The organism is Brucella sp. IR073, assembly GCF_049065735.1.
In the GTDB taxonomy this organism is placed as follows: domain Bacteria; phylum Pseudomonadota; class Alphaproteobacteria; order Rhizobiales; family Rhizobiaceae; genus Paramesorhizobium.
This window is the reverse complement of record NZ_JBAKHD010000001.1, coordinates 111,230-168,900: the sequence shown is the minus strand read 5'-3', so window position 1 is coordinate 168,900 and position 57,671 is coordinate 111,230. Positions and strand designations below refer to the sequence as shown.

Sequence of the window (57,671 nt, the reverse complement as noted above, 5' to 3'; positions counted from 1 at the left end):
TGAATTCGATTCACTTTTTCTATTCCGCGCCCGGCCACAATCCCCCTCACGGACAGCGCAGTACCCTCTGCTGACAGCATGCTGTCAGGAGCCGGGCTTGCAAAAGGGCAATGGGCAGCAGAATCATGAAACCGCGCCATCTTCTCCTCATCACCGCCGTGACGGCGATCACCATTTCCGCCATTTCCGCAAGCGGGGCCTGGGCCAATGACCGCTATGCGCCGCGCGCGCCGGTGGAGCTATCCCCCGACCTCACTGCGCCGTGGGTGACACAGCTGCAGGCGCCGCCGCGCTATTATGAGGAGCGCCGGGTGCGCTATTATTATGCCGGGCCGGACTATGCCCCGCGCCGCGTCTATGTCGCTCCCCGAAAGGGCCAGCGCCGGGTCTATGCCGCGCCGGCGCAAGGGCAGCGCCGCGTGGTGCGCTATGCGCCGCTGACGGCGGAGCAGCCGCCGCGCTACGAACAGGCGAACTTTCGCCGTCCTGCCCAGCGCGCGGCGCCGCGCCCCGAACGCCAGGCACAGCGCGGGCTGAACCCGATCTATCTGCCGCAGGAGGTGGATTACAAGGGACCGCACAAGCCGGGCACCATTGTGGTCGATACCACGAAGAAATTCCTTTACCTCATCGAGCCCGGCGGCAAGGCGCGTCGCTACGGCGTCGGCGTCGGCAAGGAGGGCTTCGAGTGGAAGGGCACCAACCGGATTTCGCGCAAGGCGGAGTGGCCGGACTGGCGCCCGCCCGCGGAAATGATCCAGCGCGAGGCTGAGAAAGGCCGCATCCTGCCGGTGCATATGGAAGGCGGCCCGGCCAATCCGCTCGGCGCGCGGGCGCTTTACCTTGGCTCCACGCTCTACCGCATCCACGGCACCAACGCGCCTTGGACCATCGGCACCGCCGTTTCCTCCGGCTGCATCCGCATGCGCAACGAGGACGTCACCGACCTCTATGAACGGGTGAATGTCGGCACCAAGGTCGTAGTGATGTAGGCAAAAGCATCCACTGAATATCATGACAAGGCAGCGGCAAACGGTCCGCTGCCTTTTTCTTTGCGCCGGACTCTTGTCCCGCGCCGTCTTTTCCTATGATATTCCGAGAAGCAAGAATAAGAAGGAGAGGACCATCATGACGGTACCCAGCATAAAGCTCAATGACGGCATCCAGATTCCGCAGCTCGGCTTCGGCGTCTGGCAGGTCGGCAATGACGAGGCGGCCGAGGTCGTCGGAAAGGCGCTGGAGACGGGTTACCGCCACATCGACACCGCGGCGATCTACGGCAATGAGGAAGGCGTCGGAAAGGCGCTGAAGAATTCCGGCCTGCCGCGCGGCGACATCTATCTGACGACCAAGCTGTGGAACACCGACCAGGGCTATGATTCCGCGCTGAAGGCGCTGGAGGCGAGCCTCAAGCGGCTGCAGACGGATTATGTCGATCTTTATCTCATCCACTGGCCGGTGCCGGCGCAGGACCGCTTTCTCGATAGCTGGCGCGCGCTGATCAAGCTCCGGGAACAAGGGCTGGTGAAGTCCATCGGCGTTTCGAACTTCCGCATCGCCGACCTCGAGCGCGTCATCAAGGAAACGGGCGTGACGCCGGTGCTGAACCAGATCGAACTGCATCCGCAGTTCCAGCAGAACGAGCTGCGTGTCTTCCACGAAAAGAAGGACATCGTCACCGAGGCATGGAGCCCGCTCGGCCAGGGGAAGATCCTCGAAAACCCGGTTTTGAAATCCATCGCCGCCAAGCACGGCAAGACCGTGGCGCAGATCATCCTGCGCTGGCATCTCGATATCGGCAACATCGTGATCCCGAAATCCTCGACGCCGGCGCGCATAAAGGAAAATTTCGACGTGTTCGGCTTCCAGCTCACGTCAGGCGAGCATGACGCGATATCGGAACTGAACAGCCCGGATGGGCGGATCGGACCGCATCCGGACAGCATGTGAGATTGAAGCGATGGGCCGGGAAACCGGCCCATTTCTTGTGAGGGAAGCGGGGGCGCACTCATGACAGACCACGACAATGAACCGGTGAGATTATCGGATGCGGTGAAGGAGAAGATCAAGCTGCGGGCGACGTTTGTTAAGGGGTTGGCTATCGGCTTCCTTTTGATTGGTGTTTTTACCCCAATAACTCGCGCTGCATACGATCCAACAATTTATGCTGTCGCCTTTGTTTCCATGGCTCTAACGATAATCATTTGCTTCGGACTTGGAATAGCCCTACATTATTACGCATTGAGATATCTGAGCAGACTGGACCAATGACGATTTACTACTACCTCACACTGGCCCTTCCGGTTGTTCTTGTTCTCGGGGTTATGGTCGCTCTTCATTTTATCCCTTTGGATAACCCCAAGCGCCCTGGCCGCCGATGACATTAGACCGGGCATGACCAATGAGCAGCTGCAACTTCTTAGCATTGGTCATTCCGCTCGTCGGAATCGTCGTTGGTGTAGCCGTCCTCCATTATATTGACCCGCAGGGCCCCGCCCAAACGCCTTTTTCTATCCAACCAGCTCCATCGCCTCCGGATTCGGCCCGCCATAAGCCCAATCCAGCAATTCCACCGTATGCACGATCGGCAATTTCGAGCCTGACGCGATCTGGGTGATGCAGCCGATATTGCCTGTCGCGATGAGGTCCGCTTTCGTCGCCTCGATGTTCTTCACCTTGCGGTCGCGCAGGCGGCGGGAGATGTCGGGCTGCATGATGTTGTAGGTGCCGGCGGAGCCGCAGCAGAGGTGGCCTTCCGCCGGCTCTTTGACCGTGAAGCCAGCCCGCGCCAAGAGCGCCTTCGGCTGGCTGGTGATCTTCTGGCCGTGCTGCATCGAGCAGGCGGAGTGATAGGCGACGGTCAGGCCAACGGGGTTTTCCGGCGCAGGGAGATCGAGGGTGGCGAGATATTCGGTGATGTCCTTCGCAAGCCCTGAGACCCTCGCCGCCTTGTCCTTATAGGCGGGGTCCAGGCGCAGCATGTGGCCGTAATCCTTGATCGTCGTGCCGCAGCCCGAAGCAGTGACGATGATCGCGTCGAGGCCGCCATTTTCGATCTCGCGGGTCCAGACATCGACATTGCGGCGCGCTTCCACCAGCGCTTGCTCTTCGCGGCCCATGTGATGCACCAGCGCGCCGCAGCATCCCTCCCCTTTCGGCACGACCACTTCAATGCCGAAGCGGGTGAGAAGCCGGATCGTTGCTTCGTTGATGCCGGGCCTCAGCACCGGCTGGGCGCAGCCGGTCAATAGGGCGACGCGGCCGCGCGGTGCGGTAGCGGGCTTGTGCGTGCCGGGGCCGGCGAAGGCGGAGCGGGCGGGCAGCATGCGGGGAGCCAGGTCCAGCATCGCGGCGAATGGCTTCAGTGCGGGCACGGTTTTGAACAGTTTTGCGAAGGGATGCGCCAGTTTTGCCACCGAAATTGCGGCGCGGAAGCGTTTTGAATGAGGCAAAACAGCGGCGAGCAACGCCCGCGTCAGCCGGTTTGCCAGCGGGCGTTTGTAGGTTTTTTCGATATGGATACGGGCGTGATCGACCAGATGCATGTAATCGACACCCGATGGACAGGTGGTCACGCAGGCGAGACAGGATAAGCAGCGGTCGATATGCTTGACGATCTCGGCATCCGCGGGCCTGCCGTTTTCCAGCATGTCCTTGATCAGATAAATTCGCCCGCGCGGGCTGTCGAGCTCGTTGCCCAGCGTCACATAGGTCGGACAGGTCGCCGTGCAGAAGCCGCAATGGACGCATTTGCGCAGGATCTTTTCAGACTCCGCTATTGCCGGATCGCGCAATTGGGCAGGCGTGAAGTTGGTTTGCATCTCAGAATTCCTGCTATCCGCCGCATAACCTTATCCAAAAAGTCTGCAACTTTTTTGAGGTTATGCGAGCATACGCCCCCGATTGAGTATCCCCTTCGGGTCGAACTGCTGCTTCAGGCGCTGCGACAGCGCCGCCAAGCTAGGGGGCTGCGGCTCGAAAACATCCACCGTACCGCGCGTTACGGCTGGGGCACGCACCAGCGTGGCGTGGCCGCCGCCGAAATGGGCGATGAGACGGCGCAGCGCCTGGGGCTCCGGATCGGCCTCCATGCGCAGCCAGACAAGCCCGCCCTGCCAGTCGTAAAAGGCATCGACACCAGCGCCAAGGCGCAAGGCATATACCATCTTGTGCGCCTCCATCGGCGCCATCGAGACGCGCCAGATGCAGCGTTGGGTGTTATCAGCAAAGGGCAGGCAGTCGCGAATTTCCTGCCAGAGGCGGCGCGATTGATCCTCGGCGATTTCGTCAAGCTCGCCGGCCGGTTTCAGCAATGCCTTCAGCCTCTCCGCGCGGGCCTCGACCGATGGAGCGAAGCCTTCCAGCCGCAGCAGCGTCGAGGCCTTGCCCGAGAGAGCGCCGCCGACCACCTTGCCCGTGACAGTGACGGGCAGATGGGCGGCGGACGAAACTTCCGCGCTGGAGCCCATGGCGATGGCCATGGCGCGTGCGGCTTCCTCATCTTCGAGGCCGCGAAGGGCGAGCGTCGTCTCCGTCTCCGGCGCGGGAAGCACCTTGAAGGTGACTTCGGCAAAGACCCCCAGCGTGCCCCACGACCCGGCCATGCCCTTGGAAAGGTCGTAGCCGGTGACGTTCTTCACAACGCGCCCCCCGGATTTGAAGAGTTCGCCCCGGCCCGAGACGGCGCGCACGCCGAGAATATGATCCCGCGCCGCCCCTGCCTTCAGCCGCCTCGGGCCGCTCAGATTCGCCGCGAGGACGCCGCCGATGGTGCCCCTGCCCGGTTCGCTGCCTTCACACTTCTCCTGAACTTGCTTGAGAAGCGGACCGTAATCCATAGGCTCGAACTGCAGGCATTGGCCGTGCTTGCCCAGCAGCGCCTCGATTTCGGCAAGCGGGGTTCCAGCCTTTGCCGAAAGCACCAGTTCCTCCGGCTCGTAGAGCGTGACGCCGGAAAGGCCGGAAAGATCGATTGTATGCTCCACCTGCATCGGCCTGCCGATGGCGCGCTTGGTGCCATGGCCGATGATTTCCATCGGCACTTCCCTGGACAGCGCCCATTGCACGGTTTCGAGAACATCTTCCTCGGTTTTGGGGGTGAAAATGGTCATCAAAACCTCGGAATGTCCGGAAACGCCAGTTGCCCGCGGTGGATGTGCATGCGGCCGAGTTCGGCGCAGCGGTGGAGTTGCGGGAAGACCTTGCCCGGATTGAGAAGGTGCTTCTCATCGAAGGCGCATTTGACGCGGATTTGCTGGTTGAGGTCGATCTCGTTGAACATTTCCGGCATCAGGTCGCGTTTTTCAACGCCGACGCCATGCTCGCCGGTGAGGACGCCGCCGACGGCCACGCAAAGGCGCAAAATATCAGCACCGAAGGCTTCGGCTTTTTCCAGTTCGCCGGGGACGTTGGCGTCATAGAGGATGAGCGGGTGGAGATTGCCGTCGCCCGCGTGGAAGACATTGGCGACGCGCAGGGCGTATTTTTCGGATAGCGCCCGCATGCCGGCCAGCACTTTGGGCAGTTCCTTGCGGGGGATGGTGCCGTCCATGCAGTAATAATCGGGCGAGATGCGCCCAACCGCTGGAAACGCCGCCTTGCGCCCCGCCCAGAAAGTGAGCCGTTCCTCTTCCGATTGGGAGACGATGCAGGTGGTCGCGCCGTTCGTCCGTGCGATTTGCTCCACCCGCGCGATCAGATAATCGACCTCTACCTCCGGGCCATCCAGTTCGACGATCAGCAGCGCCTCGACATCGAGCGGATAGCCGGCATGGACGAAATCCTCCGCCGCGTGAATAGCGGGGCGGTCCATCATCTCCATGCCGCCGGGGATGATGCCCGCGCCGATGATGTCGGCAACGCATTGCCCTGCCGCCTCGCTGGAAGGGAAGCCGACCAGCACGGCGCGCGCCGTCTCGGGCTTCTGGAGGATGCGGACGGTGACTTCCGTGACCACGCCCAGCAGCCCCTCCGACCCGGTCATCAGGCCGAGCAGATCATAGCCTTCGCTGTCGAGATGCTTGCCGCCCAGCCGGACCACCTCGCCATTCATCAGCACCATTTCGATGCCAAGGACATTGTTGGCCGTCAGCCCGTATTTCAGGCAATGCACGCCGCCGGAATTTTCCGCCACATTGCCGCCGATGGAGCAGGCGATCTGCGAGGACGGGTCCGGGGCATAATAAAAGCCCTCATGCTCGACCGCGCGGGTGATGCCGAGATTGGTCACGCCCGGCTGCACCCTTGCGACGCGGTTGGCGTAATCCACTTCCAGAATGCGGTTGAAGCGCGACATGACGAGCAGCACGGCATCCTCCAGCGGCAGCGCGCCGCCCGACAGCGAGGTGCCGGAGCCGCGCGGCACGACGCGGATATTGCGCTCGTGGCAATATTTGAGGATGCGCGAAACCTGCTTCACGGTTTCAGGCAAGACGACCACAAGCGGCAATTGCCGGTAGGCGGTGAGCCCGTCGCTTTCGAAGGCGCGCATCCCGTTGATGGCGTCGACCACGCCCTCGCCGGGCACGATCTCGCGCAATTGCGCGACGATTTCAGCGCGCCGCGCCAGCGTGGCGGCGTCCGCCTTCGGCATCGTCAACCCGGACATGACAGTTCCTCCAACATTAAAACCGGTTTACCCCCCGCCGAATAAGCTTGTAAATGTTCCATCTTGTCCCGCCGGTTGAAGGCGTTTTGCTATCCTGGAACGAATATAAGCCCATGCTGAGCAATCTGGCAGATATGGAAATCTTCGCGCTGACAGTGTCGAGCGGCAGCATGTCGGCGGCGGGGCGCGAGCTGGGCCTATCTCCCGCCGTCGTCTCGAAGCGGTTGCGGCGGCTGGAGGACCGGCTCGGCACGCGCCTGCTCCAGCGCACGACGCGGCAGATCGCGCTGACCGAGGCGGGACAAGGCTATTACGAGCGGGTGCTCGCCATTCTCTCAGGCGTCGAGGAGGCGGAGAGCTTCGTCTCGCGCCGCTCCGCCGATGCGCGCGGGACGCTGAAAATCTCCGCGCCGACCACCTTCGGGCGGATGCATATCGCGCCGCATCTGGAGCCTTTCATGCGGGTGAATAGCGATCTTGCCATCAATATGATGCTGACGGATGAAATCGTCGATATCGTCGGCGAAGGCTATGATCTGGCGATCCGCATCGCCGAGCTATCCGATTCGAGCCTCGTCGCCAGACGGCTCGCGCCGGTGCGGCGCATCCTGGTGGCTTCGCCGCGCTATATCGCGGAACATGGGATGCCAAAGGACTTCGCCGATCTCGAGAACCACATCTGCCTTGCCCCGCACAATAACGACCCCTGGCGGCTGGAAGGGCCGGATGGGCCGGTATCCTTGCGCCCCGCTGGGCCGCTCCAGACCAATTCCAGCGAAGTGGTGCGGGAGGCGGTGCTGGCCGGGCTCGGCATCGCGCAGCGCTCGACATGGGATATCGGGCCGGAGCTCGCGGCAGGCCGGCTCGTGCAGGTGCTGCCCGACTATACGGCGACGCGCAAGGTGGCGATATATGCCGTCTACCCCTCGCGGCAGTTCCTGCCGGCGAAGGTGCGGCTTTTTATCGATTATCTGGCCGATCTATACGGACCCACGCCCTATTGGGAGGAAGGGGCGTAAGATTCGAACCTGGACCAAATTGTTTTTGGACGGAAGCAATAAAGCTCCATCTTCATGGGTAGTGGTAATTTCACCGTAGAGGAATGGATCCCAGTGACAAGCACTGGGATGACGGGGTGGAATATGCTTTCGCCCAACTGGACAACCGTTGTGGCAAGCGGAGGTTGGTGATTAGTGGGAACAGCTAATCCCATCCGTCATCCCAGTGCTTGTCACTGGGATCCATTCCTCTCCCTATCCACCACGGGAACGGTCAATAGGATGCAGTCGATGATTCCATCAAAACACACTTCGTTCTGATTCGGGAAAATCAGCGATAGCTGGAGGAGACGCCGTATCCGTCGCTGGAGACCTGATGCCCGCCGGCATCGACCGAGAAAATGCCGGTCGCCATGAACAGGATCGCGGAGATCATGAGAATGGTAAGGAGCGTGGCGCCCTTGGCGGTCATGTTGGATCGTCTCCACGATGGTTAAGGTGATTTGCGCCGGAACCGAAACGCAGCGCGTCAGGTGAGTACACACCCAACTCCTTTCAAACAACTAAACCCCCTGGTTTGGTTTTTAGATTTCCGTGACTTAGAGCGAATTGTCCGCCCCCTGTGGCAACGAAGCAACGCTTGACCCGAAGCCCCCTCTCCTGCCATCGATTGGTCCATGCGCGCGAATTACAGACTGCAGAGATTGTTCATCGACATGCCGCTTGCGGCGGGTGCTCATATCGAGCCTCCGGCAGAAGCGGCGCATTATCTCGCCCATGTCCTGAGGATGAAGGATGGCGATCCGGTCCTGATCTTCAACGGGCGAGATGGGGAATGGAAAGCCGCCGTCCGCCCGGAAGGCAAGAAACGAGTCGGCCTCGACGTACAGGAACAGACGCGTGCGCAGACGCCGCAGCCTGATCTCATCTACTGCTTCGCGCCGTTGAAACAGGGACGGCTCGATTATCTGGTGCAGAAGGCGGTGGAGATGGGCGCGGGTGTCTTACAGCCCGTCATCACCCAGCACACGCAAGTGCCGAAAATCGGCACCGAGCGCGTCCGCGCCAATGCGATCGAGGCGGCGGAGCAATGCGGCATATTGAGCCTGCCCGAGACGCGCGAGGCGGTGAAGCTCGACCGGCTGCTCGACCAGTGGGAGCCCTCCCGCCGGTTGATCTTCTGCGACGAGGGGCACGAGACGGACAATCCCTTGCCCCTCCTCCAGTCGCTGCAACCCGGCCCGCTCGGCCTCCTTGTCGGCCCGGAAGGCGGTTTTTCGGAGGAGGAGCGCACCCTGCTGCGGCGCCTGCCTTTCGTCACCACCATCCCCCTCGGACCACGGATTCTGCGTGCCGACACGGCGGCGGTGGCGGCGCTGGCGCTGATCCAGGCGACGGTGGGGGATTGGGGAGTAAGGGAGTAAGGGAGTAAGGGAGTAAGGGAGTAAGGAGTAAGGAGTAAGGAGTAAGGAGTAAGGAGTAAGGAGTAAGGAGTAAGGGAGTTGGGTATTGATTCCTTGGAGTAAGTCCATCCCTATTCCCCTATTCCCCTATTCCCTTACTCCCTTGATCAATTTCCATTGATGTCCGCATAAATGAAATTCACTTGCGCGATTTGACAAAACCGTCCAATCACGAACCAAAACAGGCAGGGCTCAGGGTATAAAATGGCTCGTGATACGACGGATGAAACGCCGATTTCCTCAGTGGACGAACTGGTGGCCTATCTGGCCGAAGGCAACAAGCCGGCGGACAAGTGGCGAATCGGCACCGAGCACGAGAAATTTCCCTTCTATACCGAAGACAACAGCCCAGTCCCTTACGAGGGGCCGCACGGCATTCGGGCCATCCTGGAGGGCATGCAGGCCAATCTCGGCTGGGACCCGATCATCGACGAGGGCAATATCATCGGCCTCGTCGAGCCGACCGGCAAGGGCGCGATTTCGCTGGAGCCGGGCGGGCAGTTCGAACTCTCGGGCGCGCCGCTTCAGACCATCCACCAGACCTGCCGCGAGATGAACGCGCATCTTGCCCAGGTGCGCGAGATTGCCGACCCGCTCGGCATCCGCTTCCTCGGCGTCGGCGGCAGCCCGAAATGGACACTGGCCGAGACGCCGCGCATGCCCAAATCGCGCTATGCGATCATGACGAACTACATGCCCAAGGTCGGGCATGAAGGGCTCGACATGATGTACCGCACCTGCACCATTCAGGTTAATCTCGATTTTGCATCGGAGGCGGATATGCGCCGCAAGATGCAGGTGTCGATGAAGCTGCAATCGGTCGCGACGGCGCTTTTCGCCAGCTCTCCCTTTACCGACGGCAAGCCGAACGGCCTTCTTTCCTGGCGCGCCAATATCTGGCGCGACACGGACAACCAGCGCTCCGGCCTCCTGCCCTTCGTCTGGTCGCAGGATTATGGTTTCATCGATTATGTCGAATGGGCGCTCGACGTGCCAATGTATTTCGTCATCCGCGGCGGGCGCTATTACGACGCGACGCATGTCACCTTCCGCCAGTTCATGAATGGCGCGTTGCGGAACGATGTTCCGGATGGCGTGCCAAATATGGGCGACTGGGCCAACCATCTATCGACCCTCTTCCCCGATGTGCGGCTGAAGCGCTTCCTCGAAATGCGCGGCGCCGATGGCGGGCCGTGGCGTCGTGTCTGCGCGCTACCCGCCTATTGGGTGGGGCTGCTCTATGATGACGAGGCGCTCGACGCCGCCGAGCAGCTCACGCGCGACTGGCAATTCGCCGAAGTGCAGGCCCTGCGCGACGCCGTGCCAGCCTATGCGCTCCACGCGCCTTTCCGTGACCGCACCGTGCGCGAGATCGCCCGCGAGACGCTGGAAATTTCCCGCCTCGGCCTCAAGAACCGCAAGCGCCTCAACCGCGAAGGCTTTGACGAGACGCATTACCTCGCCCCGCTCGAGGAAATCGTCGCCCGCGGCACCACCGACGCGGAGAAGATGCTGAGCCAATATTGCAGCGTCTGGGGATGTTCGGTGGAGCCGGTGTTTTTGGAATATGCTTATTAGTAGATAGTTAGATAGTGCAAGTGGATTGATGTATTGTCTATCTCACTACTCACTATTCCCCTATTCCCCTAAAAAAAGCCCGGCCATGTTTCCACGGCCGGGCAGGTGGCAGGCGAAAGCCGGGAGGGGATTTCCGGCTTATGAATGGGTGGCGCCTGCTTTGGGACTGTGAAACCTCTCAATAACGGCAGCGGGCAGCCTCATGCAGGGCGCGCGCATCGTTGAGCGCCGTGCTCGGATCCCGCAAAAGGGAACGCCGCGCCATGCGCAAATCGGAACGGTTGAGGCCGATATCCCGCAATAGATGATCGTCGAGGTCGTTGAGGTGGAGGACCGCCGCGCGGTTTCGGTACGCGGCGAAAAACCTGACCACCCAATAATAGGAACGCGCAGCCGTCTGCGTCATCGCAGCAGAGCCGGTTGCAGCGGTCATGGTCATCGTCTTCGCCGTCGTCATCGCCATTCTCTCTCTTTCTGGTCGCAAGCCCGGACGGAAAACCGCTTCGCACTTTTCCTGGACTTGCTCTTGAGGCGTATGGACAAAAATATCCCGTCCGCGCCGGAACCATTCCGCTGCGCAGACCGTCCGTCCCGCGCCATTGCGGGCCAGCACAAGTTTTCGTGAGCATCGTCCTTATGAAGCACGTATATTGATTATTCAAACGAATGTTTCTAATGCTATCGTTCAAGAATTATGATGGATGGGGATGCCGATGACCGCGCCGCTCGATCTCGACCAGTTGCAGACCTTCATCGCCATCGCCGATACGGGCAGCTTCACCAAGGCGGCGGATGCCGTGTTCAAGACGCAATCGGCGGTTTCCATGCAGATGCGGCGGCTGGAAGAGCGGATCGGCAAGCCCCTGTTCGAGCGCGACGGGCGCAGCAACCGGCTGACGGAGGATGGCGAGCGGCTGCTGATCTATGCGCGGCGGATGATCCAGCTCAACAGCGAGACCATCGCCGCCTTCGACGACACGCAGCTCGAAGGCCATGTGCGCATCGGCACGCCTGATGATTATGCCGACCGATTCCTGCCGGAGATCATGGCGCGCTTCGCCCGGTCTAACCCGCGCGTCGAACTGTCAGTCGTCTGCGAGCCGACCGTCAATCTGCACGAGATGATCCGGCGCGGCACGCTGGATATCGCGCTCGTCACGCAGGTGGATGAGAAAAGCCGCTCGGAAGTGGTGCGCAGCGAGCCCCTGCTCTGGGTGACGTCAGCCAACCATGCCGTGCATGAGGAGGCGGTGCTGCCGCTCGCCGTGGGGCGGCCCACCTGCATCTGGCGGCGGGCGGCGATCGACGTGCTGAATGAGATGGAGCGCGACTACCGCATCCTCTTCACCAGCTGGTCGGCGACCGTGCTGGCGGCGGCGGTGCTGGCGGGGCTCGCGGTCTCGGTGCTGCCGGAATGCGCGCTGCGGCCGGGCATGCGCGTTCTTGGCGAGGCGGACGGTTTCGGTGCACTGCCGGAATTCGGCATCGGCATCCTGCGCGGCCACTCGAAGCAGACCGCCATCATCGACGCGCTGGCACAGCATATTGTGGAGAGCCTCGACAATATCTCCTCCCCCGCGCCGACCACGCTCAACACCGCCGACATCACCCAGCTCGCCCATGTGCGAACCCGGCGCGTGCGGTCGAGCGAGCTGGTGCCGGGGTGGTAGCGGTTATTTCTTCCCGCGAATGACGAACAAATTTCCCGCCAAAACCAGCGCCAGCCCCGCCACGGCCAGCACCGTCCATTGATAGCCTTCGAGGACGGTCGAGACGACCAGCGCGAAGACGGGGAACATCACGGTCGCGTAGCCGGCGCGGGCGGAGCCGATACGGCCCAGGAGCGTCAGATAGGCGAAGAAGGCGAGCACCGTCGCGACGACCGAGAGGAAGACGAGCGAGGTCAGATATTCCGCCGTCCAGGCGATGGTGAAATGCCTGCCGAACAGGAAGGCAAGGAAGGCGCACCAGAGCGTGCCATAGACCATGCCCCAGGCATTCATCGAGACGAGCGGCAAGCCGCGCTTCTGCAGGCGGGCGGAGATGAGGTTTCCTGTGCAGAAGCATAGGGTGCCGGCGACGCAGAGGCCGAGACCGATGAGCGTCTTGCCGGTAAAGCCATGGGCCTGCATTTCCGGCAGGAACATGAGCGCAATGCCGCCGAAGCCCATCAGACCGCCGATCAGCGTCCTGCCCGAAGGCGGCTCGCGCATGATAACCGTCGAGAGCACGAGATTGATGATGGAGGCGAGCGAGAAGACGACCGAGAGGAGTCCGCTTACCAGATATTGCGCGCCATAATAAAAGAGCAAAAAGTTCGAGGAGAACAGCAGAAGCCCCAGCCCCGCGAAGCCGAGATGGTCGCTGAGGGCAAACTTCAGGCGCTGCTTCGAGGCAAGCGCCCAGACGAACATGATGACCGCCGCGATGAGGAAGCGCCAGACGATGTTGACCTCGTTGGCGACGCCGCTTCCGGCCTGCACGGCGAGCGCGTACCAGGATAGGCTCCAGGCGAAGACGGTCATCGCATAAAGGCCGTAGTCGAACGGCTCGAAGGCGCGGTCCTGGGGGCGGCTGGAGGATTTCAAGGGCGAAGAATCGGCTGTGGTGTCTGTCGGCATGGCGTCCATATCGCGCGCGCCATTCATCACGTCCATTGAATTTGGCTTAAGGTATCATCAATTTTCGTGATATGGGCTTCGTTCTTGACCTTCGTGATGCTGAAAGTCCCTATAACGCGATGAACAACATTCCTGATTCGACCTCGAATGTCGCCGAATACACCGTTTCCGAGATTTCCGGCGCTCTGAAGCGCACGGTGGAGGATGCGTTCGGCCACGTGCGCGTACGCGGCGAAATTTCCGGCTACCGCGGGCCGCATTCCTCGGGCCATGCCTATTTCTCGCTGAAGGACGACAAGGCGCGGATCGAGGCGGTGATCTGGCGCGGCAGCATGAGCCGGCTGCGCTTCCAGCCCGAAGAAGGCATGGAGGTGATCGCCACCGGCAAGCTCACCACTTATCCGGGCTCGTCAAAATACCAGATCGTCATCGAGCAGATGGAGCCGGCGGGCGCGGGAGCGCTGATGGCACTGCTGGAAGAGCGCAAGCGGCGGCTGGCGGCGGAGGGCCTGTTCGATACGGCGGCGAAGAAGCCCCTGCCCTTCATGCCGCGTGTTATCGGCGTCGTCACCTCGCCGACCGGCGCTGTCATCCGCGACATCATCCACCGCATCACCGACCGCTTTCCGTTGCATATCGTCGTGTGGCCGGTGCGGGTGCAAGGCGAGACCTGCGGGCCGGAAGTGGCGGCGGCGGTCCATGGCTTCAATGCCCTCGATGAGGATGGTCCCTTCCCCCGGCCGCATGTGCTGATCGTCGCGCGCGGCGGCGGAAGCCTTGAGGATCTCTGGGGTTTCAACGATGAAATCGTGGTGCGGGCGGTGGCGGCATCCGGCATTCCCGTCATCTCGGCGGTGGGACACGAAACCGACTGGACGCTGATCGATCATGCCGCCGACCGGCGCGCGCCGACACCGACGGGCGCGGCGGAGATGGCGGTTCCGGTGAAGGCCGATCTGCAGGCGGCGGTCGCCTCGCTCGCCGCGCGGCACGCGGGCGGCATGTCGCGCCATCTTTCGCAGCGGCGGCAGGCGCATCGGGCGCTTTCGCGCGCCCTTCCCTCGGCCGACCAGCTTCTCGCGCTGCCTCGGCGAAGGTTCGACGAGGCCGCCGCGCGGCTGGGACGGGCATTGCAGGCGAATACGCAAAAAAAGCGCGCAAGCTTTGACGGCCATGCGCGGCAATTAAGCCCGCGCCTCCTGCAACGGCGCATCGTCGAGCAGCGACGCCATACGGAGCGGACCGCAGCCCGCCTGCCGAACTGCCTGAAGGCCTATCTCCGCGACCAGCGCAGCCGCTTTTCGCTTATCATGGGGAAGCTTTCACCGGAGCCGATCCACCGCCGTGCGGAGCGGGCGGGGCATATGCTGGAACAGCTCGACCGCCGCGCCGCGCGGGCCGTTGGTCTTCTCCTCGAAAGGCGCAAGCGGCGCAGTGTCGAGCTGGAACGGCTGATGCGCACACTCTCCTATGAAAGCGTGCTGGAACGCGGCTTCGCCATCGTCTTCGACGCTTCGGGCAATCCGGTAAAGCAGGCTGCGGCGATCCATTCCGGCGAGGCGCTGACCCTACGCTTCCGCGACGGCGACACGCAGGCGGTGGCGACGGGTGGCAGCCCGGCGAAGCCTAAAGCGAAGGGCGCGAAGACGAGCAGCGGCGGCCAGGGGTCGTTGTTTTAAGGTTGCAGTTGAGATGCGATCCTGTTCGGATCATTGCGGATTACCGAATAAGCTTAGAGCAAATTGTGTTTTGACGAAATCGCGAGGCGCCCCCCTCTGTCCTGCCACCGCTTCCGTCAAAAAGCGAAATGCTCTAGCGGCTTGAAACACAGACTTGGGTACCTTTTTCTGTTTCCGTCAGACGGCACCCCAGACATATTAGCCACCTCATTTCCCTCATAAATTGCGCTTTCGAAGCGCAGCAATTTATGCGATATTTATCGCATTCAGAAAATGCCCGTAACCTTTCAAATTTTCAGACAAGAATATTAGGAGAACACGATGTTCAGTTTTTTCAAATTCCCGCGCGGTAAAACCCTCTCTCCGCACCGGTTTTTCCCGGCCAAGCTGGGTCTGGCGCGCGCCATTGCGATGCATGCCGTTGTCCTTGGCGTGGCGGTCACACAGCTGGCCCTTCTTTCTACCCCCGCTGACAGCGCGGACCCTGTCAGATCAATCGAGCCTGTCGAGGCTACGCGTCCGGACGGGATTCCAGCCGACTATGTTTCAACACCTTTCGGCTTTGCCTCCCCTCGATGCATCCATCTTCTCGACAAGAAGGACACACTCCTCGCCAATGGAAGCGTCCGGAAAAGCAACGGGACCGTGCGATCGGTTTCCCGCTGCACCTCTCCCCGCTATCTGAGCGATGGCACTGTTGCTTCATCGGCAAATCCGCCGGTACCGCAAGGTTCCATCTGGCAAATGGGGGTCCAGGTCAAGTCTCAGAACGCGGACCCGTACGCTGCACAGGGACTAAATTTTACGGTTCCGGCCGCCCCGTTGGATAAAAACGGACCGTCATTGTATTTCCTCGTTTCATTGGGCGTCACCAATAGCAATACCATTATTGCATCCGTGCTTGGCTGGAATCAAAAAATCAACAACGTGATCCGTGGTGCCGGAACATGGACGGCAGCCGGGTGGGCCATAAGGCCGGATGGGAGCTTATACGTCGTTCCCTACAGCAACTCTATTAGCCCGGGAGACAATATAAATCTTCAGGTCGCCAAGCAAGGTGCCGGCTTGTGGCAGGCAATAATCAACAATGTATTCCTCCTCAATTCCCAGCTGCCAGACGATACAAGCAAATTAACCGGCTATGGCGTTGTCTTTGCCCTCGATGGCACCGTGTCCAGCTGCGCAAGGCAAATCCCGATATCCAACATTAAGTTTAGATATACAATCACTTTGCCCCCATCAATTCTGACGCCGCAATATTGGGTAAGAAGGACTCCTATCGGCCCGGGAGGATGCATCAATTATAACATTACCACGAGCCAAATCAGCCCTATCGACTACTCAATAACAATGAATATAAAAAAATAAAATCTCTCAATAACAACAAAGACAATCCCGTTGTGTGTTCACCTCGACGCGAAGCGGGATTGTCGTCTGGTTGGAGACATCGTTATCCAATCACCGGGGGCGATAGACGACGATCCCCGGTTTGGTTCTGACATATTCCAGGAATGGCGAGTCCACGACCTTGCGATTTGCCTTGAGCGACGAGGCATTACGAAGCTGGGGACCGTCCTTCGTCACGACATAGATTCCGACATGGGTCACGTCCTGACCTGGCCCGTCGTCGTAAATGCCGATGTAATCGCCCGTGCGAAGGCGACGCAGTGTCCCGCGATCGACATATTGGCTCGGAATGTATGTGATGGTGCGCTTCACATCGGGCAGGCCTGCAATATAGCTGCTGAATAACGATTTCCGGTTGAGAATCTTGACGACCGATACCGCATGGGAACTGACTGCGGCTGTGACGTCGCGCGCGAGCGTTGGAGACCGGTAAGCCCAGTCGCTGAAGAAGTGCTTTCTCTTGAGAAAACTGACTTGCCCATCCGCATAGCGGGTTCGGATCAGATTTTGAACGAAGCCTTGCAGCGTTGTCGCATGGCGCAACGCTTCGACATAGTCGAGATAGGTGAAACAATCGAGCGCGCGGAAATCGGCCACCAGCCGCTCCGGCGTCGTCGCGGAACCGACCAACCGGTTGTCCACATAGGGCAAGCCGAGAAACTGGCGGGAAATAAGCGCTATCATCGCGCCCTTGGAAAGGCCGGGATGGGCTTTCTTCAACGCCAGAATATGGCGGATCTTGCTAAGCGTAAAAGAATCGATCTCCACGGATTTGCGGACGGGGAATGCCCTGGCGGACACATAATTCATCGTCCCGCTTTCAGTCTGCCTTCCACAAGCAGCCGGGAGCAAAGCCAGCATACACAGCAATATGATTTTTCTTGTCACCAAGGGTGTCACCGTCGTCTATAACGGCACACTATGTAATGACGATGCGTGGTTTATCAAAATGGTACGGTCGGTAGGGGTCGAACCTACGACCTCAGGAGCCACAATCCTGCGCTCTAACCAACTGAGCTACGACCGCGCACCAAATCGACAGGCGGGGCGGAGGGCCCCGACGCCTGATAAGGGGTCACATACGGAGAATCGCAGCGATTTGCAAGCCTTTCCCGCAGCTTCTTGTAAAAGCGTGAGCGCCTGCCCTGGGGACATTAACTACGGGCCCAGAAAAACCGTTGCGATCGGGTCCGGATTCATGGACGCTGCAATGGTTCCGCCTTATTAACGGGATATTAAGCAAGAAGCTTAGGCTGAGACTGCTCGCATAGAAGTCAAGTCCAGGGAAGTGGGAAGCGGTTTTCCGTTCGGACTTGCCTTAGGCATAAAGAGTATATGAGATTCGGATAATGGCGGGAACCTATCCTTTTATCGATATCGCGGTGCTGGAAGGCGTTCGCGAGCGCTTCGTCCAGGGCGATGCGCTTCTCGTCGTGTCGACCGACCTCAAAACCGTCCTCTGGGCAAACCGGCCCGGCGCGGCGATGTTCGGGTTCGACCGGATTGACGATATTCTCGGCAGCGATCCGGATTTCCCTGTCCATGTGAAACGCCAGATTATGGCGGCGCATGGCGGGCGAAGCGCCTCCGTGCGCCTCGCCTCGCAGCTCATCGCGTTGCAGGTGCTGGATATCGCACTGCCCGACGGTACGCCCGCCCGCATTCTCGCGGCTTCCGGCCCCTCCGGCGGCATCGAAGCCACCATCTCGGGACTTGGAGATGAGGGCACCCATGTCGCGCTTCTCGATGAAGAGGGCGCGGTGCTGGCCAGCTCCCTCCATTTCGACAGGCTCGGCATTCTCCCCACCACCCTCAACGACCTCGTCATCGAAGTGCGCGACGAGGAGAGCCGCCTCGTAAAGCGCCGCGTACGCGCCGGTACGCGCAGCGTACCGGCCGGTATCGCGCGGCTGTCCGACGATCCATACCGGCATTTGCTGTTCGTCATCGCGGAAGGACAGGCGGAAAGGCCGGTGGAGACTGCCGCCGCGCCTCGACCTGCCGAGCCCGCCGCGGCCGCGCTCATTTCGGAAGAAGCGGAAGCGCCGGAGGCGCCTGTTCTGATAAACGAGGTAGACGCCGAGCCTGTGGCGCTGTCTCTGCCTGTGGAAGTGGAGACCGTAGAAGTCGCCGCGCCAGCACACATCGCCGAGGCGAAGGAAGCGGAAGCTGAAATAGCAGAGCCTGCGTCTGCAGAAGTAGAAGAGGTGGAGACGCCCTCCCCCGCCCCAGCGGAGGAAACCGAGAGCGAGAAGCAGGGTGCGATTGGCGCAACTGAGGCAGGGGAAGAGCCTGCTGTGCCATCGGCGGGTTTTGTCTACGATCCCGACGCCGCTCCGGCCCGCTTTGTCTGGAAGGTGGATGCGGATACGGTTTTCAGCGAGATATCGCCGGAATTCGCCGCCGCGGTCGGGCCGCAGGCTGCCGATGTGATGGGGCGGCGCTTCGCCGACGTCGCGCGGGTCTTCGGCTTCGACGAGGACGGCGCGATTGCGGCGCTGCTGGAGGGCCGTGACACCTGGTCCGGCCGCACCGTGCTCTGGCCTATCGAGGGCACTTCGCTGCGCGCGCCCGTCGATCTGGCGGCGCTGCCGGTCTATTCGCGTGAGCGGGCCTTCCTGGGTTTTCGCGGCTTCGGCGTGGTGCGCCCCGGCGAAGCCGAGCCCGACCCTGACGCCATAGGCCTTGCGCTGGTGGCGGGACCTGCCACACCGCCGGAAGCGGCGGAAGAGACTGAATATCAGGAGGCGGCGCCTGAGCCGGACAACGCTCCTGCCGCAGAGACGGAAGCGGCTCCGCCGGTGGAAGCCGCGCCGGTCGTGGATGTGGTTGATCTCAGTGAAAAGCTCGGGCAGAAGCTGGACATTCCGGTCGATGTGGAGACGAAGCCCGACCCCTTCCAAGGCGAAACCCCGGCGCTGCAGCTCACGCCGTCCGCCGGGCGGCGCGTGCATGACAAGATTATTCGCCTGGAAGAACATCGCACGCCGCGCACCGAGACGAGCGGCCTGACGCAGACCGAGCGCAACGCCTTCCGCGAGATCGCCGACCGGCTGCGGCGCGGCGGCATCCTTCCGGCCAAGGGCGAGACAAAGCCAGGGGAGACAGCGACGCCCGCCGGTGCGCCTGCGGAGGCCCCGGTTAACGCGGCGGCAGACACGGCACCACCCCCGCCATCAGGCCGCCGGGAGGCCCATCCCCTGCTTGCCGCTCTCGGGCAGAAGCAAAAGCCAGCAGAAACAACGCCGGTCCGCTCCTCCTCGGGTTCGGTGGCGGACGATTCTCCTGAGATCGAGAGCGCTGAGGAGCGGAAGCCGGCTCCAACCGAGGCGGAAGATGACGCCTCCATCATCGCGCGCCTGCCACTGCCGGTGCTCGTTCATGCGGGCGATATCCTCTATTATGCCAATCAGGCGCTGCTCGAGCTGACCGGTTATGAAACCCCTGAGGCGCTGGCCGAGGCGGGCGGGCTTGCCGCGCTTTTTGCCGAGCGCGAGGTGGATGAGAATGGCAGGCCGGGGGCGATGATGCTGCGCCGCGCCGATGGCGGCGAGCAGGCGGTGGAAGCGCATCTGCAATCCATTTCCTGGCAGGGCGGGCGGGCCTTGATGCTGAGTCTGATGCCTAAGCCCGAGCTTGCGGCAGCCAAAAGCCCGCAGCCGAAGGCAGCGGATGACCTCACCGATGAGGAAAGGCAGGCGCTCGAAACGCGCATCGAGGAACTGACCAGCATCCTCGACACGGCGACGGACGGGGTCGTCATCATTGGCCCGGACGGCCTCATCCGCTCGATGAACCATTCGGCGGCGGCACTCTTCGGCTATGAGCCGCAGGAGATCAAGGGCAAGTCCTTTTCCATGCTCTTCGCCATCGAGAGCCAGCGCGCGGCGCTCGATTATCTCGACGGGCTTTCGCACAATGGCGTGGCGAGCGTCTTGAATGACGGGCGCGAGGTGATCGGGCGCGAGGCGCAGGGACGCTTCATCCCGATGTTCATGACCATCGGCAAGCTTGCGGCGTCCAACAGCTATTGCGCGGTGCTGCGCGACATCACCCAGTGGAAACGGGCCGAGGAGGAGCTCACCAATGCGCGGCGCGAGGCCGAGCGGGCCTCCAGCCAGAAGACCGAATTCCTGGCGCGCATCAGCCATGAGATCCGCACGCCGCTCAATGCCATTATCGGCTTTTCCGAGCTGATGGCGGATGAGCGCTTCGGCCCCATCGGCAATGAGCGCTATCGCGATTATTTGCGCGACATCAACCGCTCGGGCAATCATGTGCTGGCGCTGGTCAACGATCTGCTCGATATCTCCAAGATCGAGGCGGGCGGGCTCGACATGGAATTCGAGGCGGTGTCGCTCAACGAGGCCATCGCCGAGGCGGTGGCGATCATGCAGCCGCAGGCGAACCGCGAGCGCGTCATCATCCGCTCGAGCTTCCCGGCGAACCTGCCCGATATCGTCGCCGATGCGCGCTCGATCAAACAGATCGCACTGAACCTGCTCTCCAACGCCGTGCGCTTCACCGCGCCGGGCGGCCAGGTCATCGTCTCGACCAGCTATGAGCCGAATGGCGGCGTGGTGATGCGGGTGCGCGATACGGGCATCGGCATGAGCCCCGCCGAAGTCGAGCAGGCGCTGAAGCCGTTCAAGCAGGTCAATGCGCAGCGCCACAACCCCGCCGACGGGCATGCGGACTGGCGGCATGACGGCACCGGCCTCGGCCTGCCGCTCACCAAGGCCATGGTGGAGGCCAACCGCGCCGTCTTCTCCATCGAATCCGCCCCCGGCAGCGGAACCACGGTGGAAGTGGCGTTTCCGTCGACGCGGGTGCTGGCGGATTGAGGGGAGTACGGGAGTTAAAAAAAGCGCCGGGCAAAGCCGGCGCAATAGGAGCTGTACAACAGAGAAAAGAGGCACAAAAGCAAGGGCACGGAACCGACAGGCGGCAATCACCATTACCAGTGTGTTAAAGCTCTTATCGCGCGAGGTTCCTTAACAAACCGCTAACGGAATGCGGAAATTTTGTATTAGCAGGTAAGGGGCCGCTTCGCCGGCGTCCAAATTTTCGGCCCTTTGACTTGCCACAGGGCTTGGCTAAACCGATAACCGCCATATTATTTGATTTATCCGCATGATCCGATCCGAAAAATCATCCAGTTTTCGGATCCGATGATGCTTCAGGTGGACCCACGCCCGATGTCCCTGCCCCGATCGCTGCGCCTTGTTCTGACGATTATCGTTCTTGCGTTCGCCGCCCTTGTGGCGGGTATCTTCGCGCTTCCTTCCATCGTCTCGACGGATGCAATCCGCGTCAGGCTGGCGCAGGAGCTCAGCGCCTGGACCGGGTATAGTGTGGAGCTGCGCCAGCCGCCGCAATTGACGGTGTTTCCGGTGTTTCAGGCGTCGCTCAGCGGCGTCACCCTCAGCAAGGCCGGAGAAAGCAGCAAGTCGCCATTCATGACCGCCGACCGCATCGATGTGGAGCTTTCGCCCATCGATGCACTGCTCGGTCACATCTCCTTCTCGGAAACGCGACTCATCCATCCGCGCTTCCGGCTCAACGAGCCGGTAACGGACCTGCCGCAGCTCCTCACGGCGGCGGCGAACTCGCAGGGGCGGCTCGGCCAGGTGATCCGCGAGGCCAAGGCGCTGGTGGCCAGCAATCCGAGCGACCCGAAAGTGGACCAGCTCGTCTCGCAGCCCTTCGGCCGCATCGTCATCGAGAACGGATCGCTCGCCTATCGCCGCTTCGGCTCGCCGCTCGAAGAACAGGTCACCGATATCAACGGCACGCTCGACTGGCCGCAGACCTCGAGCCCAGCGAGCTTCCAGGGCCGGGCAAACTGGCGCGGCGAAGCGGCGGAAATCAACTTCACCGCCAACCAGCCCTTGATCCTGCTTGCCGGCGGCCTCAGCAACCTCACCGCCAGCATCACCTCCAAGCCGCTGACGCTGACCTTCGACGGCAAGGCGAATATCTCGCAGAGCATGTTCTTCGAGGGCGCGCTGACGGCGAAATCGCCTTCTTTAAGCGATACCATGCGCTGGGCGGGCCGGCCGGCATCGGGAGAAAGCTCGCTCATCGGCGCGGTGGAACTGGCGGCCAACATGACGCTGACCCCGGCGCGGGCAAAGTTCAGCGACGTGGCGCTGACGACCGACAAGCAGTCCGCCACGGGCGTGATCGAGATCGGGCTCGACCAGCCCACGCCCGCCGTCACGGGCACGCTGGCGTTTCAGGCGCTCGACCTGCGCTCGCTTATCTCCACCTTCATTCCCCTACCGGCCGGCGGAGACGACAGGATCGACACGGGCTTCATCAACCAGCTGGATCTCGACCTGCGCCTCTCGGCGCAGAACGCCACGCTCGGTGCGGTCAATTTCGCCAATCTCGCCGCGGCGATACAGGTGAACCGCGGACAGGCGACATTCGATATCGGCGATGCGAAGGCCTTCAACGGATCGCTCCAGTCCACCCTCCAGATCACGCAAGGGCCGAACGGAGCCAATGGCGAATTGCGCTTCAACGGAACCGACGTGGACAGCGCCGCCCTCGTTTCCGCCTTCGGCATGCAGCCTTTCCTGACGGGCAAGGGCAATCTATCGCTCAATTTGAAAAGCCCGCTCGACCGCTGGCCCACGCTTCTCGAAAACGCAAGCGGCACCATGTCGCTCGATCTGGGCCAAGGGCAGATGCAGGGCTTCGACTTCAATGATTTCCTGGGGAAGGTGCGCAGCCAGCGCTTCTTCGCTTTGGAGCGCAAGCAAGACGCCTCGCTCGGCTTCAACAAGCTGAGCATGAAGGCGGGGATCGCCGAAGGGGTGGCGACGCTCGAAAACGCACGGGTGGAGACGGGCAATGGCGTCCTGACGCTCGCCGGTATCGTGCCCTTCCTCGACAAGAGCCTGGCGCTTTCGGGCGAGATCGCCTTCCCGGCGGCCCAGAACCAGGGCCAAGCTCAAATCCCGAATGGAGCACAGCCGCAGAACCCGCCCGCGCCCGGCCAACCCGCTCCCACGCCGCCACCAGCCCAGCCGCCGATCAATTTCTTCGTCGGCGGCTCATGGGACAGGCCGTTCATCTCGCCGATGGCGGCGACTGGTGGGAATTGAGGGGAATGGGCAGAATTTAGAAAGCCAACATAAACCGGCAGCATAAAAATCTGCGTTGCCATGACCACAGTCTCGTGGGACGTGCGTTCAAGACCGCGTATGCCCACATCAACGCGAGCTGTTGTAATGCTTATCGTACCAAAGCCAGCACAGACCCGCAGCTGCGCCAATGAGTGGAAAAACGTACCAGAAGAAGACTGCGGAGGTCATGGCCTTAGACTCCCTAAAATGCGTCTTGCTATTAAATGTAATACGACTGCGAATAAAATCCAAGCTGCAGCGCTAAAGAGAGCACGGACCAACCCCTCTCCGGGCGTAAAATTAAAAGTATTTCCCAAAACCCCAACGACGATAAACGCAGTAGACAAGCGATCGAAATTGTTCGCCAGCAGTTTGCTGCGCTCATTGACCTGCAGTTTCTTTCGCTCATAGGCCCATGTCACGGGCTACTCCCCACGAAATGCCGCCCGTTCGTCCCTTATCCTTTGCACCTCACGCCGTTTGTTGACGAGCGAGGCGATGATGACGCCTGTGGCGACGATGCTTATGAGGATGGTGCAGATCGCGTTGATTTCCGGCGTCACGCCGAGGCGGACCTGGCTGTAGATCTTCATCGGCAGGGTGGTGGCGCCGGGGCCGGAGGTGAAGCTGGCGATGACGAGATCGTCGAGCGAGAGCGTAAAGGCGAGCATCCAGCCTGAAACGACCGCCGGCAGGATGACCGGCAGCGTGACATGGAAGAATGTGGTGACGGGCGGCGCGCCAAGGTCCATGGCCGCTTCCTCGAGCGAGCGGTCGAAGGTGACGAGCCGGGACTGGACCACCACAGCGACGAAGCACATTGCGAAGGTGATATGCGCCAGCGTGATCGTCCAGAAGCCGCGATCGAAGCCGATTGCGACAAAAAGCAGGAGCATCGAGAGGCCGGTGATGACTTCCGGCATGACCAGCGGCGCATAGACCATGCCTGAAAACAGGATGCGTCCGCGAAAGCGCGTGTAGCGGGTGAGCGCAAGCGCCGCCAGCGTGCCCAGCACCGTCGCAACGCTCGCCGACAGCAGCGCCACGCGGGCGGTCACCCATGCCGCGTCCATCAGGGCGCGGTTATGGAAAAGCTCGACATACCATTTGGTCGAGAAGCCGGCCCAGACCGTGACGAGGCGGGATTCGTTGAAGGAATAGATGACCAGGAGCACGATGGGCAGATACAGAAACGCAAAGCCCAGCACGACCGAGGCGATGTTGAAACGCGACCAGGTGTTGTTCATCGGTCTTTTCCCCGGCTTTTGCTTGGAAATGGATACGTCGGCGGGACCGTACCCCCCTCTGTCCTGCCGGACATCTCCCCCTCAAGGGGGGAGATTACGCTGTCATCGGCGTCCGGCACCAATCGCAAACGTTTCAGGGTGAATGCCGCCATTCGTGTCGGCCAATCTCCCCCCTTGAGGGGGAGATGCCCGGGAGGGCAGAGGGGGGTATCTAGCGCGACCATAGAAACCTCCCTACTTCCCGCTTTCCTGCGCGCGGGCTTGCGCCCTTTGGAACAGCACGATGGGCACGATAAGGATCACCAGCAGCACCACCGCCACGGCTGACGAAACCGGCCAGTCGCGGTTGGAGAAGAACTCGCTCCACAGCGTCTTGCCGATCATCAGCGTCTGCGAGCCGCCGAGGAGGTCGGGGATGACGAACTCGCCCACTGCGGGGATGAAGACGAGGAAGCAGCCGGCGACGACGCCGGGGATCGACAATGGGAAAGTGATCTTCCAGAAGGCAGCGATGGGGCGGCAGCCGAGATCCTGCGCGGCTTCGATCAGCGAATGGTCCATCTTTTCCAGCGCCGAATAGATCGGCAGCACCATGAAGGGCAGGTAGGAATAGACGATGCCGATGAAGACGGCGGTGTTGGTGTTGAGGATGTTGAGCGGCGTATCGATGACATGCGCCCACATCAGGAATTGGTTGAGCAGCCCTTCCGGCTTCAATATGCCGATCCAGGCGTAGACCCGGATGAGGAAGCTCGTCCAGAACGGCAGGATGACCAGCATCAGCAGGGTCGGGCGTAGCGTCGAGGGGGCGCGCGCCATGCCGTAGGCGAGCGGATAGCCGACAAGCAGCGTCAGCACGGTCGAGACGGCGGCGATGACGAGGCTGGAGAGATAGGCCTTGTAATAAAGCGGATCGTCCAGCAGCCAAAAATAATTGGCGAAGGAGAGCTCTTTCAGCTTGTCCCAATTCGCCGCGAAGCCCTGGGCCAGGTCGAAGCTCGGCGTATAGGGCGGGATCGATATCGCCGTCTGCGACAGCGAAATCTTGAGCACGATGAAGAACGGGATGAGAAACAGGACCAGAAGCCAGAGATAGGGCACGATGATGACCGCGCGCCCGGCAATGGCCGCTATGATCTTCTGGAAGCCAGCGTTCTTGCTCATGCCGTCAGCACCAGTCCGGCGTCGGTATCGAAGGAGACCCAGACGCGCTCGTCATAGGTCAGCGGGTTTATCGTCTTGCGCACGGCGTTGAGGCTCGCCGCCTTGATGGTTGCGCCATTGTCGAGCTTGACGTGGAACACGGTCAGGTCGCCGAAATAGGCGATGTCCCACAGCTCGCCTTCGACCGCGTTGAAAAACGTATCCGCCGGCTTCTCGCGGCTCAGTCGAATTTTTTCCGGGCGGATGACGAACCAGACCTTCTGATCGGCCGAGAACGGAAGGCTGGTTTCGGCGCGGATGGTCAGCTTTTCCGGCGCGGCGACGATCTCCGCCTCGCCATTGGCTGCCTTTTCGACCACGCCCTCGATGACGTTCACATTGCCGATGAAATCGGCGACGAATTTCGAGGCCGGAGCCTCATAGATTTCCGCCGGGGTCGCCACCTGCATAATGCGCCCGTGGTTCATGAGCGCGATGCGGTCGGCCATGGTCATCGCCTCCTCCTGATCGTGGGTGACGATCATGAAGGTCAGGCCCAGCTTCCACTGCAGGTCCATCAGCTCAAACTGGGTTTCCTCGCGCAGCTTCTTGTCGAGCGCGCCGAGCGGCTCGTCGAGCAGCAGCACCTTGGGGCGCTTGGCGACGGCGCGGGCGAGCGCCACACGCTGGCGCTGGCCGCCGGAGAGCTGGTGCGGCTTGCGCTTGGCGAATTTTTCGAGCTTCACCAGCTTCAGCATCTCCGCCACGCGGTCATCGATCTCGGATTTCGCCATGCCGTCCTGCTTCAGGCCGAAGGCGATGTTGCCCTCCACCGTCATGTGCGGGAACAGCGCATAGGACTGGAACATCATGTTGACGGGGCGGCGATAGGGCGGGATGCCGCGCAAGTCCTGCCCGTCGAGCAGGATGCGGCCGGAGGTCGGCTCTTCGAAACCCGCCAGCATGCGCATCAGCGTGGTCTTGCCGCAGCCGGACGCGCCCAGCAGCGCGAAGAACTCACGATTGAAGACGTCGAGCGACAGATTATCGACGGCGGTGAAATCGCCGAAAATCTTGGTGACGTTCTCGAACTGAATGTAGGGCTTTGCCGCCGGATCGTTCCAAGGCGCGAACTTGCGGCGAAAACTACCAAAGGATTCCATCCGGCTCCCCACTGACTGACTATATGACCGCGCCCTTATAGGGTGATTTTGAAGGGTGTGTGACGTTCCGGCTCGCGCCCTCCTTCCCCCTTGCGGGGAAGGTGCCCGCGTCAGCGGGCGGATGGGGGTGGCGACGTTTGCGCTTGCTTCGAAAACCGTTGCGCAAACGTCGCCACCCCCACCCGACCCTTCGGGCCACCCTCCCCGCAAGGGGGAGGGAGGGCGCTGTGCCTTACTGCCCCGTCACGATCTTCGTCCAGGCCCGCGTCGCCAGGCGCTGCGTCTTGGTGTCGTAGGGCTGCGGGACGAAGAGTTTTTCCATCGTCGCGGCGTCCGGGTAGATTTCCGGGTTGTCGATGATGCCCTTGTCGAGCAGCGGCTGTGAGGCCTTGTTGCCGTTGGCGTAGAAGACATAGTTCGACGCCTTGGCGATAACTTCAGGACGCATGATGTAGTTGAGGAATTCATGCGCCTCGTCCACATGCTTGGCATCGGCGGGGATCGCCATCTGGTCGAACCACATAATGGCGCCCTCCTTGGGGATGGCATAGCCGATCTCGACGCCCTGCCCCGCTTCCTCGGCGCGGTCGCGCGCCTGGAAAATGTCACCGGAATAGCCGACCGCCATGCAGATATCGCCATTGGCGAGCGCATTGATATATTCGGACGAGTGGAATTTGCGAATGTTCGGACGGACCTTCAGAAAGAGGTCCTCGACCTTAGCGAAATCCTCAGCCGTGGGCTTGTTGGGGTTGCCGCCGACATAGTTCAGCGCCGGGCGCAGCATCTCGCTGGCGGAATCGAGCACATAGATGCCGCAATCCTTAAGCTTGCCGGAGATTTCCGGGTTGAACAGCGCATCCCAGGAATCGATCTTATCCAGCCCAAGCGCCGCCTTGATCTTGGCCTTGTTATAGCCGATGCCGGTGGTGCCCCACATGTAATTGATGGAATATTCATTGCCGGGATCGTAGACGGCGGTGCGCTGCTGGATCACGTCCCACATGTTCTTTAAGTTGGATAGCTTCGCCTTGTCGAGCTTCTGGAACACGCCTGCCGGGATCTGACGCCCGAGGAACTCGCCCGAGGGCACCACGACGTCATAGCCCGAGCCGCCGGCAAGGAGTTTCGTCTCGAGGATCTCGTTGGAATCGAAGACGTCATAGACGACCTTGATGCCCGTCTCCTTGGTGAAATCATCAAGGATGGACTGGTCGATATAGTCCGACCAGTTATAGACATTGACCACCCGCTCCTGCGCGAAGGCAGGCGCAATGGCCGTGGCGAGCGCAACGCCGGCCGTCAAGAAAAGCGTTTTCATACTCATCTGGAAAACTCCCATTTTCACACCCGCTCGAGGCCCTTCAGCAACCCCGCCATTCCCGCACTTTTTTAGATTGCGGGGGTTTCGTCAATCGCCTCATAGCCTTTATTATTGAAAATCGAAAGCGCTGAGACCGGTCACCATTTCATCGAGCCCGAGGGGCCGGGTCAGCGGCGGCTCGGCGCGGGCAAGACAGCCCTGCCGCTCGCAGATTCGGCAGGCCGGACCGGTGGGCGTCGGCGGGGCGGATGTGAGCGCCGCGCCATAGACGATGTCATCCTTGAAGACGATATCGCAGCCGAGGAGAAGCGCGGTGCGGCGCGGGCGCTCGCCGAATGCGCCCTGCGGCCCATCGAGCGTGCGGGCGATGGTGAGGAATTTCGTGCCGTCAGGCATTTCCACCGCCTCGACCAGGATCTGCGCGTTCTGGGCGAAGGCGGCATAGACGGCGAGCTTAGGGCACGATCCACCGAACTGCGCCTGCGGGTAGCCCAGCGCCCCCGCCCGGCGGAAGCGGTTGCCGGCGTGGTCCACCTCGAGCATGAAGAAGGGCACGCCCGCCGCGCCCGACCTTGCCAGCGTGGTGAGCCGGTTCGCGGCCTGCTCGAACGAGACGCCGAAGCGTGAGCGCAGCACGTCGATATCGTAGCGCGCGCGCTGCGCCGCCACGAGAAACGGCTGGTAAGGCATCATCAGCGCATGGGCGGCATAGCGGCCAAGCTCGAATCGGGCGATGCGGCGGGCCTCGCTGGAGGAAAGCTTCAGCCGCTCGATCTCGGCCTGTATCACCACCTGCATGCGGATGAGCGCCGCCTCCATCGCCACCTCGCGCAGCTGGTCGAAGGGTGACAGCCTCTCGGACAGGAAGAGCCGCTGCGAATGGCGGTCATAGCGCCTGCGCCAATTGGGCATGGCGGAAACGGGAAGCGTGCGCACCGCAATGCCATGCTCGGCGCGCAGCCAGTTTTTAAGCGCGCCCATCAGGTCGTCGCCCGGTTTGAGCAAGTTGATGAAGCTCTCCGCCTCCTCCTCGATAAGCGGGAAATGGTTGGGCCGACGCTCCATCACGTCATGCACCTCATCGAGCGGCAGGCGCGCGGCGGAGAGAGACGTCTCGCGCCCCTCATTGGCCAGAAGCGTCGCAAGGTCGGAGAGCCGTTCCAACTGCTCGCGATAGGCGCGGTAGAGCTTGACGATACCAGCGGCGGCATTGGGCGCGGCCTCGCCGATTTCCACCAGCTCCTGATCGCCGGGCAGTTCGCCCGCAAGAAGCGGATCGGAGAAGACCTCCTTCAGCCCCGCAACGGTTACCCCGCTTTCCGCATGGAGGCTGTCGAGGTCGAGCCTGTAGGTGCTGGCGAGCTTCAGCAGCAGCTGCACCGTCAGCGGACGCTGGTTGCGCTCGATGAGGTTGAGATAAGAGGGCGAAATACTGAGCGACTCGGCCATGGCGGTCTGCGTCAGCCCGCGCTCGTTGCGGATGCGCCGGATGCGCGGGCCGGCGAAGATTTTCTGTTCAGCCATTTTACCCTCGCATCTGTTCAACCGATACAATCTTTACAATCTCGCGCAGCAGCCGGCAATGCAACGATTGTTACAAGATTTACAATTTCACAAAACGCAGCGGTCAAAATCTCTACAGCATGACCCGATTTGAAGCCAGGATTTCCGCAATTTCCTCGCTCGGTTCACACCCAAACTGTAAATTCAGTCATAGACGCAAGCAAGCCGCTTGCGGGATGGAGCCAAAAAGGGAAACCGCGTTATGACTGATTTTTACAAGCTCGTTCCAATCGCTCCGCAAGGCCGTTTCGACGGAATTGAGCGCCCCTATACGCCTGACGACGTGCAGCGCCTGCGTGGCTCGGTGGAAATCCGCTATTCGCTGGCGGAGATGGGGGCGAACCGGCTCTGGAAGCTCATCCACGAGGATGATTTCGTCAATGCGCTCGGCGCGATGACCGGCAATCAGGCGATGCAGATGGTGCGCGCTGGGCTGAAGGCGATCTATCTCTCCGGCTGGCAGGTGGCGGCGGATGCGAACACGGCTTCCGCCATGTATCCCGACCAGTCGCTCTACCCGGCCAATGCCGGACCGGAACTCTGCCGCCGCATCAACCGCACGCTCCAGCGCGCCGACCAGATCGAGACCGCCGAAGGAAAGGGGCTTTCGGTCGAGACATGGTTCGCACCCATCGTCGCCGACGCGGAAGCCGGGTTCGGCGGGCCGCTCAATGCGTTCGAAATCATGAAAGCCTATATCGAGGCGGGCGCGGCGGGCGTGCATTTCGAGGACCAACTGGCATCCGAAAAGAAATGCGGGCATCTCGGCGGCAAAGTGCTGATCCCGACCGCGGCGCATATCCGCAATCTCACTGCCGCGCGATTGGCTGCCGATATCATGGGCGTGCCGACGCTGATCGTCGCGCGCACCGATGCCGAGGCGGCGAAGCTGCTGACCTCCGACATCGACGAGCGCGACCGGCCCTTTGTCGATCACGAGGCGGGGCGCACGGCGGAAGGCTTCTACCAGGTCAAAAACGGCATCGAGCCCTGCATCGCCCGCGCCATCGCCTATGCGCCGTATGCCGACTTGATCTGGATGGAGACATCGAAGCCGGACCTCGAACAGGCGCGGAGATTTGCGGAAAGCGTCCATAAGGCGCATCCGGGCAAGCTGCTGGCCTATAATTGCTCGCCTTCCTTCAACTGGAAGAAAAACCTCGATGACGCGACCATTGCCAGGTTCCAGCGGGAGCTGGGCGCGATGGGCTACAAATTCCAGTTCATCACGCTAGCGGGATTCCATCAGCTGAACCACGGCATGTTCGAGCTGGCGCGGGGCTATAAGGACCGCCAGATGGCCGCCTATTCCGAATTGCAGGAAGCGGAATTCGCCTCCGAGGCCAATGGCTACACCGCCACCAAGCACCAGCGCGAAGTGGGCACCGGCTATTTCGACGCGGTGTCGCTGGCGATATCAGGCGGCCAGTCTTCCACCACCGCGATGAAGGAATCCACCGAAAGCGCGCAGTTCCGCCCCGCGGCTGAATAGGAGAAGAGCGATGACACCGATACCCGTCAAGGAAAGGGCCGAGGAGCAATCCTCCGCCCTCACCACGGACCAGCAGGCGCTGATCCGCATGCTCGCCAACGATCTCCACCGGCTCAACCAGTCCGTCATGAAGGCCGTGGAAGCGGGCGTCTCGGTTGAACTCGTCCGCTCCGCCCGGCATCACGGCGGCGATGGGAACTGGGGGGATTTACTGGTGCCGGTGATTGTGAGGCAGTAGGCGGGTAAAGGAGTAAGGGAGTAAGGGAGTAAGGGAGTAAGGGAGTAAGGGAGTGTTCCACGATCCTTTGAAGAAATCCACCCTATTCCCTATTCCCCTATTCCCCTACTCACTTACTCCCATAGTATTGCTATGTCATTTCTTCGTCATTACTTTCATGTCAAAAGTATTGATATAGAATCATGAGGGACTGCCATGGCAATACAAGCACTCATCGATACCGTCGCGACCAAAGCCAATATCAGCCCGCAGGTGGCGGAAAAGGTGGCGGGGATCGTGTTTTCCGTCCTGCAGCATGAATCGCCGCAGCTTTCGGCGCAGATCTTCGCCAAACTACCGGGCGCGGCGCAGCTCGCCGCGGCCAATGATGTGATGGCGCAGGGGCAGGCGAATTTGGGCGTTCTCGGAACCATCACCAGTTTTCTTGGCGGCAATACCGGAGAGGAGGTCGGCGCGCTTCTCAACGGCGTGGCCGCTCTCAAAGCCAGCGGGCTGACGGAACAGCAGATCAGCGCCGCAGGGGGAGAAGTCCTCGCCTATGCGCGGCAGGCCGACCCGCAATTGGTGGATGCACTGGTGCAGGCGGTGCCGGAGCTGAAGGGGCAATTTGGGGTGTGAGCGCACCTCCTCCTTCCCCTTGCGGGGATTGAGGAGCGTTCGGCCGCAGGCCGAGGAAAAGCCAACGATTTGGCTTTTCCAGCGACGAACCCCGCGTTAGCGGGCGGATGGGGGTGGTGACGTTTGCGCTTTTGCTGAAGACCATAGCGCAAACTTCGCCACCCCCACCCGACCCTTCGGGCCACCCTCCCCGCAAGGGGGAGGGAGGGTGCAAACCCTCCGCCCGTCGCTTTCTTCATTTACTTCCCGGCTAAAAAACAATGGCTTCAGGCGTGCCATAACGCACTGCCCTATGCTATCGTCACCCTGTGACGAAACATTTTTTTGGTGATTGATGCCAGCCAATATGAAGAAGCCGGCGCGACCGAAGCAGCGCCGGACGCCTCAATATGTCAAATCGCTTCGCGGTGTTAAGGATTGGCGCGAGGTCTCTGAGTGGCTCGCCTGGCGCGACATTGAAGATATCGAGTGCATTACGCCCGATCAGGCCGGCGTGGCGCGCGGCAAGATGATGCCGTCGAAGAAATTCACCTCCAACACCTCGCTCGCCCTGCCCTCCGCCGTATTCATGGCGACGATCTCAGGCGACTACCCCGAGGATGACGGCGATTTCGCCTATCCGGCTGACGATGGCGATTTGAAGCTGGTGCCCGACCTTTCGACGCTCAGCGTCGTGCCGTGGGAAAGCGATCCGACGGCGCAGGTGATCTGCGATCTGGCGCATCAGGACGGGCGCGCGGTCGAGTTCACGCCGCGCAATGTGCTGCGTCGGGTGATCGCCGCCTATGACAAGCTCGGCCTTCGGCCCGTGGTCGCGCCTGAGATCGAGTTCTATCTCGTGCGCAAGAACCCGGATCCGGACTATCCGCTCACCCCGCCCGTGGGGCGCTCAGGCCGCGCCATCGGCGGCGGACAGGGCTATTCGATCGCCGGGGTCAACGAGTTCGACGAGCTGATCGACGATATCTACCATTTCTCGGAGGGACAGGGGCTGGAGATCGACACCCTCATCCATGAAGAGGGCGCGGGGCAGCTCGAAATCAACCTGCGCCATGGCGACCCCGTGGAGCTGGCCGACCAGGTGTTCATGTTCAAGCGCACCATCCGCGAGGCGGCCCTGAAGCATGAGATGTATGCCACCTTCATGGCCAAGCCCATCCAGGGCCAGCCGGGCTCGGCAATGCATATCCACCAGTCCATCGTCGACAAGAAGACCGGGCGCAACATCTTCACCAATGAGGACGGCAGCGAAAGCGAAGCATTCCACCATTTCATTGGCGGGATGCAGAAGCATGTGCCGAACGCGCTCGTCATGTTCGCGCCCTATGTGAACTCCTACCGGCGGCTGACCAAGGCGGCTTCCGCGCCGGTCAACGTCAAATGGGGTTACGACAACCGCACGACCGCCTTCCGCGTGCCCCGCTCCGATCCCTCGTCGCGCCGCGTCGAAAACCGCATCCCCTCCTCCGACGCCAACCCCTATCTGGCGCTCGCCGCCTCGCTCGCCTGCGGGCTCATCGGCATGACGAAGAAGATCAAGCCGGACGAGCCGACGGGCACCACGGTCAATGAGGACGAAATCGAGCTGCCGCGCGGACTGATCGAAGCGACGATGCTGTTCGAAGATGACGAGGACCTGCGCGAAATCCTCGGCGACGCCTTCGTCACCACCTATGCCGCAATCAAGCGGGCGGAATTCGAGACTTTCATGGAAGTCATCAGCCCCTGGGAGCGGGAGTATCTGCTGTTGAATGTTTAAGTGAGTAAGGGAGTAAGGGAGTAAGGGAGTAAGGGAGTAAGGGAGTAAGGGAGTAAGGGGACATACACGGGGAACGGGGGATGGCAATCAATTCTTATCGGGATATCATGGCGTGGCAACAAGCCATGGAATTGGTAACGGCAGTTTATAAATTTACCGAATCCTGGCCCCGCGAAGAGATTTACGGGCTGACTGGCCAAGTCCGCCGTGCCGCCGTTTCCATCCCAGCGAATATCGCTGAAGAATATGGTCGGGATACCCGTAAAGCATATCAGCAGTTCTTACGCATTGCGCAAGGCTCGCTGAAAGAGCTTGAAACCCATTTGCTCATTGCTGAGAGATTGGGCTTTAGCAACAAAGAGGCCATCGCCCCGATCATAGCATTGAGCGAAAGCGTCGGCAAATTGTTGAGGCTTCTCATCCGCAAGCTATCAGAACCGGAATAACATACTCCCTTATTCCCTTACTCCCCTACTCCCTTAGGCTAAGCCGACCATGCCCTATCAATCTCCCATCTCCCCCGGCATCTCCTGGTATGAAGCAAGTGTCGGCGAGCGTCCGGAGTATCCGGCGCTCGACGGCTCGCGGCGGGCTGACATCGTCATTGTCGGCGGCGGGTATACCGGGCTTTCCGCCGCCTATCATCTGGCGGCGATGGGCGTGGACGTGGTGCTGCTGGAAGCCGCGCGGTTCGGCGACGGGGCGTCGGGGCGCAATGGCGGGCAGCTCAATACCGGCCAGCGGACATGGCCGGAGGAGCTGGAGCGGGAATACGGCTTTACTCGCGCCAGGGCCCTGTTCGACGTGGCGGAGGAGGCCAAGGCGCATCTCCTGCAATTTGCCGATACGCACGGGATCGACATGGATTACGTGCCGGGGCAGATGTCGGTGGTGCACAAGCCGCGCTATCTGAAACACTATCAGGCCCATGCGGAGCTGATGGCTTCGCGCTTCGGCTATTCGCATATCCGCTTCATGGACCGGCAGGAGACCGCGGATCGGCTCGGCTCGGAACGTTTTTTCGGCGGCACGTATGATGCGGGAACGGGGCATATCCATCCGCTGAAGCTCGTGGTCGGCACGGCCAGGGCGGCGGTCAAGGCGGGGGCGCATCTCTTCGAGAATACGCGCGTCACCGGCATTCGTTCCGAAAATGGCCTCGTCACCGTGACGACCGGCCGGGGCGACGTGACGGCGGCAAAGGCGCTCATTGCCGTCAACGCCCATGGCGGGGGGCTCGAACCTGTCAGCGCCGCGCATGTCATGCCGATCCGCTCCTTCATCGGGGCGACGGTGCCGCTGGGCAATGACAGCCCCGTGCTGCCGGGCGGCGAGTCTGTTGACGATTCCCGCTTCGTGGTGCGCTATTTCCGGCGCCTACCCGATGGGCGGCTGCTCTTCGGCGGGCGGGAGGCTTATACCGCCGACAATCCGCGCGACATCAGCAGCCATATCCGCCGGCAGATCGCGGAAATTTATCCTGATCTCTCCAATGCCGAGATCACCCATGCCTGGGGCGGCTCGGTCGGCATTACCATGCCGCGCAAGCCCTTCGTGCGCGAGGTGATGCCCAATGTCATCTCCATCGGCGGATATTCCGGCCATGGCGTGATGCTCGCCAATTTCATGGGCCGGCTCTATGCGGAGACGGTGGCGGGCAATCGCGAGCGGCTGAAACTGTTCGAAGACCTCAACATCCCCCCCTTCCCCGGCGGCAGAAGCCTGCGCGCCCCGCTCCTGTTTCTGGCGATGTCCTGGTATGCGCTTGTCGATAAGGTCTAGGACGCCGGCGGCACCCAAATTCACCGAATTGAGACTGGCAGTCTTAAATCGATTAGATTATATGCCACCTATACGCCCCGCCATGCTAGCGAAGAGAAGCCCATGACCAGCCAGACCATACCGGTAGCGCCTTTCGATTGCATCATTTTCGGCGGCTCGGGGGACCTCGCGGAGCGCAAGCTGATACCCGCGCTCTACCAGCGCCAGCGCGCCGGCCAGCTCTCGGAGCCCACCCGCATCATCGGCGCTTCCCGCTCGCCGATGACGGATGACGAATATCGCGCCTTCGCCCGCGCGGCCATCAAGGAATTCGTCAAGCCTGACGAGGTCGACGACAAGGAGGTCGAGACCTTCATCGCCCGCCTCTCCTATGTCGCGGTCGATGCCAAGACCGACAATGGTTGGGATGCGCTGAAGGCGCTGATCGAAAAGGACCCGGCACGTATCCGCGTCTTCTATCTCGCGGTCAGCCCCTCGCTTTTCGGCGATATCGCCCAGCATTTGAAGGCGTCCAGCCTCATTACGCCGGATACGCGCATCATCGTGGAAAAGCCCATCGGGCGCGATTTGAAATCGGCGAAGGCGCTCAACGACACCATCGGCAGCGTGTTCCGCGAGGACCAGATTTTCCGCATCGACCATTATCTGGGCAAGGAGACGGTGCAGAACCTGATGGCGCTGCGCTTCGCCAATGTGCTCTATGAGCCCTTGTGGAACTCCGCCCATATCGACCATGTGCAGATCACCGTGGCGGAATCGGTGGGGCTCGAAGGCCGCGCCGATTATTACGACAAGGCGGGCGCGCTGCGCGACATGGTGCAGAACCATCTGTTGCAATTGCTCTGCCTCGTCGCCATGGAGCCGCCTTCTTCCATGGAGGCCGACGCCGTCCATGACGAGAAGGTAAAGGTGCTGCGCTCGCTCGAGCCGATCACCAACGCCAATGTCGAGGATCGCACCGTGCGCGGCCAGTATCGCGCGGGCGCTTCGGCGGGCGGGCCGGTCAAGGGCTATCTCGACGAGCTGGAAGGGCATACGAGCAACACCGAGACCTTCGTCGCCATCAAGGCTGATATCGCCAACTGGCGCTGGGCGGGCGTTCCCTTTTACCTGCGCACGGGCAAGCGGCTCGCCACCCGCGTTTCCGAGATCGTCGTCACCTTCAAGCAGGTTCCGCATTCGATCTTCGATGAAAATGCGGGCCGCATCCTCGCCAACCAGCTCGTCATCCGGCTGCAGCCGGACGAAGGCGTCAAGCAATGGCTGATGATCAAGGACCCCGGCCCCGGCGGCATGCGCCTGCGCCATGTGCCGCTGGACATGAGCTTCGCCGAATCCTTCAAGGAACGCAATCCGGACGCCTATGAACGGCTGATCATGGATGTGGTGCGCGGCAACCAGACGCTGTTCATGCGCCGCGACGAGGTGGAAGCGGCTTGGCGCTGGATCGACCCGATCCTGCAAGGGTGGGAGGATAGCGGCCAGCCGGTGCAGGGCTATACCGCCGGCACGTGGGGCCCGTCCGGAGCCATCGCGCTCATCGAGCGGGACGGCCGCACCTGGCACGAGAGCCTTTAAGCCATGGCGATCGAATGGCATGAATTCGCAGATAGCGCCGCGCTGGCCTCGGCGCTGTCAGCCGAAATCGCGGCGCGGCTGGATAAGGCCGTGCGCGAGCGCGGCGAGGCTGTGCTTGCCGTTTCCGGCGGGACGACGCCAGTCGCCCTGTTCGAAGCGCTGTCGCAGCATGACATCGACTGGGCGTCCGTCACCGTAACGCTGGTGGATGAGCGCCTCGTGCCGCCTGACAATGCCCGCTCCAACGAAAGGCTGGTGCGCACGCATCTTCTCAAGGCAAAGGCGGGCAAGGCGAAGTTCATCGGGCTATATAACGCCGCGCCCACCCCGGAAGAGGCGGCAAAGGCAGCGGACGACTGGATCGCGGCGTTGTCTATGCCCTTCGACGTGGTGGTGCTCGGCATGGGAACGGACGGGCATACGGCTTCGTTCTTCCCGGGCGGCGACAGGCTTGGCGATGCAATCGATCCGCAGGGAACGGCTCTGGTGCTGCCGATGCAGGCGGAAGGCGCTGGCGAGCCGCGCCTGACGCTGACATTGCCTGTCATTGTCGAAGCCCGCTTCATCGTGCTCCACATCGAAGGCGCGGCCAAGCGCGAGGTGCTGACCCGCGCGATGGAGACCGGGACCGAAACCGAAATGCCGATCCGCGCGGTGCTGAACCATGCGGCCACCCCAGTGCAGGTGTACTGGGCTTAAGAAGTTGCGCCCTCCTTCCCCCTTGCGGGGATTGAGGAGTGTTCAGCCGAAGGCCGAGGAAAAGCCAACGATTTGGCTTTTCCAGCGACGAACCCCGCAGAGCGGGCGGATGGGGGTGGTAAAGGCAGTGGGCCAAGATTGCCGTCAGTGCGCTGCCTTAACCACCCCCACCCGACCCTGCGGGCCACCCTCCCCGCAAGGGGGAGGGAAAGAAACGAACCGCTTTCAGGAGAATATGAATGTCCGCCGACAAGCGAATTCTCGACATTACCGACCGCATTCGCGAGCGCTCCAGACGCACGCGTGAGGCCTATCTCGACCGCGTGCGGCAGGCGGCGACGAGGAAGCCGGCGCGGTCGTTTCTGGGATGCGGCAATCTCGCCCATGGTTTCGCCGCCTGCGGCCCGGCGGACAAGGCGGATCTGGCGGGCGATGTGGTGCCGAACCTTGCCATCATCACCGCCTATAATGACATGCTGTCGGCGCATCAGCCCTATGAGACCTTTCCGCAGCTGATTAAGCAGGCGGCGCGCGAGGCGGGCGGCGTGGCGCAAGTGGCGAGCGGTGTGCCCGCGATGTGCGACGGCGTCACGCAAGGGTTCGCGGGCATGGAACTGTCGCTGTTCTCGCGCGACGTGATCGCGATGGCAACGGCGGTGGGCCTTTCGCATGATATGTTCGACGCCGCCGTCTTCCTCGGCGTCTGCGACAAGATCGTGCCGGGGCTGATGATCGGCGCGCTGACCTTCGGGCATCTTCCCGCCGTGTTCGTCCCCGCCGGGCCGATGACCACGGGCCTGCCGAATGACGAGAAGGCGCGCATCCGCCAGCTCTATGCGGAGGGCAAGGTGGGCCGCGCCGAACTGCTCGAAGCCGAGTCGAAATCCTATCACGGGCCGGGCACCTGCACCTTCTACGGCACGGCCAATTCCAATCAGATGCTGATGGAGATCATGGGGCTGCACCTGCCGGGCGCCTCCTTCATCAATCCCGGCACACCCTTGCGCGACGCCTTGACGAAGGAAGCGGCGAAGCGCGCGCTCGCCATCACCGCGCTCGGCAATGAATATACGCCTGTCGGCGAGATGATCGACGAGCGCTCCATCGTCAACGGCGTCGTTGGACTCAACGCCACCGGCGGCTCGACCAACCACACCATTCATCTGATCGCCATGGCGGCGGCAGCGGGCATTCAGCTGACATGGCGCGACATCGCCGATATTTCCGACGCGGTGCCGCTGCTGGCGCGCGTCTATCCGAACGGGCTTGCCGATGTGAACCATTTCCACGCGGCGGGCGGCATGGGCTTCCTCATCCGCGAACTCCTCGACGCCGGGCTGCTGCATGAGGATGTGCGCACCGTCTGGGGCGAAGGCCTGCGCCCCTACGCCATCGAGCCAATGCTGGACGAGGCCGGCAATGTCGCGCGGCGCCCCGCACCGGCAACGAGCGGCGACGAGAAGGTGCTCGCGCCCGCCTCGCAGCCGTTCCAGCCGAGCGGCGGCATCCGTGTGCTGATCGGCAATATCGGCAACGCCATCATCAAGATTTCCGCCGTCAAGCCGGAGCGGCATGTGATCGAGGCCCCTGCCCTCGTCTTCGACAGCCAGGCGGCGCTCAACGAAGCCTTCAAGGCGGGCAAGCTCGACCGCGATTTCGTCGCCGTCGTCCGCTTCCAGGGGCCGAAGGCCAACGGCATGCCGGAACTGCACAAGCTGACCACCGTGCTCGGCATATTGCAGGATCGTGGCCGCCGCGTCGCGCTCGTCACCGACGGGCGCATGTCCGGCGCCTCCGGCAAGGTGCCCTCCGCCATCCATGTGACGCCGGAAGCGCTCGACGGCGGGTTGATCGGCAAGATCCGCGACGGCGATATCGTGCGGCTCGATGCCGTCGCCGGGACGCTGGAGGTGCTGGTGAGCGCGGCGGAACTGGCGGCGCGGGAGATAGATAAAGTCGATCTTTCGGGCAACCAGTTCGGCATGGGCCGCGAACTGTTCACCGCCTTCCGCCAGATTGCGGGACGGGCGGATCAGGGCGCTTCGGTGTTTTGAGGCGGTGATACACCCTTCCTTCCCCCTTGCGGGGAAGGTGCCCGCGGAGCGGGCGGATTGGGGGTGGTGACGTTTGTGCTTGCTTCGAAAAGCCGTGGCGCAAACGTCACCACCCCCATCCGACCCTATCGGGCCACCCTCCCCGCAAGGGGGAGGGAAGGCGCGAGCTTAATACCCGCAGCGTAACTTAAAACCTCGGGCTTGCCTTCCCCGCCATCCGATAGGCCGATATGACCGTATTGGCCATCAGCATGGCAATGGTCATCGGCCCGACACCGCCCGGGACCGGCGTTATCGCGGCTGCCACTTCCGCAGCTTCGGCATAATCCACATCGCCGACCAACCGTGTCTTGCCTTCGCCCTTTTCCGGTGCGGGGATGCGGTTGATGCCGACGTCGATGACGGTCGCGCCCGGCTTCACCCAGTCGCCCTTCACCATTTGCGGACGGCCCACGGCGGCGACCAGGATATCGGCGGTGCGGCAGAGGGCGGGCAGGTCTTTCGTGCGGCTGTGGGCGATGGTCACCGTGGCGTTGGCGTTCAGCAGCAATTGCGCCATCGGCTTGCCGAAGAGGTTCGAGCGGCCGATGACCACCGCGTTGAGGCCGGAAAGATCTTCGCCATGGGTGCGGCGGACGAACACCATCGCGCCGGCGGGGGTACAAGAGACCAGACCCGTTTCCAGATCGCCGGTGGCCAGCTTGCCGGCATTGACAACGTGGAGGCCGTCGACATCCTTTTCCGGCAGGATCGACTGGATCACCGGCTCGGATTTCAGATGTTTCGGCAGCGGCAGTTGGACTAGGATGCCATGGATCGAGGGATCGCCGTTCAGCGAAGCGACGAGCGCCTCCAGCTCCTCCTGCGTCGTCTCGGCGGGCAAGGTGTGCTGGACGGATTTGAAGCCGCACTCCTTCGCCATCCGGCTTTTGGAGGCGACATAGACGTGGCTGGCCGGGTCGTCGCCGACGATGATAACAGCGAGACCGGGAACAACGCCCGTTTGCGCGGCGAGCTCGGAAGTCGCCTGCTTCACCTTGCTCAAGACATCCTCGGCAACACGCTTGCCGTCAATTACCTGCGCCATTCGCAACTCCTGTGGCTCATCGCATCATTGCAGTGCAATAATCGGCCAAACCGGGCATGACAACCGCCAAAAAGCGACGTCTCGGATTAAAGGAACGGCTTGTTGAACGGCTTTGGGGCTACGCCTTTGCCCTCGCCCGGCGCTTGGCGGCGGCGAGGCGGGTTTCTCCGGCGTCTGACGATGGGCTGCCCGCGTCATGCACCGGGGGCGGCGTGTCGTCATAGCCGGCTGCATTCCGTCCGCCGCCGAAGAGGGCGGCATAGATGCCGCGCAGAATGGCGATACCGAGACCGGCGAAGAGGCCCAGCACGAGGCCTGCCAGAAGGACGGTGCGGCGCGACGGCCCCAGCGGCTCGAGCGCCGGGCGGGCGCCGGAGATGACGCGCACATTGGCCGTGTTGAAGCCCTGCTGCTCGCCGGTTTCGCGGGTGCGCAGGAGGAACGCCTCATAGACGGTGCGCTGGGCGTTCGCCTCGCGCTCCAGCTCGCGCAGCTTGACCATGTCCTCGTTGTTTCCGGCGTAGCGCACCTTCAGCTGCGCAAGGCGAGCAGAAAGATCCTTTTCCTGCTGCTGCGAGCGTTGCAGATCGACCTGCATCGCGTTGCGGATGCGGCGAAGTTCCGCTTCCACTTCGCGGCGCAGCCCTTCGGCCTGCGACTGCGCCTGGATGAGCGCGGGATGGCGCGGGCCGAGCTTGGTCGCCAGCCCCTCCGCCTGCTGCCGCGCGGCGGCATATTGCGAGCGCAGCGCTGTGATGGCGCCGGAATTGAGCCCCTCGGGCAAGCCGCTGGTGAAAAGGCTGTCCGCCGTCGTGCCATTGAGCGATTCCACGCGCGCCCTGAGGCGAATGGTTTCAGCGCGGGCGGCAGAGAGCTGGCTGTTCAGATTGGCGACATCGTCATCGGTGATGAGCCGGCCCTGCACATCGACCAGATCATGCTCGGCCTTGAACTTCTGAACCGCACTGTCCGCCTTCTCGACATTGGCCTTCAGATTGGCGAGGCGCGCGGACAATTCGCCGGTGGCGCGCTTCGCCAGCTCGGAATCGAGGACGCCCAGCTGCTCCTGGAAAACATTGGTGATGATATTGGCGAGCTCAGCCGATTTCTCCGGCTCACGGGTCTTCACCGTCACTGAGACGATGAAGCTTTTGGGATCGCGGGAAACGGTCAGGCTCCGGCGAAGATTGGTCAGGACCTTGGTTTCGAGGCTCGTCTCATCCTCCGTGCCCGGCCCCGACAGAAGCTGGCGCAGGGAAGCGATGAATCCGCCGATGACCCCCGGTTTCATAGAGCCATTGAACTCGGGGTCTTTCATGAGCCCCGCCTGATCGATGACCTTGGTCAGCACGCTGGCGGAATCGATGAGCCGGGACTGACTTTCGATCACGGCGAGCGCGGCGTCACTCGGCAATTGGTCTGGCGTCAGGTCGATACCGACCGTCTGGATGCTGCGCGGATTGACCAATATATCCGCCGTGGAGGCATACATTTTCGGCAGCGAAAGGCCATAGGCGACGCCGAGGATGATGCCAAGCAGGGTGGTGGCGATGATGAGGTTGCGCGAACGGCTGATGGCATCGAGAACGATGCGCGGATCGACCAGCGGCTTCCATTCGTCGTCGTGATCGTCTTCCTGATGATAGTCCTCGCGGCGCGGCGCGGCCCTTCGGCGGCGCACCGGCTCCTCATCGTGCTCGGCCGGCGCGGCGATGGCCTGCTCGCGGCGCGTCTCGCCCGGCGCCAGCCGCGCGCGCAGATCCGCCTCGACAGCGGCCATCTCCTCGCGAATGCGCGCCTCCTCCGCCTTGCGGGCGGGTTCGTCATCTTCCACGGCTTCGGTTTCGCGGACATGGCGCTCCAGTTCAGCCATTCGCCGGGCATGGGCCTCCCGCCGGCGTTCCGCTTCGTTCTCGCGGCTGGATTTGGCGGATTTGGCGGGCGCGCGTGGGCCTTCCGGCCCCTTCTCGGGATCGGGCTTTTCTATAAACGACAGAAGCGGCTTCGCTGCGCGCTTCTTCTGTTCGTCTTCCGGACCCGTCATCCGATATTGCCCATCCTCGTGATCTTGGTTAAGCCAAACTAAATCCGCATGTAAAAGAAATCGTTAAAATGCGGCAACATAGAGAGACGCTCGCTTGCTCATTTCCCGGCTAAAACAGCAGGCGGGACCCCTGCGCGATTACTTCTCGCTGATCAGCGGCTCGGCGGGGCGGCTCGTCATTTCGCTGGCTTATTTCGTCGCGCTGGCCAACACCCTTTCCATAGGCAGCTTTGGCGTATTTGCCACCGCGTCGGCGACCGGCGTGGTCCTATCGCGGCTGGTTTCCTTCGGCTTCGTTTCGCCGCTCTACCGCATCGCCACCGTCAAGCCGCAACTCCTAGGGACCTACACGGCGGGCTATCTCGCAGCCATCGTGCTGTCCCTGCCGGTGCTTGCCGCCGCGGGCTGGGCAATCCACGCACTGTTCTTCGGTGACGACATAAACCTTTTGGGCTTCGCGCTCATCATCGCCGCCGAGGCGCTGTTCTGGCGCTCGACGGAAGCGATCATCATCGTCAATAACGGCCTCAACCGGTTCGGGCGCGGGGCGATCCTCACCGTTTTGGGCACGGCAATGCGGGCGGTCGCCGCCATGCTCTTCGCCTTTCTTTCGGCAAAGGGCGATCTTGCCCATTGGGCGTGGTGGTATTTCATCGCGAACGGTATTTCGCTCGTCGTCGCGCTCTGGTTCTACCCCCGGGTGCGGCTGCGTTTTGCGCCGGCGCTTTACGTGCGCCATGTCACCGATGCCCTGGCCGTGACCGGCGCGGAGATGCTGTTCTATGTGCAGAGCGAGCTCGACAAGCTGCTGGTCCTGAGCCTCGGGGGCCCGCGCATTGCCGGCGTCTACGCCATTTTGATGCGGCTGGTCGATCTGACCGCCATGCCCATCCGCTCGTTCAACATGATGCTGGTGCAGCGGCTGATGCGCAAGCCGGACATGCTGGCCTCGCTTAAAGTCAAGGCGGGGCTGGAATGCGGGGTGTTTCTCGTTTCCACGCTGGCGCTCGCGGCGCTCTCGCTGTTTCTCTATTTCGTCCCCAATGCGCTGGGGGACAAGGTGGCGCAGATCGTCGTGCTGCTGCCGTCGATTTTTCTCGTTCCGGGCTTTCGCAATCTTACCGAATATCAGGCGGAGCTTCTCTATGCCCGCGGCCAATCGGCCCGGCGTACGCTCAACCTTGCCGTGCTGACGGGAGCGAAAGGCGTCGCGATATGGCTCCTATTCACGCATTTTAGGGCGGATGACGCCTGGGTCGTTTGGCTGAACGTCGTGTTCGCCGCGCTTTACCTCATTTCGCTGTGCCTGACCTATTCGGCGCTCCGGCGGCCTGCGAAGCGCGTCTGATCAGATCAGGGCATTCTTCAACGCGGTGAGGAAATTGTCCCGCCGCCGCGCCTGCCAATCATCCGCAGCCGGGCTTTCCGTCATCGCCTGGCGCAGGGCATCGGCAAAGGCGTTCGGGCTGTCAGCGGCTTTCACGCGGGCGGGCAGACCATCAAGGCCGCGCAGCGCGAAGGAGGTCGCGATCACGGGGCGGCCGATGGCAATGGCGTCGAGCGTCTTGATCTGGATGCCGTCGCCGGCGACGGAGGGGACGGCAATGACCCGGCCGGTCCCGAGAAAAGCGGCGGCATCGGGCACGCGGCCCAGAATATCGACATTCGCGAAGCGGCCGCGCAGATCCTCCGCGCCCGAGCCGCCGACCCTGATCTTCAAGCCAGGCACGAGCGGCACGACCTCACGGCAGAACCAGTCGAGCCCTTCCCGGTTCGGCCCCCAGCTCCAGGTGCCGAGCAGCGCGACATCCCATTCGGGCTCGCCGAGGCGGAAGGAAGCGGGAAGCGGCATGGGAGGCACGGGCAGCACCGTGACCGAGGAAGCGCCCATTTGCCGGAACTCGCGCGCCTGCGCCTCGGTGAGCACCCACACGCCCCTGATGGCACGGGCAAGCCGCGCCTCCATCGCCTGCATCAGCCGGGCCTCGCGCGTGAAAAGCGCACGGCGCAGCGCGTTGCCATGCCGCGCCTGGCCCGCATAAAGCAGCCCCTCGCAATTGTGGGAGACATGGATGAGCGGTCTGCCCTCAACGAGCGGCAGAAGCCAGCCCATCTGCGCATGGTCTATGACGATCCAGTCCCAGTTACGCTCGCGAAGCGCGCCTTCAAGCGCCGCGACATAGGCGGAGCCCCTATATTTCGCGCTCGAATAAGCATTGCGGGCAAGAGCGGCCCCAGCCAGCCATTTCGCAGCATGGAGCGCCGCGCCGCGCGTCTCGATGGGGCGGTGCTCGACCAGCACTTCGCCCTCGTGAGCGGCATAGCCCGGACGGCCATAGCCGAGCACCCGCACGTCAGCGCCAAGCGCGCGGAGGCCCTCGATGATGTGGGCGCTGACGATCTCACCGCCGGTGCGGCCTTCGCCGGGCAGCACGGTCGTGAGGAAAAGGATCGAGCCGGGTCCCTCCCCGGTCATGGACTTTTCCGGCGCAAATCGTCGGCGATTGCGCCGAGGAATTTCCAGCCGTCGATGAAATAGCGGCGGAACAAGCGACGCGGCTCGCAGAGGAAGCGCCAGAGCCATTCGGCGCCGATCGACCGCATCAGTTGCGGCGCGCGCTGCACCGTCCCGACATAGAAATTGGGGCTGGCGCCGAACGCCAGGGCAAAGCAAGGCCCGATCCGATGGCGGTGCCGGTCGAGCCACAATTCCGACTTGGGCGCGCCGACGCAGAAGAACAGATGCGTCGTGCCGGCGTCGGCGATACGGCGCGCGAGCGCGGAGGAATAGGCCTCATCCTCCTCGAACCCGAAGGGGGGAATTTCCGTCTCAACCTGTCCGAACCCTTGCGAGCCGAGCTTTTCGGCAAGGCGTGCGGCGGTTTCTTCATCGGAGAGGACGAAGAAAGGCCGGTGCCGCGCCGGGTCGAGCCGCGCCATAAGGGCGGGAAAGAGGTCGGCGCCGGTCACGCGCCCCGGCAGGGCCACGCCGCGCCAGCGCGCGTAAAGGAAAACGGGCGTTCCATCCGCCGTCACGATGGCCGCGCGGTCATAGGCCTCGCGAAAGGCAGGATTGCCGCGCATCTGGACGATATGGTCGAGATTGGCGGTGAAGAACATCCGCGCCCCGCCTTTGAGCGGCTGGGGCGCGCGGATCAGGTGCTCCACCAGGGCTTCCGCGCCGGCATTCGTGAAGCGAAGGCCGAATATATCCTGCGGAAAGCGCTTCATAGTCTCAAATTGCACCGGTAGCGCTCTCATCGTCAGGCCAAGAGTTTGCGCAGGGAGCCAAGGTCCGTTCCGGTGAAGGATTGAACGCCGATGGCAACCTGCTCTGATGTCATGGAGGCGACCAGTTGCTGCAACCCGTCGCCCGAAAGGCTGGGGCCCTCCCAGTAAACCCGGCAGAACTGCAGGGCATCGTGAAAATGCCCCTCCCCGCCCTGAATTTCATCGACGAAGCGGCCATAAACGAGACATTCGGAAAAATGCCGCCGCATGGCGATGGCCTCGACCCAATGGCGCTGGTGCAGCATCTCGAGGTGGCGGATCATGGCAAGCACGGTCTCCCGGCGCCAGGCGATCACGGTCGAGATATAATCATCCCTGTTATCCGCGCCTTGGGCTAAGCCCAGAACCTCGGCTGCGTTCCGCGCCCAATCTGCATGGCTGGTATGGCCGGCGTGGCTATCCATCGGCAGCGCCCCGTCGCGCCGGTAGAGCCGTAGACGCCCATCGCGCCAGAAGACGGAGAGGTCGAATGGCTTCAGAAACACCACATCGGAATCGCAATAGACAAGCGCGGCATCCGAAACCTGCTGCGCAATGGCAATGCGGCGAAGCTGTTGCACATGCCAGCCGTGCAGCGGCGCGAGGCGTGTGCTGAGCCAGACGCGCCGGCGGAAGAAGCCGCTGGGATCGGGAACGCTGTGGAGCCAGGAGGGCAGCAGGTCGCGTTCGTCGATCACTTCCCTGCGCGGACCTTCGAGCTGGCGGAAAAGCGCCACATCATGGCCGGCGACGAGGAGATAGTGCTTCTGCGCGCCGGTGACGAAACGGTCAATGCTCTCGCAAAGCAGCCGGCAGCGTTCGAAATCCGCCTGATAGCTCGGCGTCACCAGAGACGCCGTCCCGCTCACGCGGCGCTCGATTTCCGCCACGGCCTCGGTTGAAGCGAGCACGCCAGCCTCCGGCATTATAACCCATATCCTGCCGCCAGCTTACCGTCAGGCACAAGCAAGGTGACAAAAAGAAGAGGCATGGACCCACCAAACACAAACGCAGCAAACACTTATATGTTTGCCCTAGGATGATAAGCAGGCGAAATGAAGGCTTGATTAACCGGGCGCGGAAGGGAATCTATGGCGCCGAATATTTCCAGGAAACAGGCATGAGCCAACCGCTGCCCGACAACATCACGCTCCTTGTCCAGTCGCCGCAATTGCGCAAGGACGAGGTGGAGGCGGTGGTGACGATCCCGACCTTCCGCCGACCCGACCATCTGCTGAAGACGCTGTATTCCGTCAAGGCTCAGGCGACCGGGCGGCGCTTCGCCATCATCGTCATAGAAAACGATGCCGAGGGACAAGAGGGGGCCGCGGCGGTTCGCTCGCTCTTTGCGGATGGCACCTTCGAGGGATTGCTGATCGTCGCCCGCGACAAGGGCAATTGCAACGCCTACAATGCCGGCTGGCGGACGGCGCTCGTGCATTTCCCGAATTTCTCGTCGCTGCTCGTCATCGACGACGACGAAATCGCCGATGAGAACTGGCTGGAAAACATGGCGGCTGCCGGGGAACGCTATGGCGCCGATATCGTCGGCGGTCCGCAAATCCCGGTTTTCGAGCGGCCCGAACAGGCCGAATGGGCGGCGCATCCGATCTTCACGCCGCGTTATGACCGCAGCGGGCCGGTGGCGGCGCTCTATTCCTCGGGCAATCTCCTGATTTCCCGGCGGGTGCTGGAGGCGATGCCCTATCCCTTCCTCGATCCCATGTTCAATTTCATGGGCGGCGGGGATGCCGATTTCCTCGACCGGAGCGTTGTCAAAGGCTTCCGCCTTGCCTGGTGCGCGGAGGCGCCCGTTCGGGAGACGATCCCCAGCCGGCGGCTAGAGCGGGACTGGATTCGGGCGCGAGGCCTGCGCAACGGCGTGATTTCCACGCTGGTCGAAAAGCGCAAGCGGGCGGATGAGCCGCTGGGCCGGCTTCGCGTCATCCTCAAAAGCCTGGCATTGCTCGCCTTCTCGCCTTTCAAGGCCGCCGTCAAAGGGGTAAAGTCCGGCTCGCCCGCGACCGGCTTTTATTATATCCATATCGGCCTTGGCCGGGTTTTGGCCGAATTCGGATATGCCAATGAGCAATATCGCCAGCCTGAAAAGAACTGAAAGCCCTTTGCCTGCCCCGCCCTTAAGCTCCCTACGGTCGCTGGCGGGGACCCGCGTCATGCCCGCTGCCGTCTCCATGCGCATGGTGGCGGCCCTCATCGGCGCGCTGATCCTGTCGCTGCTGCTGATCTCGTTCCGGCCCTATTTTCCTGAAGGCACGGATAAGGAAAGCGGCGACCTCGTCAATCAGCTGGGCTTCAGCGGGCTCGGTGTCCTCGGTGTTCTCTCGGTGCTGATGCTGGCGCGCCCGCGCACCATCGGCGCGATGGCAAGCCCGCTCTGGCTGGTGATGCTCGGCTTCGTGGTCTTCGCCGCGCTGATCTCGCCCGACCCGCAAGTGGCGCTGCGCGCTTTTCTCTTCACGCTCATCGCCATGACCGCGACCATATCGGTGCTCTGCCTGCCGCGCGATGCGGATGGCTTTTCGCTGATCTTCACGCTGACGGCAGCCCTGATCCTCATTCTTTCCTATACGGGGATTGTGCTTGTGCCCGATCTTGCAACGCATGGGGCCGATATTCTGGAGCCGCAGAATTCCTTTCTCTGGCGCGGTGTCTTTTCGCACAAGAACGTGGCTGCGCCCGTCATGGCGGCGTTCTTCTTCGCCGGGATTTATCTCATCCGGCGGCGCTGGTTCGTCACGGGCGGCTTGATCGCCCTTGCCGCGCTCGGCTTCGTGTCGGGGGCCGGCTCGAAAACCTCGACCGCGCTCGTGCCGCTCGTCGCCATCCTCGTGGGCGTGCCGGGCATATTCGGACTGAGGCCGCTTGCGGCGGCGCTGGTGCTTGCGACGCAGATCGGCTTTTTCTTCTTCACGCTCGGCGTCGTGCTGTTTCCGCCGGTCGCGCGGCTCATCGGCGCGTTTCTTCCTGCGCCCTCCTTCACCGGACGCACGGATATCTGGCGCTTTGCGCTGGAAATGCTGGAGAAAAAGCCATGGACCGGCTACGGCCTCGGCGGCTTCTGGTCGACGCCGACAGCCCTTTATGCCGCGCGGCCCTATTATCTCGATTGGGACGTGCGCGGCATCGTCCATGCCCATAATGGCTATCTCGACATCGCGGTCACCATGGGGATTCCCGCGCTCGTTTGCGCGGTCATCGTCATCATCTTCATGCCGCTCCTCGATTACCTCCGCTGCCGCCGCAACCGCGAGAACGTGCTTCTGGCTGACTTCTTCATGATGGTGCTGACCTTCTCGACGCTGAATGCCTTTCTCGAAAGTTTCTTCTTCCGCCGGGCCGACCCGGTCTGGCTGATGCTGGTGTTCGCCCTCTTCGGGCTTCGCATGACGGCACGGGTGATTATCCCGTCGCGGGTCAGCAGTTGACCGCGCGCTCGTCCATCGTCAATGTACCCCGCGCAAATCGAGAGAGGTGACGATGATGGGCGACAGGGTGGTTCTGGTCGGATGCGGCAATATGGGTTTCGCCATGCTGAAAGGCTGGCTCGATTCCGGCGCGCTCGAGCCTCAGAATATCCATGTGGTGGAACCCGCCGAGGCGCTGCGCGAGCGCGCGGCGGGCCTGGGCGTCCATACGGCTCAGGATGCCGGCGCGCTTGCGAACGATCTCACGCCGCGCATGGTGCTGATCGCCGTGAAGCCGCAGATGATGGCCGATGTGCTGCCCGCTTATGCCCGCTTTGCTGCGGACGCCACTTTCGTCAGCATCGCCGCCGGAACGCCGGTGGCGCTGTTCGAGGAACTGCTGGGCGGGAAGACTGCGATCATGCGCGTGATGCCGAACACGCCCGCGGCCATCGGCAAGGGCATGCTCGTCACCTACCGCAACGCCAATGTGCTTGACGCGGACGCCGCCTTCGTTGCCGGGCTTCTGGAGACGAGCGGCGCGGTGGCAAGCATTGCCGACGAAAGCCTGATGGACGCGGTGACGGCGGTCTCGGGATCGGGACCCGCCTATGTCTTTCACTTCATCGAATGCCTGACCGATGCGGGCGTCGCCGCCGGTCTCGACCGGGCGATGGCGGAACTGCTTGCGCGGCAGACCGTTTATGGCGCGGGCGCACTGGCGGCGGAAAGCCAGGACAGCCCTTCGAGACTGCGCGAGCAGGTGACGAGCCCGAAAGGCACCACGGCAGCCGCGCTCGAGGTGCTGATGGGCGAGGACCGATTGAAGAATCTTATTATAGAAGCCGTGGAAGCGGCAAAGAAGCGCTCAATAGAGCTTGGTAAAGGTTGAATTAATTTTTATTTCCTAGATTATAGAACAAGGTTTCTTGCATCTCGTTATATCGTTTGTACGCTTTGAGCCGACGGTTGCACATGCGCCGTCGCAACGCAGACTCGTTTTTTCCGCATGATCTTGACCGAAAAGTCTGCAACTTTTCGGGGTCATGCTTAAGTTTTCCCGCATGACCTTGTCCGAAAAGTCTGCAACTTTTCGGGGTCATGCTAACCGACGAAGAGAGGAAACAGACATGCCGAGCTTGCTGCCCCCGCTTCATGAAGGTCATGCGCCGATTTATCTGCACAATGCGTTCCAGGACGCGGTCGATGCTTATGAAGACTGGATCGCCGGGACGGAAGAGCCCTCGGTCAATGTCAACGGCAAGCATACGCGCATCAGCGTCATCTTCCGCCGCCTGTGGAGCTGCACCGACCCGGTGCCGATGCGCACCCTCGCCGCCCTGCGCGATCTCGCGCCGGAGGACTGGCTCAAGACCGACGAGACCAATGGCACGACCTATGCGCAAGGCGCCCGCGCCATGCGGGCGCTGTGCGAGGAAAGGCTGAAACGGAGATTGGGTGCATAGAAGGTTCGCGCCCGCTTCGTTTACTTTTCGCGTCCAAGCCTTGATCTTTCGCCGTCGAGGATTAGCTTAATATATTACAGCAAGAGAAGGAGGGATGTATCATGGAAGGACAAGTTGTATTCTATAAAGGCGAGCGGATTTTGTATCGCCACAGGATCGAAGTGCAGGACGATGGTTTCTCCAAGGGCGTCAATGACGCGATCATCGCCTTCCAGCGCAACTATTCGGGCTTCGATCTGGCCGACGATAACATCAATATCCGTGTAACGAAGCCCAGCCTGGCCTGACGGCAGGTCGCTGCCGCCCCCAATGCACATAGCGATCCCGGCGCGCCAAGGCGCCGGTATCGCGGATTTTATGTCAGGCTCATTGCCAGCGAGGGATTTTTGGTTAAAGGAGGGAGCATATCTTCGTTCCAAAACCAGATCCCCTGATGTCCCTCGCACGCAAACGTCTCGTCATCGTCGGAAACGGCCCCCTGCCCCGCGACCTCTCCAAAGAAGTGGACACGGCGGATTTTGTCGTTCGCTTCAACGAGCCAAAGGAATCGATCGGCATGAGCGGGGTCAGGACGGACCTCCTGATGCTCGCGACATCGAGCAAGCCGGCCGAGCGGCGCGTGCGTGATCCGGGCTTCGTTCAGACGCCAACCTTCAAAGCCGCTAAGCAGGTCATGCTCGCCTATCATCCGAGCATCATCCGCCAATATCACCCCAAGCCGAATTTCCTTTCGCGGATCAAAGGACGACGCTCCGACTGGACACAGGAAACCATCGAGGTGGTCGGTGCCGCCGGCAAGGAGATACTCATCATGCCGCCGCAATTCTACATTGCGGGCTGCAAGGAATTAGGGGTAAGAGACGAGAATATGAGCAAGGTCTTTCCCAGCACCGGCTTTTTCGGCATCTGGTATATGCTCGGAAAATGCCCGGAAGAAAGCTGGGATGTGGAGCTGTGCGGCTTCAGCTGGGAAGGATGGAAGCGGCATGCATGGGCTGACGAGCGGGCGTGGGTCGAAGGGAAAGTCAATTCGGGCCGTATCACCCTGATGGAATAGGCAAAGGCGCCCGGCGGCGACGTGACATATCTTCATGAGAGGAACTGTAAATGACTGAACCGTTACGCATTTTTATCGGCTGGGATTCCCGTGAACCCATCGCTTATGAAGTCGCCAAGGCGTCAGCATTGAAGCACTCCTCCGTCCCGCTCGATATCGTTCCGATCAAATTGCAGGATCTTGTCGATCAGGGCGTTTACACCCGCGACATCGATCCGCTTGCGTCAACGGAATTCACCTATTCCCGCTTTTTCACGCCATGGCTTGCCGGATATGAGGGCTGGGCGCTTTTCTGCGATTGCGATTTCCTGTTCCTCGGCGACATTGCGGGGCTGTGGTCGTTCAACGATCCGTCCAAGGCGGTCTATTGCGTCCAGCACGATTACCAGCCGAAGGATAGCGTCAAGATGGACGGAAAGGTGCAGACAAGCTATCCGCGCAAGAACTGGTCGTCCTGCATGTGGTTCAACTGCGCGCATCCGTCGACGCGCAAGCTGACGCCGGAACTCATCAACCGGGAAACGGGCGCTTATCTCCACCGCATGCAATGGGCCGCGGATGACGAAATCGGCGCTCTGCCCACCGAGTACAACTGGCTCGAGGGCTGGAACGAGAAACCGGAAGGCAGCCTGCCGAAGGTCGTCCATTACACGCGCGGCGGCCCATGGTTCAAGGATTGGCAGAATGTGGATTACGCCGATCTGTGGCGCGCTGAGGCCGATGCCGTCGAGCCGGGCTGGCAGCCGGTCTGATCAAGCATCGTCATCAGCATTGCGAGACGGCCCGTATCGGGCCGCGTCGCATTCAGGCGCGGTTCCGGAAATCGACCATGAAACCGCGTTCGACCAGGCATTCCGGTCCCGTATATTGAACCGAGCCTTCATACATCAGCGACAGATCGTCGGAGAAACGGGTGTCCGTCACGATGGCTCTGTAATGTTCGGAGCCGCCGGCATGGCTTTTCTCCGAGGCGATGCGCCGGAATTCGTCAACGGATCGTGACGAAAAGCGGTAGTGCAGCAGCGCCCCGGTCACAGGCAGGCAATTGCGGTAGCATGGGCCGGGCCCATGAATGCTTCCCCGGTAATAATCGGTCTTCCTGTCGACCCACATCAGCGGAAATTTCGATAGCCGCATGCTGCGTCCGAAGAGGCGCTGGCGAGGCCCGCCCCGCACGGCAACCCCGAAACGCTCATGCTTGACGGTATAGCCGTCGCCGTCAAAATGGGAGGACACTTCAAAGGGATATTTCACGCCATCATCGACGAAAATTCCGTCGCGCAGCAGGCCCGGCGGATACATGTCGATCATCGGCGCCAATGACCGGCGGACGCCGCTCTGTTCCAGCTCTTCGATAAATTCGCGGATGTCGCGCCGATCCATGCGAGGGAATACGAAGAATTCATCCGCATCGACAGACATATACCAGCGGTCATATCCATAAATGTCAAACAGGGCATCGCGCCAGATACGCCCGCGATCGGCCTCGGCGTAACGGATATTTGAAACGAACAGATCGACATCGGGCGCTGCGGCCAGAATCCCGGCGGTCCCGTCATCCGACCGGTCATCGACAAAGATGAACCGGGTAACCCCGAGCGCGCGATAGTAGCGGAGGAAAGCCTTCAAATAGGAAGCGGCGTTGCGCACCACGCAAATCAAAGGCAGGTCGTCCGGGCGCAGGGCAGCGAAACTGCCTGATGACGCCGTCAGCCCGGCGTCGTCCTTTCCCTTGGCCAAGGAAAGCATCGCGTGCCGCCACCGCTGCTTCAGATTCCGGATCGGGGGGACGCGCCAATAAGCATCCCAGTCCGCTTCGTTCGCGACGGGATAGCGCATCATCGACTGCGCGGAGCGGATGCTGTATTATATTTATCGAGCATTGGAATCGATGTCGTATCGTTACGCATTCCGAGCAAATCCGCGCCTTTGAGAATCCCCCTATAAGATAAAGTGAAAAGACCTGTAAACAGTGTAATTGACCGACGCTTGCGCCGATGGCTAGCAGTTTGACGTCAATCAACACCGGTTCAGCAAAACGTGGCAAATTGCCCGCGTGCCAACGATGGACGCAAACGTTCAGAGACGGTAAGAGACATGACAAAATTTCAGGAGCGTTTGATGGACTATCGCCGTTTTTTCGAGGATGCGATCGACCAGTTGCACGCCGAGAAGCGTTACCGCGTCTTTGCCGATCTGGAACGTATCGCTGGCCGCTTTCCCCGTGCCCTCTGGCGCAACAATGGAGCGGCGCGCGAAATCACCGTGTGGTGCTCGAATGATTATCTCGGCATGGGCCAGCATCCCGATGTGATCACCGCGCTTTGCGATGCGGCGCAGCGCCTCGGCACCGGCGCCGGGGGAACCCGCAACATATCCGGCACCAACCGCCCGCTGGTCGAGCTCGAGGAAGAACTCGCCGACCTCCACGGCAAGGAGGCCGGGCTCGTCTTCACCTCCGGCTTCGTTTCGAACGAGGCGGCGATTTCCACCATCGGCCGGCTGCTGCCGGATTGCCTCATCCTCTCGGACGAGCTCAACCACGCCTCGATGATCGAGGGCGTGCGCCGCTCCGGCGCGGAGAAGAAAATCTTCCGCCATAACGATCTGGAGCATCTGGAAAGCCTGCTGAAGGCGGCGGGCAAGCAGCGCGCCAAGATCATCGTCTTCGAATCCGTCTATTCGATGGATGGCGATATCGCGCCGATCGAGAAGATTGCGGATCTCGCCGATGAATATAACGCCATGACCTATATCGACGAGGTCCACGCGGTCGGCATGTACGGGCCGCGCGGTGGTGGGATCACCGACCGCGACGGGCTTGCCCACCGCATTGACATCATTGAGGGCACGCTTGCCAAGGCCTTCGGCTCGCTCGGCGGCTATATCACCGGCTCGCGCTCCGTCATCGACGCGGTGCGCTCCTATGCGCCGGGCTTCATCTTCACCACCGCCCTGCCCCCTTCCATCGCCGCCGCTGCCACGGCTTCGATCCGCCACCTCAAGACATCGCAGGAAGAACGGCGGCAGCATCAACGCCAGGCGCAGATGACGAAAGATGTGCTTTCCGCCGCCGGACTGCCCGTAATGCCGTCGCAGACGCATATCGTGCCTGTGCTCGTCGGCGATCCCGAGCTGTGCAAGAAGGCCAGCGACCGGCTGCTGGAGGTGCATGGCATCTATATCCAGCCCATCAACTACCCGACCGTACCACGCGGTACGGAGCGGCTGCGCATCACGCCGACGCCGTTCCACGACGATACGCTGGTGCTGCAATTGAGGGATGCGCTGCGCGAAGTCTGGGAGACGCTGGGCATCCCCTTTGCCGAAACGCGGGCTCCGCAGCTCGCCAAATCCGACCGTGTCGTACCGCTGATGGTATCGCAGGCGGGGGGATGACCTCGCTTCGCTCGAAGGGAGTAAGGGAGTAAGGGAGTAAGGGAGTAAGGGACCATCCTGATTCCCTCGGAGGAGGCAACCCTTCCCCTATTCCCCTATTCCCTTATCTCCCCTGCCATTCAACCACCGCGCCACGAACGGCACCGTCACCGCGATCATGATGAACCGCGCCACATGGTGCGAGGCGACATAGGCGGGGTCGACGCCGAGCGAAAAGGCGATGACGGTCAAGGCTTCCAGCGCGCCCGGCGCGAAAGCGAGCGCGATCTGGGCCGGGTGCAAGTCGAAAAGTAGCCAGACCACGGCGCCGACCGCAAAAGCCGCCGATGTGCCTATAATGAAGGCCAGAAGCGCGGCGGGCAGATAGCGGACAAGGTGCATGCGGTGGCTGGCGTTGACGCGCGAGCCGATGAGAACGCCGAGCACGATGGTGCCGAGGTCCGAAAGGCCGCGCGGCAGGCTCGCCTCCACCCATGATCCGCCATGCAGGATGGCGCTTGCCAGCAGCGCACCCAGCATCATGCCGCCTGGCACACGGCTGTAATGGCCGATCACCGCACCGGCAAGCCCGCCCCCGAAGAGGATGGCTGCGGCCTCCAGCGTCAGCTCGTGCGTCACAGTGAAATCCACATGCGGCGCGCTGCGGCCGAGGATGGCAAGAAGCGGCGCGAGAAAGCCAATCAACAGCAACAGCCTTGTGGTCTGGATGATGGTGATGCGGACCATATCGGCGCGCGTGTCGCTCGCCGCCGCGAGCACGAAGGAGAGCGCGCCCGGCAGTGCGGAAAACAGCGCCGTCTGGCCGTCCCAGCGAAACACCTTACGCAGCAGGAGATAGGTGAAGCCGGTCACTGTGATGAGCATGACGAACAGGAGAACGAAGCTGCCCGGCCAGGCCGAGAGCTGGTTCAGCGTTTCAGGCCGCACGCCGGATCCCGCCTGCAAGCCCAGCATAAAGAAGACGATATTACGCAGCCAATCGGGCAGATAAATCCGCATGCCCGCAAGCGAGGCAATGGTGACCGATATCACCGAGCCGAGGAGAAAGGGAATGGGAAGGCTGATTGCATAAGCCGCCAATGCGCCGACCGTGGCGACGGCCAGCGAAGCGGCCATGGCGATGGCCTTCGTCCAGATGTCGTCCTTGGCGGGTTGGCGATAGCCTTGATCCATTTGTTATGTCCCCTCTGCCCGATACTACCTTATCCGCTCGCCTCTTTGGCGGTGATGCGAGGGGTTTTCAAATGGAAATGTCGGCRGGACAGTACCCCCCTCTGTCCTGCCGGACATCTCCCCCACAAGGGGGGAGATTGGCTGACACAGCGCTCCGCTCTCATCTTACGACGTCTACGATTGGTATCTGCCATCTATGAAGGCCAATCTCCCCCCTTGTGGGGGAGATGTCCGGCAGGACAGAGGGGGGTGTGCCAGGCAAATCCATCAAAACATGGCTGCTGTCATCACCTCCCCTTCGCCAGCAAATCCCTGATCTCCGTCAGAAGCACCTCTTCCCGCGACGGCTCCGGTTTCGCGGCCGGGGCGGCTTCCCCCTTGAGTTTCAGCCGGTTCATCAGCTTCACCACCACGAACAGCGCGGCGGCGACGATGAGAAAATTGATGGCGAGCGTAAGGAAGTGGCCGTAGGCGATGGTCGCGCCCGCCTCACGCGCAGCGGCGAGGGTCGGCTTCGGCTCCCCGGCCAGCTGTACGAACATGTTGGAAAAATCGAGCCCGCCGGTCAGGAAGCCGATGATGGGGGTGATGAAGTCGGCGA

General features: G+C 61.9%; 49 protein-coding genes and 1 tRNA gene (1 of these 50 cut by a window edge). 29 read left to right on the top strand and 21 right to left on the bottom strand.

All coding sequences use genetic code 11. The features are described from left to right. Positions 1–125: 125 nt before the first annotated feature. From ACOWVG_RS00800 to ACOWVG_RS00790, 3 genes are all read left to right on the top strand, one after another. Positions 126–992: a L,D-transpeptidase gene (locus ACOWVG_RS00800; RefSeq protein ID WP_420959500.1), complete on the top strand. Its 867-nt coding sequence runs from the start codon at positions 126–128 to the stop codon at positions 990–992. A gap of 136 nt (positions 993–1,128) precedes the next feature. Further along, positions 1,129–1,950 (top strand): aldo/keto reductase, encoded by an 822-nt coding sequence (locus ACOWVG_RS00795; RefSeq protein WP_420959497.1) that lies wholly within the window; start codon positions 1,129–1,131, stop codon positions 1,948–1,950. A 60-nt stretch (positions 1,951–2,010) separates the two neighbouring features. Beyond that, positions 2,011–2,271 carry a hypothetical protein gene (locus tag ACOWVG_RS00790; RefSeq protein WP_420959495.1) on the top strand — a complete coding sequence of 87 codons (261 nt, stop codon included), beginning with the start codon at positions 2,011–2,013 and terminating at the stop codon, positions 2,269–2,271. Positions 2,272–2,510: 239 nt separating this feature from the next. Here the strand turns inward: ACOWVG_RS00790 and glcF are convergent, their stop codons facing one another. The 3 genes from glcF to ACOWVG_RS00775 are packed head-to-tail and all read right to left on the bottom strand — an operon-like array spanning position 2,511 to position 6,607. Further along, on the bottom strand, positions 2,511–3,821 hold the full coding sequence (gene glcF / locus ACOWVG_RS00785; protein ID WP_420959493.1) for a glycolate oxidase subunit GlcF: 1,311 nt from the start codon (positions 3,819–3,821) through the stop codon (positions 2,511–2,513). A 60-nt stretch (positions 3,822–3,881) separates the two neighbouring features. Continuing rightward, positions 3,882–5,111 carry a glycolate oxidase subunit GlcE gene (gene glcE, locus ACOWVG_RS00780; RefSeq protein WP_420959492.1) on the bottom strand — a complete coding sequence of 410 codons (1,230 nt, stop codon included), beginning with the start codon at positions 5,109–5,111 and terminating at the stop codon, positions 3,882–3,884. Continuing rightward, the gene (locus ACOWVG_RS00775; protein ID WP_420959490.1) at positions 5,111–6,607 is read right to left on the bottom strand and encodes an FAD-linked oxidase C-terminal domain-containing protein; all 1,497 of its coding nucleotides are present in this window, start codon (positions 6,605–6,607) and stop codon (positions 5,111–5,113) included. The genes glcE and ACOWVG_RS00775 overlap by 1 nt, the downstream gene beginning before the upstream one ends. Positions 6,608–6,720: 113 nt before the next feature. Here ACOWVG_RS00775 and ACOWVG_RS00770 point away from each other — a divergent pair, with 113 nt between their 5' ends. Continuing rightward, complete coding sequence (locus ACOWVG_RS00770) at positions 6,721–7,626, top strand: LysR family transcriptional regulator (RefSeq protein ID WP_420960136.1); 906 nt, start codon at positions 6,721–6,723, stop codon at positions 7,624–7,626. 310 nt (positions 7,627–7,936) lie between these two features. Here the strand turns inward: ACOWVG_RS00770 and ACOWVG_RS00765 are convergent, their stop codons facing one another. Beyond that, positions 7,937–8,077 (bottom strand): hypothetical protein, encoded by a 141-nt coding sequence (locus ACOWVG_RS00765; protein WP_188820585.1) that lies wholly within the window; start codon positions 8,075–8,077, stop codon positions 7,937–7,939. A gap of 205 nt (positions 8,078–8,282) precedes the next feature. Between ACOWVG_RS00765 and ACOWVG_RS00760 the strand changes: the two genes are divergently transcribed. Then, positions 8,283–9,029, top strand: coding sequence for a 16S rRNA (uracil(1498)-N(3))-methyltransferase (locus ACOWVG_RS00760; protein WP_420959488.1), 747 nt, complete (start codon positions 8,283–8,285; stop codon positions 9,027–9,029). Positions 9,030–9,272: 243 nt separating this feature from the next. Continuing rightward, positions 9,273–10,646 (top strand): glutamate--cysteine ligase, encoded by a 1,374-nt coding sequence (locus tag ACOWVG_RS00755; protein ID WP_420959486.1) that lies wholly within the window; start codon positions 9,273–9,275, stop codon positions 10,644–10,646. 178 nt (positions 10,647–10,824) lie between these two features. Here ACOWVG_RS00755 and ACOWVG_RS00750 read toward each other — a convergent pair whose 3' ends face one another. Next, on the bottom strand, positions 10,825–11,109 hold the full coding sequence (locus ACOWVG_RS00750; protein WP_420959485.1) for a DUF1127 domain-containing protein: 285 nt from the start codon (positions 11,107–11,109) through the stop codon (positions 10,825–10,827). A gap of 250 nt (positions 11,110–11,359) precedes the next feature. Between ACOWVG_RS00750 and ACOWVG_RS00745 the strand changes: the two genes are divergently transcribed. Continuing rightward, complete coding sequence (locus ACOWVG_RS00745; protein ID WP_420959482.1) at positions 11,360–12,316, top strand: LysR substrate-binding domain-containing protein; 957 nt, start codon at positions 11,360–11,362, stop codon at positions 12,314–12,316. A gap of 3 nt (positions 12,317–12,319) precedes the next feature. Here the strand turns inward: ACOWVG_RS00745 and ACOWVG_RS00740 are convergent, their stop codons facing one another. Next, positions 12,320–13,303 carry a DMT family transporter gene (locus ACOWVG_RS00740; protein ID WP_420959480.1) on the bottom strand — a complete coding sequence of 328 codons (984 nt, stop codon included), beginning with the start codon at positions 13,301–13,303 and terminating at the stop codon, positions 12,320–12,322. Positions 13,304–13,386: 83 nt separating this feature from the next. Between ACOWVG_RS00740 and xseA the strand changes: the two genes are divergently transcribed. Next, a complete protein-coding gene (xseA, locus tag ACOWVG_RS00735) occupies positions 13,387–14,946 on the top strand; it encodes an exodeoxyribonuclease VII large subunit (RefSeq protein ID WP_420959478.1) in 1,560 nt (519 codons plus the stop codon). 321 nt (positions 14,947–15,267) lie between these two features. Continuing rightward, on the top strand, positions 15,268–16,314 hold the full coding sequence (locus tag ACOWVG_RS00730) for a hypothetical protein (protein WP_420959477.1): 1,047 nt from the start codon (positions 15,268–15,270) through the stop codon (positions 16,312–16,314). A gap of 90 nt (positions 16,315–16,404) precedes the next feature. On the opposite strand, the gene ACOWVG_RS00725 is transcribed toward ACOWVG_RS00730, so the two are convergent. Continuing rightward, positions 16,405–17,121 carry an N-acetylmuramoyl-L-alanine amidase-like domain-containing protein gene (locus ACOWVG_RS00725; RefSeq protein ID WP_420959475.1) on the bottom strand — a complete coding sequence of 239 codons (717 nt, stop codon included), beginning with the start codon at positions 17,119–17,121 and terminating at the stop codon, positions 16,405–16,407. 182 nt (positions 17,122–17,303) lie between these two features. Next, positions 17,304–17,380 (bottom strand) — tRNA-His (locus ACOWVG_RS00720). A 322-nt stretch (positions 17,381–17,702) separates the two neighbouring features. On the opposite strand from ACOWVG_RS00720, the gene ACOWVG_RS00715 reads away from it, so the two are divergent. Together ACOWVG_RS00715 and ACOWVG_RS00710 are read left to right on the top strand one after the other, a co-directional pair. Then, a complete protein-coding gene (locus tag ACOWVG_RS00715) occupies positions 17,703–21,197 on the top strand; it encodes a histidine kinase dimerization/phospho-acceptor domain-containing protein (protein WP_420959472.1) in 3,495 nt (1,164 codons plus the stop codon). A 354-nt stretch (positions 21,198–21,551) separates the two neighbouring features. Beyond that, positions 21,552–23,468, top strand: a complete 1,917-nt coding sequence (locus tag ACOWVG_RS00710; protein ID WP_420959470.1) for an AsmA-like C-terminal region-containing protein — start codon at positions 21,552–21,554, stop codon at positions 23,466–23,468. A gap of 446 nt (positions 23,469–23,914) precedes the next feature. Here the strand turns inward: ACOWVG_RS00710 and ACOWVG_RS00705 are convergent, their stop codons facing one another. The 5 genes from ACOWVG_RS00705 to ACOWVG_RS00685 form a co-directional block, all read right to left on the bottom strand. Then, positions 23,915–24,736, bottom strand: a complete 822-nt coding sequence (locus ACOWVG_RS00705) for an ABC transporter permease (protein ID WP_420959468.1) — start codon at positions 24,734–24,736, stop codon at positions 23,915–23,917. Positions 24,737–24,970: 234 nt separating this feature from the next. Continuing rightward, a complete protein-coding gene (locus ACOWVG_RS00700) occupies positions 24,971–25,900 on the bottom strand; it encodes an ABC transporter permease subunit (protein WP_420959466.1) in 930 nt (309 codons plus the stop codon). Next, positions 25,897–27,042, bottom strand: a complete 1,146-nt coding sequence (locus ACOWVG_RS00695) for an ABC transporter ATP-binding protein (RefSeq protein ID WP_420959464.1) — start codon at positions 27,040–27,042, stop codon at positions 25,897–25,899. The genes ACOWVG_RS00700 and ACOWVG_RS00695 overlap by 4 nt, the downstream gene beginning before the upstream one ends. 232 nt (positions 27,043–27,274) lie before the next feature. Beyond that, on the bottom strand, positions 27,275–28,369 hold the full coding sequence (locus ACOWVG_RS00690; RefSeq protein ID WP_420959462.1) for a polyamine ABC transporter substrate-binding protein: 1,095 nt from the start codon (positions 28,367–28,369) through the stop codon (positions 27,275–27,277). 105 nt (positions 28,370–28,474) lie between these two features. Next, a complete protein-coding gene (locus ACOWVG_RS00685; RefSeq protein WP_420959460.1) occupies positions 28,475–29,890 on the bottom strand; it encodes a helix-turn-helix domain-containing protein in 1,416 nt (471 codons plus the stop codon). Positions 29,891–30,131: 241 nt separating this feature from the next. On the opposite strand from ACOWVG_RS00685, the gene aceA reads away from it, so the two are divergent. The 9 genes from aceA to edd all read left to right on the top strand — a co-directional run bounded on the left by aceA (position 30,132) and on the right by edd (position 40,149). Continuing rightward, positions 30,132–31,421: an isocitrate lyase gene (gene aceA, locus ACOWVG_RS00680; RefSeq protein WP_420959458.1), complete on the top strand. Its 1,290-nt coding sequence runs from the start codon at positions 30,132–30,134 to the stop codon at positions 31,419–31,421. Between the two features lie 10 nt (positions 31,422–31,431). Beyond that, on the top strand, positions 31,432–31,659 hold the full coding sequence (locus ACOWVG_RS00675; protein ID WP_420959456.1) for a hypothetical protein: 228 nt from the start codon (positions 31,432–31,434) through the stop codon (positions 31,657–31,659). A 195-nt stretch (positions 31,660–31,854) separates the two neighbouring features. Next, positions 31,855–32,277, top strand: a complete 423-nt coding sequence (locus ACOWVG_RS00670) for a DUF2267 domain-containing protein (RefSeq protein WP_420959454.1) — start codon at positions 31,855–31,857, stop codon at positions 32,275–32,277. Between the two features lie 334 nt (positions 32,278–32,611). Continuing rightward, the gene (locus ACOWVG_RS00665; RefSeq protein ID WP_420959451.1) at positions 32,612–34,036 is read left to right on the top strand and encodes a glutamine synthetase family protein; all 1,425 of its coding nucleotides are present in this window, start codon (positions 32,612–32,614) and stop codon (positions 34,034–34,036) included. A gap of 80 nt (positions 34,037–34,116) precedes the next feature. Then, positions 34,117–34,482, top strand: a complete 366-nt coding sequence (locus ACOWVG_RS00660; protein ID WP_420959449.1) for a four helix bundle protein — start codon at positions 34,117–34,119, stop codon at positions 34,480–34,482. Positions 34,483–34,531: 49 nt separating this feature from the next. After that, the gene (locus tag ACOWVG_RS00655; protein ID WP_420959447.1) at positions 34,532–35,818 is read left to right on the top strand and encodes an NAD(P)/FAD-dependent oxidoreductase; all 1,287 of its coding nucleotides are present in this window, start codon (positions 34,532–34,534) and stop codon (positions 35,816–35,818) included. Between the two features lie 102 nt (positions 35,819–35,920). Continuing rightward, positions 35,921–37,396 (top strand): glucose-6-phosphate dehydrogenase, encoded by a 1,476-nt coding sequence (gene zwf, locus ACOWVG_RS00650; RefSeq protein ID WP_420959444.1) that lies wholly within the window; start codon positions 35,921–35,923, stop codon positions 37,394–37,396. Between the two features lie 3 nt (positions 37,397–37,399). Beyond that, on the top strand, positions 37,400–38,095 hold the full coding sequence (gene pgl, locus ACOWVG_RS00645) for a 6-phosphogluconolactonase (protein ID WP_420959441.1): 696 nt from the start codon (positions 37,400–37,402) through the stop codon (positions 38,093–38,095). A 239-nt stretch (positions 38,096–38,334) separates the two neighbouring features. Next, positions 38,335–40,149, top strand: a complete 1,815-nt coding sequence (gene edd, locus ACOWVG_RS00640; RefSeq protein WP_420959440.1) for a phosphogluconate dehydratase — start codon at positions 38,335–38,337, stop codon at positions 40,147–40,149. A 187-nt stretch (positions 40,150–40,336) separates the two neighbouring features. Here edd and folD read toward each other — a convergent pair whose 3' ends face one another. Next, positions 40,337–41,236 (bottom strand): bifunctional methylenetetrahydrofolate dehydrogenase/methenyltetrahydrofolate cyclohydrolase FolD, encoded by a 900-nt coding sequence (gene folD / locus ACOWVG_RS00635; RefSeq protein ID WP_420959438.1) that lies wholly within the window; start codon positions 41,234–41,236, stop codon positions 40,337–40,339. Positions 41,237–41,354: 118 nt separating this feature from the next. Continuing rightward, positions 41,355–43,280, bottom strand: coding sequence for a GumC family protein (locus ACOWVG_RS00630; protein WP_420959436.1), 1,926 nt, complete (start codon positions 43,278–43,280; stop codon positions 41,355–41,357). A gap of 94 nt (positions 43,281–43,374) precedes the next feature. Between ACOWVG_RS00630 and ACOWVG_RS00625 the strand changes: the two genes are divergently transcribed. After that, on the top strand, positions 43,375–44,628 hold the full coding sequence (locus ACOWVG_RS00625; protein ID WP_420959434.1) for a lipopolysaccharide biosynthesis protein: 1,254 nt from the start codon (positions 43,375–43,377) through the stop codon (positions 44,626–44,628). Here the strand turns inward: ACOWVG_RS00625 and ACOWVG_RS00620 are convergent, their stop codons facing one another. The 3 genes from ACOWVG_RS00620 to ACOWVG_RS00610 are packed head-to-tail and all read right to left on the bottom strand — an operon-like array spanning position 44,629 to position 47,461. Then, positions 44,629–45,756: a glycosyltransferase gene (locus ACOWVG_RS00620; protein WP_420959432.1), complete on the bottom strand. Its 1,128-nt coding sequence runs from the start codon at positions 45,754–45,756 to the stop codon at positions 44,629–44,631. Beyond that, positions 45,753–46,526 (bottom strand): WecB/TagA/CpsF family glycosyltransferase, encoded by a 774-nt coding sequence (locus ACOWVG_RS00615; RefSeq protein ID WP_420959431.1) that lies wholly within the window; start codon positions 46,524–46,526, stop codon positions 45,753–45,755. The genes ACOWVG_RS00620 and ACOWVG_RS00615 overlap by 4 nt, the downstream gene beginning before the upstream one ends. A gap of 17 nt (positions 46,527–46,543) precedes the next feature. Further along, positions 46,544–47,461, bottom strand: a complete 918-nt coding sequence (locus tag ACOWVG_RS00610; protein WP_420959429.1) for a DUF6492 family protein — start codon at positions 47,459–47,461, stop codon at positions 46,544–46,546. A gap of 209 nt (positions 47,462–47,670) precedes the next feature. Here ACOWVG_RS00610 and ACOWVG_RS00605 point away from each other — a divergent pair, with 209 nt between their 5' ends. The 7 genes from ACOWVG_RS00605 to ACOWVG_RS00575 all read left to right on the top strand — a co-directional run bounded on the left by ACOWVG_RS00605 (position 47,671) and on the right by ACOWVG_RS00575 (position 53,250). Next, positions 47,671–48,666 (top strand): glycosyltransferase family 2 protein, encoded by a 996-nt coding sequence (locus ACOWVG_RS00605; RefSeq protein ID WP_420959427.1) that lies wholly within the window; start codon positions 47,671–47,673, stop codon positions 48,664–48,666. Beyond that, a complete protein-coding gene (locus tag ACOWVG_RS00600) occupies positions 48,635–49,996 on the top strand; it encodes an O-antigen ligase family protein (RefSeq protein ID WP_420959425.1) in 1,362 nt (453 codons plus the stop codon). The genes ACOWVG_RS00605 and ACOWVG_RS00600 overlap by 32 nt, the downstream gene beginning before the upstream one ends. Before the next feature lie 55 nt (positions 49,997–50,051). After that, a complete protein-coding gene (gene proC, locus ACOWVG_RS00595; RefSeq protein ID WP_420960135.1) occupies positions 50,052–50,867 on the top strand; it encodes a pyrroline-5-carboxylate reductase in 816 nt (271 codons plus the stop codon). Between the two features lie 238 nt (positions 50,868–51,105). Further along, positions 51,106–51,441, top strand: coding sequence for a hypothetical protein (locus tag ACOWVG_RS00590; protein ID WP_420959423.1), 336 nt, complete (start codon positions 51,106–51,108; stop codon positions 51,439–51,441). Positions 51,442–51,542: 101 nt separating this feature from the next. Then, positions 51,543–51,728 carry a hypothetical protein gene (locus ACOWVG_RS00585; protein WP_420959421.1) on the top strand — a complete coding sequence of 62 codons (186 nt, stop codon included), beginning with the start codon at positions 51,543–51,545 and terminating at the stop codon, positions 51,726–51,728. A 146-nt stretch (positions 51,729–51,874) separates the two neighbouring features. After that, on the top strand, positions 51,875–52,498 hold the full coding sequence (locus ACOWVG_RS00580; protein WP_420959419.1) for a glycosyltransferase family 29 protein: 624 nt from the start codon (positions 51,875–51,877) through the stop codon (positions 52,496–52,498). A gap of 50 nt (positions 52,499–52,548) precedes the next feature. After that, the gene (locus ACOWVG_RS00575) at positions 52,549–53,250 is read left to right on the top strand and encodes a glycosyltransferase (RefSeq protein WP_420959418.1); all 702 of its coding nucleotides are present in this window, start codon (positions 52,549–52,551) and stop codon (positions 53,248–53,250) included. A gap of 52 nt (positions 53,251–53,302) precedes the next feature. On the opposite strand, the gene ACOWVG_RS00570 is transcribed toward ACOWVG_RS00575, so the two are convergent. Continuing rightward, entirely contained in the window at positions 53,303–54,247 is a 945-nt protein-coding gene (locus tag ACOWVG_RS00570; protein ID WP_420959417.1) for a glycosyltransferase family 2 protein, read from the bottom strand. A 372-nt stretch (positions 54,248–54,619) separates the two neighbouring features. Between ACOWVG_RS00570 and hemA the strand changes: the two genes are divergently transcribed. Then, positions 54,620–55,897 (top strand): 5-aminolevulinate synthase, encoded by a 1,278-nt coding sequence (gene hemA, locus ACOWVG_RS00565; RefSeq protein WP_420959416.1) that lies wholly within the window; start codon positions 54,620–54,622, stop codon positions 55,895–55,897. Between the two features lie 87 nt (positions 55,898–55,984). On the opposite strand, the gene ACOWVG_RS00560 is transcribed toward hemA, so the two are convergent. Continuing rightward, a complete protein-coding gene (locus tag ACOWVG_RS00560) occupies positions 55,985–57,070 on the bottom strand; it encodes an AbrB family transcriptional regulator (protein WP_420959414.1) in 1,086 nt (361 codons plus the stop codon). Positions 57,071–57,357: 287 nt separating this feature from the next. Next, a protein-coding gene (mscL, locus tag ACOWVG_RS00555; RefSeq protein ID WP_420959413.1) for a large conductance mechanosensitive channel protein MscL crosses the window boundary here: on the bottom strand, positions 57,358–57,671 show its 3' portion. It continues 103 nt past the right edge of the window; only the last 314 of its 417 coding nucleotides appear in the window; its start codon lies off the right edge, out of view; the stop codon is at positions 57,358–57,360.

Coding starts and splice junctions, on each gene's coding strand:
- ACOWVG_RS00800 (WP_420959500.1), top strand. CDS start 126: ATGAAACCGCGCCATCTTCTCCTCATCACCGCCGTGACGGCGATCACC.
- ACOWVG_RS00795 (WP_420959497.1), top strand. CDS start 1,129: ATGACGGTACCCAGCATAAAGCTCAATGACGGCATCCAGATTCCGCAG.
- ACOWVG_RS00790 (WP_420959495.1), top strand. CDS start 2,011: ATGACAGACCACGACAATGAACCGGTGAGATTATCGGATGCGGTGAAG.
- glcF (WP_420959493.1), bottom strand. CDS start 3,821: ATGCAAACCAACTTCACGCCTGCCCAATTGCGCGATCCGGCAATAGCG.
- glcE (WP_420959492.1), bottom strand. CDS start 5,111: ATGACCATTTTCACCCCCAAAACCGAGGAAGATGTTCTCGAAACCGTG.
- ACOWVG_RS00775 (WP_420959490.1), bottom strand. CDS start 6,607: ATGTCCGGGTTGACGATGCCGAAGGCGGACGCCGCCACGCTGGCGCGG.
- ACOWVG_RS00770 (WP_420960136.1), top strand. CDS start 6,721: ATGCTGAGCAATCTGGCAGATATGGAAATCTTCGCGCTGACAGTGTCG.
- ACOWVG_RS00765 (WP_188820585.1), bottom strand. CDS start 8,077: ATGACCGCCAAGGGCGCCACGCTCCTTACCATTCTCATGATCTCCGCG.
- ACOWVG_RS00760 (WP_420959488.1), top strand. CDS start 8,283: ATGCGCGCGAATTACAGACTGCAGAGATTGTTCATCGACATGCCGCTT.
- ACOWVG_RS00755 (WP_420959486.1), top strand. CDS start 9,273: ATGGCTCGTGATACGACGGATGAAACGCCGATTTCCTCAGTGGACGAA.
- ACOWVG_RS00750 (WP_420959485.1), bottom strand. CDS start 11,109: ATGGCGATGACGACGGCGAAGACGATGACCATGACCGCTGCAACCGGC.
- ACOWVG_RS00745 (WP_420959482.1), top strand. CDS start 11,360: ATGACCGCGCCGCTCGATCTCGACCAGTTGCAGACCTTCATCGCCATC.
- ACOWVG_RS00740 (WP_420959480.1), bottom strand. CDS start 13,303: ATGGACGTGATGAATGGCGCGCGCGATATGGACGCCATGCCGACAGAC.
- xseA (WP_420959478.1), top strand. CDS start 13,387: ATGAACAACATTCCTGATTCGACCTCGAATGTCGCCGAATACACCGTT.
- ACOWVG_RS00730 (WP_420959477.1), top strand. CDS start 15,268: ATGTTCAGTTTTTTCAAATTCCCGCGCGGTAAAACCCTCTCTCCGCAC.
- ACOWVG_RS00715 (WP_420959472.1), top strand. CDS start 17,703: ATGGCGGGAACCTATCCTTTTATCGATATCGCGGTGCTGGAAGGCGTT.
- ACOWVG_RS00710 (WP_420959470.1), top strand. CDS start 21,552: ATGTCCCTGCCCCGATCGCTGCGCCTTGTTCTGACGATTATCGTTCTT.
- ACOWVG_RS00705 (WP_420959468.1), bottom strand. CDS start 24,736: ATGAACAACACCTGGTCGCGTTTCAACATCGCCTCGGTCGTGCTGGGC.
- ACOWVG_RS00700 (WP_420959466.1), bottom strand. CDS start 25,900: ATGAGCAAGAACGCTGGCTTCCAGAAGATCATAGCGGCCATTGCCGGG.
- ACOWVG_RS00695 (WP_420959464.1), bottom strand. CDS start 27,042: ATGGAATCCTTTGGTAGTTTTCGCCGCAAGTTCGCGCCTTGGAACGAT.
- ACOWVG_RS00690 (WP_420959462.1), bottom strand. CDS start 28,369: ATGAGTATGAAAACGCTTTTCTTGACGGCCGGCGTTGCGCTCGCCACG.
- ACOWVG_RS00685 (WP_420959460.1), bottom strand. CDS start 29,890: ATGGCTGAACAGAAAATCTTCGCCGGCCCGCGCATCCGGCGCATCCGC.
- aceA (WP_420959458.1), top strand. CDS start 30,132: ATGACTGATTTTTACAAGCTCGTTCCAATCGCTCCGCAAGGCCGTTTC.
- ACOWVG_RS00675 (WP_420959456.1), top strand. CDS start 31,432: ATGACACCGATACCCGTCAAGGAAAGGGCCGAGGAGCAATCCTCCGCC.
- ACOWVG_RS00670 (WP_420959454.1), top strand. CDS start 31,855: ATGGCAATACAAGCACTCATCGATACCGTCGCGACCAAAGCCAATATC.
- ACOWVG_RS00665 (WP_420959451.1), top strand. CDS start 32,612: ATGCCAGCCAATATGAAGAAGCCGGCGCGACCGAAGCAGCGCCGGACG.
- ACOWVG_RS00660 (WP_420959449.1), top strand. CDS start 34,117: ATGGCAATCAATTCTTATCGGGATATCATGGCGTGGCAACAAGCCATG.
- ACOWVG_RS00655 (WP_420959447.1), top strand. CDS start 34,532: ATGCCCTATCAATCTCCCATCTCCCCCGGCATCTCCTGGTATGAAGCA.
- zwf (WP_420959444.1), top strand. CDS start 35,921: ATGACCAGCCAGACCATACCGGTAGCGCCTTTCGATTGCATCATTTTC.
- pgl (WP_420959441.1), top strand. CDS start 37,400: ATGGCGATCGAATGGCATGAATTCGCAGATAGCGCCGCGCTGGCCTCG.
- edd (WP_420959440.1), top strand. CDS start 38,335: ATGTCCGCCGACAAGCGAATTCTCGACATTACCGACCGCATTCGCGAG.
- folD (WP_420959438.1), bottom strand. CDS start 41,236: ATGGCGCAGGTAATTGACGGCAAGCGTGTTGCCGAGGATGTCTTGAGC.
- ACOWVG_RS00630 (WP_420959436.1), bottom strand. CDS start 43,280: ATGACGGGTCCGGAAGACGAACAGAAGAAGCGCGCAGCGAAGCCGCTT.
- ACOWVG_RS00620 (WP_420959432.1), bottom strand. CDS start 45,756: ATGACCGGGGAGGGACCCGGCTCGATCCTTTTCCTCACGACCGTGCTG.
- ACOWVG_RS00605 (WP_420959427.1), top strand. CDS start 47,671: ATGAGCCAACCGCTGCCCGACAACATCACGCTCCTTGTCCAGTCGCCG.
- ACOWVG_RS00600 (WP_420959425.1), top strand. CDS start 48,635: ATGAGCAATATCGCCAGCCTGAAAAGAACTGAAAGCCCTTTGCCTGCC.
- proC (WP_420960135.1), top strand. CDS start 50,052: ATGGGCGACAGGGTGGTTCTGGTCGGATGCGGCAATATGGGTTTCGCC.
- ACOWVG_RS00590 (WP_420959423.1), top strand. CDS start 51,106: ATGCCGAGCTTGCTGCCCCCGCTTCATGAAGGTCATGCGCCGATTTAT.
- ACOWVG_RS00585 (WP_420959421.1), top strand. CDS start 51,543: ATGGAAGGACAAGTTGTATTCTATAAAGGCGAGCGGATTTTGTATCGC.
- ACOWVG_RS00580 (WP_420959419.1), top strand. CDS start 51,875: ATGTCCCTCGCACGCAAACGTCTCGTCATCGTCGGAAACGGCCCCCTG.
- ACOWVG_RS00575 (WP_420959418.1), top strand. CDS start 52,549: ATGACTGAACCGTTACGCATTTTTATCGGCTGGGATTCCCGTGAACCC.
- ACOWVG_RS00570 (WP_420959417.1), bottom strand. CDS start 54,247: ATGCTTTCCTTGGCCAAGGGAAAGGACGACGCCGGGCTGACGGCGTCA.
- hemA (WP_420959416.1), top strand. CDS start 54,620: ATGGACTATCGCCGTTTTTTCGAGGATGCGATCGACCAGTTGCACGCC.
- ACOWVG_RS00560 (WP_420959414.1), bottom strand. CDS start 57,070: ATGGATCAAGGCTATCGCCAACCCGCCAAGGACGACATCTGGACGAAG.